Annotated in this window: 49 protein-coding genes and 1 riboswitch (1 of these 50 running past the window's edge); of the genes, 11 read left to right on the forward strand and 38 right to left on the reverse strand. The window is 54.5% G+C overall.

Annotated elements, in window-relative coordinates:
* Positions 1-791: the 5' portion of an ATP-binding cassette domain-containing protein gene (locus IAE55_RS21615; RefSeq protein WP_200633906.1), read on the reverse strand. The gene continues 1,456 nt to the left of window position 1, outside the view; only the first 791 of its 2,247 coding nucleotides appear in the window; it begins with the start codon at positions 789-791; the stop codon falls past the left edge of the window.
* A gap of 93 nt (positions 792-884) precedes the next feature.
* On the opposite strand from IAE55_RS21615, the gene IAE55_RS21620 reads away from it, so the two are divergent.
* Positions 885-1,901 (forward strand): helix-turn-helix transcriptional regulator, encoded by a 1,017-nt coding sequence (locus IAE55_RS21620; RefSeq protein WP_200633863.1) that lies wholly within the window; start codon positions 885-887, stop codon positions 1,899-1,901.
* 117 nt (positions 1,902-2,018) lie between these two features.
* On the opposite strand, the gene IAE55_RS21625 is transcribed toward IAE55_RS21620, so the two are convergent.
* The 5 genes from IAE55_RS21625 to IAE55_RS21640 all read right to left on the reverse strand — a co-directional run bounded on the left by IAE55_RS21625 (position 2,019) and on the right by IAE55_RS21640 (position 6,557).
* A complete protein-coding gene (locus IAE55_RS21625) occupies positions 2,019-2,468 on the reverse strand; it encodes a VOC family protein (RefSeq protein WP_200633864.1) in 450 nt (149 codons plus the stop codon).
* Positions 2,469-2,488: 20 nt separating this feature from the next.
* Positions 2,489-2,623 (reverse strand): hypothetical protein, encoded by a 135-nt coding sequence (locus IAE55_RS34135; RefSeq protein ID WP_260866989.1) that lies wholly within the window; start codon positions 2,621-2,623, stop codon positions 2,489-2,491.
* Positions 2,624-2,777: 154 nt separating this feature from the next.
* Positions 2,778-4,316 carry a gluconokinase gene (gene gntK / locus IAE55_RS21630; RefSeq protein ID WP_105445012.1) on the reverse strand — a complete coding sequence of 513 codons (1,539 nt, stop codon included), beginning with the start codon at positions 4,314-4,316 and terminating at the stop codon, positions 2,778-2,780.
* Positions 4,317-4,351: 35 nt separating this feature from the next.
* The gene (locus IAE55_RS21635) at positions 4,352-5,713 is read right to left on the reverse strand and encodes a GntP family permease (protein WP_152398775.1); all 1,362 of its coding nucleotides are present in this window, start codon (positions 5,711-5,713) and stop codon (positions 4,352-4,354) included.
* 166 nt (positions 5,714-5,879) lie between these two features.
* The gene (locus IAE55_RS21640; RefSeq protein WP_076173742.1) at positions 5,880-6,557 is read right to left on the reverse strand and encodes a GntR family transcriptional regulator; all 678 of its coding nucleotides are present in this window, start codon (positions 6,555-6,557) and stop codon (positions 5,880-5,882) included.
* Positions 6,558-6,973: 416 nt separating this feature from the next.
* Between IAE55_RS21640 and IAE55_RS21645 the strand changes: the two genes are divergently transcribed.
* Positions 6,974-7,963: a hypothetical protein gene (locus tag IAE55_RS21645; RefSeq protein ID WP_145163418.1), complete on the forward strand. Its 990-nt coding sequence runs from the start codon at positions 6,974-6,976 to the stop codon at positions 7,961-7,963.
* A gap of 1 nt (position 7,964) precedes the next feature.
* Here IAE55_RS21645 and IAE55_RS21650 read toward each other — a convergent pair whose 3' ends face one another.
* The 10 genes from IAE55_RS21650 to IAE55_RS21695 all read right to left on the reverse strand — a co-directional run bounded on the left by IAE55_RS21650 (position 7,965) and on the right by IAE55_RS21695 (position 23,409).
* On the reverse strand, positions 7,965-8,765 hold the full coding sequence (locus IAE55_RS21650; protein ID WP_200633865.1) for an ABC transporter ATP-binding protein: 801 nt from the start codon (positions 8,763-8,765) through the stop codon (positions 7,965-7,967).
* Positions 8,752-9,762 (reverse strand): ABC transporter ATP-binding protein, encoded by a 1,011-nt coding sequence (locus tag IAE55_RS21655; protein ID WP_200633866.1) that lies wholly within the window; start codon positions 9,760-9,762, stop codon positions 8,752-8,754. Before IAE55_RS21655 ends, IAE55_RS21650 begins: the two co-directional genes overlap by 14 nt.
* Positions 9,763-9,766: 4 nt before the next feature.
* Positions 9,767-10,603, reverse strand: coding sequence for an ABC transporter permease (locus tag IAE55_RS21660; RefSeq protein ID WP_089548533.1), 837 nt, complete (start codon positions 10,601-10,603; stop codon positions 9,767-9,769).
* Position 10,604: 1 nt separating this feature from the next.
* Entirely contained in the window at positions 10,605-11,615 is a 1,011-nt protein-coding gene (locus IAE55_RS21665; RefSeq protein WP_076173597.1) for an ABC transporter permease, read from the reverse strand.
* 111 nt (positions 11,616-11,726) lie between these two features.
* Positions 11,727-13,592: an ABC transporter substrate-binding protein gene (locus IAE55_RS21670; RefSeq protein WP_200633867.1), complete on the reverse strand. Its 1,866-nt coding sequence runs from the start codon at positions 13,590-13,592 to the stop codon at positions 11,727-11,729.
* 447 nt (positions 13,593-14,039) lie between these two features.
* Positions 14,040-14,996 carry a DMT family transporter gene (locus tag IAE55_RS21675; protein WP_145163426.1) on the reverse strand — a complete coding sequence of 319 codons (957 nt, stop codon included), beginning with the start codon at positions 14,994-14,996 and terminating at the stop codon, positions 14,040-14,042.
* Between the two features lie 127 nt (positions 14,997-15,123).
* Positions 15,124-15,285: riboswitch (FMN riboswitch) on the reverse strand.
* A 227-nt stretch (positions 15,286-15,512) separates the two neighbouring features.
* A complete protein-coding gene (locus IAE55_RS21680; RefSeq protein ID WP_200633868.1) occupies positions 15,513-16,622 on the reverse strand; it encodes an S-layer homology domain-containing protein in 1,110 nt (369 codons plus the stop codon).
* Between the two features lie 215 nt (positions 16,623-16,837).
* Positions 16,838-20,485, reverse strand: a complete 3,648-nt coding sequence (locus IAE55_RS21685; RefSeq protein WP_200633869.1) for a DUF6359 domain-containing protein — start codon at positions 20,483-20,485, stop codon at positions 16,838-16,840.
* 274 nt (positions 20,486-20,759) lie between these two features.
* The gene (locus IAE55_RS21690) at positions 20,760-21,308 is read right to left on the reverse strand and encodes an AAA family ATPase (protein ID WP_200633870.1); all 549 of its coding nucleotides are present in this window, start codon (positions 21,306-21,308) and stop codon (positions 20,760-20,762) included.
* Positions 21,309-21,378: 70 nt separating this feature from the next.
* Positions 21,379-23,409 carry a bifunctional 2',3'-cyclic-nucleotide 2'-phosphodiesterase/3'-nucleotidase gene (locus IAE55_RS21695; protein ID WP_234489754.1) on the reverse strand — a complete coding sequence of 677 codons (2,031 nt, stop codon included), beginning with the start codon at positions 23,407-23,409 and terminating at the stop codon, positions 21,379-21,381.
* 307 nt (positions 23,410-23,716) lie between these two features.
* Between IAE55_RS21695 and IAE55_RS21700 the strand changes: the two genes are divergently transcribed.
* The 5 genes from IAE55_RS21700 (at position 23,717) to IAE55_RS21720 (ending at position 27,681) form a co-directional block, all read left to right on the forward strand.
* Positions 23,717-24,694 (forward strand): phosphate/phosphite/phosphonate ABC transporter substrate-binding protein, encoded by a 978-nt coding sequence (locus IAE55_RS21700; RefSeq protein WP_076173590.1) that lies wholly within the window; start codon positions 23,717-23,719, stop codon positions 24,692-24,694.
* 115 nt (positions 24,695-24,809) lie between these two features.
* Entirely contained in the window at positions 24,810-25,580 is a 771-nt protein-coding gene (gene phnC / locus IAE55_RS21705) for a phosphonate ABC transporter ATP-binding protein (RefSeq protein ID WP_200633871.1), read from the forward strand.
* Positions 25,581-25,627: 47 nt separating this feature from the next.
* Positions 25,628-26,392 (forward strand): phosphonate ABC transporter, permease protein PhnE, encoded by a 765-nt coding sequence (phnE, locus tag IAE55_RS21710; protein ID WP_234489755.1) that lies wholly within the window; start codon positions 25,628-25,630, stop codon positions 26,390-26,392.
* On the forward strand, positions 26,389-27,216 hold the full coding sequence (gene phnE, locus IAE55_RS21715; protein ID WP_116234022.1) for a phosphonate ABC transporter, permease protein PhnE: 828 nt from the start codon (positions 26,389-26,391) through the stop codon (positions 27,214-27,216). Before phnE (IAE55_RS21710) ends, phnE (IAE55_RS21715) begins: the two co-directional genes overlap by 4 nt.
* Before the next feature lie 195 nt (positions 27,217-27,411).
* Positions 27,412-27,681 (forward strand): hypothetical protein, encoded by a 270-nt coding sequence (locus IAE55_RS21720; protein ID WP_089548543.1) that lies wholly within the window; start codon positions 27,412-27,414, stop codon positions 27,679-27,681.
* Between the two features lie 143 nt (positions 27,682-27,824).
* Here IAE55_RS21720 and speD read toward each other — a convergent pair whose 3' ends face one another.
* The 5 genes from speD to IAE55_RS21745 form a co-directional block, all read right to left on the reverse strand.
* The gene (speD, locus tag IAE55_RS21725; RefSeq protein ID WP_105444997.1) at positions 27,825-28,631 is read right to left on the reverse strand and encodes an adenosylmethionine decarboxylase; all 807 of its coding nucleotides are present in this window, start codon (positions 28,629-28,631) and stop codon (positions 27,825-27,827) included.
* 173 nt (positions 28,632-28,804) lie between these two features.
* A complete protein-coding gene (locus tag IAE55_RS21730; RefSeq protein ID WP_105444996.1) occupies positions 28,805-29,572 on the reverse strand; it encodes an ABC transporter permease in 768 nt (255 codons plus the stop codon).
* Positions 29,573-30,334, reverse strand: a complete 762-nt coding sequence (locus IAE55_RS21735; protein ID WP_200633872.1) for an ABC transporter ATP-binding protein — start codon at positions 30,332-30,334, stop codon at positions 29,573-29,575.
* A 15-nt stretch (positions 30,335-30,349) separates the two neighbouring features.
* A complete protein-coding gene (locus IAE55_RS21740) occupies positions 30,350-31,213 on the reverse strand; it encodes a pentapeptide repeat-containing protein (RefSeq protein ID WP_200633873.1) in 864 nt (287 codons plus the stop codon).
* A gap of 14 nt (positions 31,214-31,227) precedes the next feature.
* Positions 31,228-31,557, reverse strand: coding sequence for a PadR family transcriptional regulator (locus tag IAE55_RS21745; protein WP_200633874.1), 330 nt, complete (start codon positions 31,555-31,557; stop codon positions 31,228-31,230).
* Between the two features lie 442 nt (positions 31,558-31,999).
* Here IAE55_RS21745 and IAE55_RS21750 point away from each other — a divergent pair, with 442 nt between their 5' ends.
* Complete coding sequence (locus IAE55_RS21750) at positions 32,000-33,733, forward strand: PQQ-dependent sugar dehydrogenase (RefSeq protein WP_200633875.1); 1,734 nt, start codon at positions 32,000-32,002, stop codon at positions 33,731-33,733.
* Between the two features lie 9 nt (positions 33,734-33,742).
* Here the strand turns inward: IAE55_RS21750 and IAE55_RS21755 are convergent, their stop codons facing one another.
* The 4 genes from IAE55_RS21755 to IAE55_RS21770 all read right to left on the reverse strand — a co-directional run bounded on the left by IAE55_RS21755 (position 33,743) and on the right by IAE55_RS21770 (position 38,968).
* Positions 33,743-34,135, reverse strand: a complete 393-nt coding sequence (locus IAE55_RS21755) for a YmaF family protein (RefSeq protein ID WP_200633876.1) — start codon at positions 34,133-34,135, stop codon at positions 33,743-33,745.
* A gap of 253 nt (positions 34,136-34,388) precedes the next feature.
* The gene (gene hflX / locus IAE55_RS21760) at positions 34,389-35,660 is read right to left on the reverse strand and encodes a GTPase HflX (RefSeq protein WP_200633877.1); all 1,272 of its coding nucleotides are present in this window, start codon (positions 35,658-35,660) and stop codon (positions 34,389-34,391) included.
* Between the two features lie 507 nt (positions 35,661-36,167).
* A complete protein-coding gene (locus tag IAE55_RS21765) occupies positions 36,168-37,766 on the reverse strand; it encodes a sensor domain-containing diguanylate cyclase (RefSeq protein ID WP_186382074.1) in 1,599 nt (532 codons plus the stop codon).
* Positions 37,767-38,176: 410 nt separating this feature from the next.
* Positions 38,177-38,968, reverse strand: coding sequence for a TatD family hydrolase (locus tag IAE55_RS21770; RefSeq protein WP_145163450.1), 792 nt, complete (start codon positions 38,966-38,968; stop codon positions 38,177-38,179).
* A 182-nt stretch (positions 38,969-39,150) separates the two neighbouring features.
* Here IAE55_RS21770 and IAE55_RS21775 point away from each other — a divergent pair, with 182 nt between their 5' ends.
* Both IAE55_RS21775 and IAE55_RS21780 read left to right on the forward strand, forming a co-directional pair.
* Entirely contained in the window at positions 39,151-39,834 is a 684-nt protein-coding gene (locus tag IAE55_RS21775; protein ID WP_145163452.1) for a DUF6273 domain-containing protein, read from the forward strand.
* 24 nt (positions 39,835-39,858) lie between these two features.
* A complete protein-coding gene (locus IAE55_RS21780) occupies positions 39,859-40,767 on the forward strand; it encodes an RCC1 domain-containing protein (RefSeq protein WP_145163454.1) in 909 nt (302 codons plus the stop codon).
* A 155-nt stretch (positions 40,768-40,922) separates the two neighbouring features.
* On the opposite strand, the gene IAE55_RS21785 is transcribed toward IAE55_RS21780, so the two are convergent.
* The 4 genes from IAE55_RS21785 to IAE55_RS21800 all read right to left on the reverse strand — a co-directional run bounded on the left by IAE55_RS21785 (position 40,923) and on the right by IAE55_RS21800 (position 46,045).
* Positions 40,923-41,093 (reverse strand): hypothetical protein, encoded by a 171-nt coding sequence (locus IAE55_RS21785; RefSeq protein ID WP_163881768.1) that lies wholly within the window; start codon positions 41,091-41,093, stop codon positions 40,923-40,925.
* Positions 41,090-42,106 carry a TIR domain-containing protein gene (locus tag IAE55_RS21790; protein WP_076173574.1) on the reverse strand — a complete coding sequence of 339 codons (1,017 nt, stop codon included), beginning with the start codon at positions 42,104-42,106 and terminating at the stop codon, positions 41,090-41,092. The genes IAE55_RS21785 and IAE55_RS21790 overlap by 4 nt, the downstream gene beginning before the upstream one ends.
* Before the next feature lie 300 nt (positions 42,107-42,406).
* Complete coding sequence (locus tag IAE55_RS21795; protein WP_200633878.1) at positions 42,407-45,268, reverse strand: family 78 glycoside hydrolase catalytic domain; 2,862 nt, start codon at positions 45,266-45,268, stop codon at positions 42,407-42,409.
* 183 nt (positions 45,269-45,451) lie between these two features.
* Entirely contained in the window at positions 45,452-46,045 is a 594-nt protein-coding gene (locus IAE55_RS21800) for a nitroreductase family protein (RefSeq protein WP_145163458.1), read from the reverse strand.
* A gap of 238 nt (positions 46,046-46,283) precedes the next feature.
* Between IAE55_RS21800 and IAE55_RS21805 the strand changes: the two genes are divergently transcribed.
* Positions 46,284-47,729, forward strand: coding sequence for an esterase-like activity of phytase family protein (locus IAE55_RS21805; protein ID WP_200633879.1), 1,446 nt, complete (start codon positions 46,284-46,286; stop codon positions 47,727-47,729).
* A 105-nt stretch (positions 47,730-47,834) separates the two neighbouring features.
* Here IAE55_RS21805 and IAE55_RS21810 read toward each other — a convergent pair whose 3' ends face one another.
* The 9 genes from IAE55_RS21810 to IAE55_RS21850 form a co-directional block, all read right to left on the reverse strand.
* Entirely contained in the window at positions 47,835-49,760 is a 1,926-nt protein-coding gene (locus IAE55_RS21810; RefSeq protein ID WP_200633880.1) for a PAS domain S-box protein, read from the reverse strand.
* Between the two features lie 370 nt (positions 49,761-50,130).
* Positions 50,131-51,363 (reverse strand): aminopeptidase, encoded by a 1,233-nt coding sequence (locus tag IAE55_RS21815; RefSeq protein ID WP_145163471.1) that lies wholly within the window; start codon positions 51,361-51,363, stop codon positions 50,131-50,133.
* A 74-nt stretch (positions 51,364-51,437) separates the two neighbouring features.
* On the reverse strand, positions 51,438-51,974 hold the full coding sequence (locus IAE55_RS21820) for a hypothetical protein (protein ID WP_234489756.1): 537 nt from the start codon (positions 51,972-51,974) through the stop codon (positions 51,438-51,440).
* Positions 51,968-52,954, reverse strand: a complete 987-nt coding sequence (locus IAE55_RS21825) for a Gfo/Idh/MocA family protein (protein ID WP_105444979.1) — start codon at positions 52,952-52,954, stop codon at positions 51,968-51,970. The genes IAE55_RS21820 and IAE55_RS21825 overlap by 7 nt, the downstream gene beginning before the upstream one ends.
* A 65-nt stretch (positions 52,955-53,019) precedes the next feature.
* A complete protein-coding gene (locus tag IAE55_RS21830; RefSeq protein WP_076173566.1) occupies positions 53,020-53,601 on the reverse strand; it encodes an SLOG family protein in 582 nt (193 codons plus the stop codon).
* 319 nt (positions 53,602-53,920) lie between these two features.
* Positions 53,921-54,553 carry an HlyD family secretion protein gene (locus IAE55_RS21835; protein WP_076173565.1) on the reverse strand — a complete coding sequence of 211 codons (633 nt, stop codon included), beginning with the start codon at positions 54,551-54,553 and terminating at the stop codon, positions 53,921-53,923.
* A 42-nt stretch (positions 54,554-54,595) separates the two neighbouring features.
* On the reverse strand, positions 54,596-56,233 hold the full coding sequence (locus tag IAE55_RS21840) for an MFS transporter (RefSeq protein WP_200633881.1): 1,638 nt from the start codon (positions 56,231-56,233) through the stop codon (positions 54,596-54,598).
* Positions 56,234-56,391: 158 nt separating this feature from the next.
* On the reverse strand, positions 56,392-56,820 hold the full coding sequence (locus IAE55_RS21845) for a MarR family winged helix-turn-helix transcriptional regulator (protein ID WP_234489757.1): 429 nt from the start codon (positions 56,818-56,820) through the stop codon (positions 56,392-56,394).
* A gap of 169 nt (positions 56,821-56,989) precedes the next feature.
* Positions 56,990-57,616 carry a TetR/AcrR family transcriptional regulator gene (locus tag IAE55_RS21850; RefSeq protein ID WP_200633882.1) on the reverse strand — a complete coding sequence of 209 codons (627 nt, stop codon included), beginning with the start codon at positions 57,614-57,616 and terminating at the stop codon, positions 56,990-56,992.
* Positions 57,617-57,671: the final 55 nt, after the last annotated feature.

Below are 57,671 nucleotides of genomic sequence, written 5' to 3' on the forward strand. Positions count from 1 at the left end.
CGGCATGAAGCGCACAGCTTCTCGCTCACGATGCGGTCGATCGCTTCCTGATATCTTTTAGCATCTCTCGACTCCTTATATAAATAAGTACGTTTAATGCGCGGAATGACCCCTTCATAGAGTGACGTCGGTGGCCACCCCTCCGTTGGATTAGGCGGCTTGAACCCGCTTTTATGGAGCAGCGTATCCATCTCCTCATCTGTATAATCCTTCAGCTTTTTGTCGTTATCGAACAGGCCGGTGCACACGTACCTTTTCCACCTGACGTCGCCGGGCATGAAGGTCGGGAACAGAATAGCCCCCTCGTTAAGCGATTTTTCCCTATCGATCAACCGGTCGACGTTGATGTCTTTCGCTTTCCCCAAGCCTTCGCATTCCGGGCACATGCCCTGAGGGTTGTTAAAGGAAAACACGTCGGAATATCCGACGAAAGGAGTGCCGATCCGGGAAAACAACAACCGCAGCAGCGCATAAATATCCGTGACCGTGCCGACGGTAGATCTCGCATTCCCGCCGATCCTTTTTTGATTCATGACGATCACCGCCGGTAAATGCTCAATGGCATCCACCTCCGGTTGACCATAATGAGGGAGCCGGTTGCGGATGAAGCTGGAGTACGATTCGTTGAATTGCCGCTGCGACTCCGCTGCGATCGTATCGAAAACAAGCGCCGATTTGCCGGAGCCGGATACGCCTACAAATACCGTAATCTGCTTTTTGGGGATCGTCACATGAACTCCCTTCAGATTTTTTTCTCTTCCGCCGACGACGCGAATGTCATCTTCTTTGATCATGTGGATTCCTCCTCTTGCGATTTGTATAAAATAGTATATGCTAAAACCATGCCAGAAACTGTCATGGTTAAGTCAAGAGGAGGAGCATTTGTGAGCAAAGCCAAATTACTGTTTGATTTAATCCTGTATGTCAATGCCAAACGAAGTTTTACCGCACAGGATGTCGCGAATGATTTTGGCATTTCTGTCCGAACGGCGCACCGCTATCTTACGGATATTGCCGATATGGGCGTCCCGCTTTATACGGAACCAGGAAGAAGCGGTGGTTACCGGGTACTCCCCAACCGGACACTGCCGCCGATCATGTTTAATGAGGAAGAAGCGTTTGCTATCTTTTTTGCTTTTCAGGCATTGAAGTACTATCAATCGCTTCCTTTTGATATTCATATCGATTCCGTCTCCCGCAAGCTGTACGCAAGCCTGCCTGACGATACGAAAAGAAAAATAGACGGCCTGGATTCGGTAATCACCTTCTGGAATCAAAAAAGGACCGTCCCGTCTCCATTTCTAAAGGAAATCATCGAGGCGGCCGCCGCGCACCGGCTGCTTAAAATCGAATATGTGTCGAAGCTGGAAAATACAGTGAGGGAAGTGGCTCCGATCGGTATTTACGCCAGCGAGGGCTTCTGGTACATGCCTGCGTTCGATCAGGCTCATGGCGAAATCCGGCTGTTTCGTACAGACCGGATCGTGTCCATGGAGCAAACGGAGCAAGCGTTTGAGCCACAGATGGAACTTCCGGACTGGCTCAACCGCAGCACGGCACTGACGCCGGAATCGCCCGTCCGTTTATATGTAGAGCTGACCCGTGAAGGCCTGAGACAGTGCCGCAGCCAGCCATGGCTGGAGCCTTATATCGTGGAGGTTAGCCCGGATGAAGGTTACATTGAAAGTGTCATCGATCAGCGCGAGCTGGAATTCGTGACCGGCTACTTTTTTCAACTGGGTACTGCCGTTAAAGTCATTGAGCCGCGCGAGCTTGTAGACGGGATTCGTGAGCAGGCGCGATGCATGAGGCGATTTCAATCGAATAGGGAGGAGGCTGCAGCTCCGTGTGTACGGACGCAGATTTCGCGCCGCAGAAAAGGCTTTGTCAAGGTAAGCTGATACGGACCGAACCAAAAAAACTCCCCATACGGAGAGTTTCTTAATAAAGCAGTGGTTTGTTCATTATAGCTGCTGCTAAACACCGCCCTGACAAATCCATTGACACCTGGCTAGCAGTTATTTATACATCTCCCGAATCCGCTTGGCCTGCTCCTCGGGGGTCAAATCTTCAGCATGGGTGGCAATCCACCAGATGTTTCCGAAGGGGTCCTTAACCCCGCCGTACCTCTCACCGGCATGCTTCATATCGGCCGGAACCATCACCGATACGGCTCCATTCCGAATGGCCCGCTCATAGACACTGTCACAGTCGGCAACATACACGTACAGCGAAGCTGGAAAAGCACCAAAATCTGCATTGGGCTCACCGGCCATAATAACGGAATCCCCGAGTGCAATCTCAGCATGCATCACAGATCCATCCGGTCTGTCGAGTTTATACTTTAGTTTTCCATTGAACACCGTTTCTATGAATTCAACCAAACGCTGCACCTGTTCCACCATTAAATAGGGATTTACTGTTTTCATTCCTTCGGGTTGATGATTCGTTGTATTCATCGACGCCATGAATGAAGCCCCCTCCTTAGTTATAAAGTCGCTGTTCCGAGCATATCCCGGTAATATAACTGCGATTGCTTCAGGTCCGAGACAAGCCTGACTTGAATCGTTTTCCCCAATAGCTTCTGCGGTTCTGTCTGCATACCCATCGTTTGTTGGTCCATGGTTACACATCCCCTTGTGATCATTGTAAGGGCAATATCTTAATGGAAAATACACCCACCCCTAGATTAGCGAATATACGTTCTGCTGTAAACTATATTTATTCAAAAAAAGCCTGCACAGCAGTTTCAAACGCTGTACAGGCATTCTTTTGGATTAGAACAGGCTGCGCTGAAAATCGGCGATCGCCTTATATTCCTCTTCCAGGTTGCGTGAAATTTTAATAAAGATCGGCAGCAGCTGATGGTAAATCTGTGCGTTCTCCTTCACCGGCGTATGCTGATGCGTTGATCCGACCATGCCGGAGACGACGCTCAGCGAATCCGCTTTGCCCATGGCATACAGGCCGAGCACGACGGCGCCCAGGCAGGAGCTTTCGAAGCTCTCCGGCACGACAACTTCCTGATCGAAGATGTCGGCCATCATTTGGCGCCACAGCGGGGAACGGGAAAATCCGCCGGTCGCGTGGATTTTGGCAGGACGCCCGATGCGTTCCTCCATCGCCAGCAGTACGGTATATAAGTTGAAAATGACGCCTTCAAGGACGGCGCGGATCATATGCTCCTTGCGGTGGTGCATCGTCAGGCCGAAGAACGATCCGCGGGCGTCGGGGTTCCAGAGCGGGGCGCGCTCCCCGGTCAAATATGGGTGGAACAACAGCCCGTCGGATCCCGGATTCACCTGTTCCGCAATCCGTGTCAGCAAATCGTACGAATCGATACCAAGACGCTTGGCAGTCTCGATCTCGGATGCGGCAAGCTCGTCGTGTACCCATTGGAACAGCATGCCGCCGTTGTTGACGGGACCGCCGATCACCCACAGCTTCTCCGTCAGGGCGTAGCAGAAAATGCGGCCCTTCGGATCCGTCGCCGGATGATCGACCACGGTGCGGATTGCTCCGCTGGTACCGATGGTGGCGGCAACGACACCAGGCTCGATCGCATTGACGCCCAGATTGGACAGCACGCCGTCGCTCGCGCCTACGATAAACGGCGTGGATGGATCGAGCCCCATCTCGGCGGCAAACGTCTTATCCAGCCCATCCATGCGGTAAGTAGTCGGAACAAGCTCGGACAGCTGGCTTGGCGTAATGCCGGCAACCTGCAGTGCCTCCTCGTCCCAATCCAGCTTGTTCAGGTTCATAAGGCCCGTGCAGGAGGCTATCGAATGGTCGACGACGTACCGGTTGAACAGCTTGGCGAATACGTACTCCTTGATCGAGATAAACTTGGACGTCTTTTCGAAAATGTCCGGATTGTCATGACGCAGCCACATCAATTTGGTCAGCGGGGACATCGGATGGATCGGCGTACCTGTGCGCAGATAAATTTCATGTCCGTTCATGTCGTTCTTCAATACTTCGGACCATTTCGCGCTGCGGTTATCCGCCCACGTAATGCAGTTCATCAGCGGCTTCCCGTCCTGGCCGACCGGAATGACGCTGTGCATGGCCGAGCTGAACGAGACGAACATCACCTGCTCCGGGCGGATTCCGCTTGTATCCATCACCTGCTTGACCGAATGGATCACGGCCGTAAATATCAGATCCGGATCCTGCTCGGCGATGGACGATGTCGGTGTCAGCAGCGGATAGCCTTCACTTCCCTTGGCCACAACCTTTCCGTTTTCTTCGAACAGAACGGCCTTGGTGCTCGTCGTTCCAATATCGATTCCGATCATCATATTACTGCTCATGTTTCAACCTTCTTTCTTCTTCACTAGGCATATCCTTATACTACCAGACTGAGCACCAGGATGATAATCAATGCAACGATCGACAACAGCGTTTCCATGACGGTCCAGGATTTCAGCGTCTGCGGGACGGACATGTTAAAGAATTCCTTGACCATCCAGAAGCCGGCATCGTTAACATGCGACAGGACGAGCGAGCCTGCTCCGGTCGCCAGCACGACGAGCTCGACATTGGCTGCCGGGTTCAAGGCAAGCACCGGTGCGACGATCCCCGCAGTCGTGGTCATGGCCACGGTGGCGGAACCGGTTGCAACACGGATGAGTGCGGCCACGAACCATGCAAACAAAATAATGTTGATGTGAGCCGAAGTTGCGATTTGGGCAATGGCGTCACCTACGCCGCTGTTAATGAGCACCTGCTTGAACGCCCCGCCGCCGCCGATGATCAGAATGATCGTGGCTGTCGGCGCCAGACATTCGCTCGTAAACTTGGATATTTGTTCTTTCGTAAATCCTCTGGCGAAGCCAAGGGAGAAGAAAGAAAACACGACCGAAATCAGAAGCGCAATAATTTCGTTACCGATAAATTCGCAGAACAGCGTAAAACCGCTCGAAGCATCCGGGTCAACGATCGAGGCGATCGAACCGATCAGCATCAGGATGACCGGCATCAGAATCGTCAGCAGCGTAATGCCGAAGCCCGGAAGCTTGCGCGTGCTGCTGCTGGAGAACTGCTCCGCCAGCTCAGCAGGCGGCTCGACCTGGATGCGTCTGCCGATCCATTTGCCAAAGAGCGGTCCGGCCACGATCGCTGTCGGAATGCCTACAATCAGGGAGTACAAAATCGTTTTCCCCAAATTCGCCTGATAGGCATCAATCGCGATCATCGGTGCCGGGTGCGGCGGCACAAGTCCGTGTACGGTGGACAGACCGGCCAGAATCGGAATACCGATTTGCAGCAGTGACATTTTGGTTTTACGGGCGACGGTAAAAATAATCGGGATCAGCAGAATGACGCCGACCTCAAAAAATACCGGGATCCCTACGATAAAGCCGACGATCATCATCGCCCAGTGAACGCGTTTCTCCCCGAACCGGTTCACGAGGGTTGTGGCGATCTGCTCGGCGCCGCCGGATTCGGCCATCATTTTGCCCAGCATCGTGCCGAGACCGATGACGATCGCAATCGTTCCGAGCGTGCCGCCAAGCCCCTTGGTCACGGAATCGATAATATCCATCGATTTCATGCCGGTCAGGAATCCGAGCAGCAGGGCGGACAACAGCAAGGTCACAAACGGATTCCACTTGAATTTGGCAATAAACACAATAAGAAATGCAATGGCGATCAGTGTCCACACAATGAGCGTCCAATTATGGCTCATACCGAATATACTGGACATGGGTTGTCCTCCTTTTGTTCGTACATGATGTTTTTCACATATGATACCCATTATTCCAAGCTTTGATTTTAAATACTTGCATACTTGTCGACAACATGAGGCGGAAGCTGCCCGCAAGCAGCCCCTTTTGGTTCATACAACAGAATGAATGGCCGGACGAAGCGCTTTAAAAATCCGTCAGGCTGCGGTGCAGCGTCTGGCGCGAATCGGCGAAATACTCCTGTACAAGCTTCTGGATTTCGTCCTCGTCGCCGGAGGCCAGACCGTCCATAATTTTTTGATGCTTGCCGATCACGGACCCGAGCTTCGCTTCCCCTTTGGAAAAAATCTCTTCCGTCGTAATCAGCATAACGGTCATCACGATCGGCCGGATGCTGTTCCATAAATGCAAAATGCGCTTATGGTCCGCTGCCGCAATAATCGCCTCGTGAAAGGACAAGTCCTGATACGAAAATTCGACGGCATCCTGATGCTTTACCGCAAGCTCCATCCGGTCAACGATCCGGCGCAGCGTAACCAGCAGCTGATCCCGGTCCATCTTGGCCAGCCGCTGCTGAACGAAGCTCTCGATCAGGAAGCGGACATCGTACAATTCAACAATATCGGTCAGGCTCAGTCCGACGACAACGGCACCCATCCGTTCGAGCCGGATCAGCCCTTCGCTCGAGAGCGATTTCAAGGCTTCTCTGACGGGGGAACGGCTTGTCCCGAAATCGGCGGCCACCCGGTTCTCTGAAATAATTTCACCCGGCTTGATCCGGCCGCTGATAATCTGCAGCCTCAGCTCGGATGCGATCGACTCTCCCAAGGAAACACCCTGCAGCCAGGATGAAGGATAACGCAGCATGAGACAACTCTCCTAAATCAATGTATGTACAATGACGTACGCTACCGATTCTATCATACAACCGACCGCCGCATCCATGGTGAGGGACCTGCTCTCCGGAAGCCTGCCACAGCCGAAGGCCTCAACGCTCAACCGTTTGACCGGCAGCCGTGTGCCGCAATCCGATTTTTTCCTTTTTTCAAAAGAACCATGCAACAACGAAGAACCGGAATGCGTCTTTTACCACGAAGACCTGTGGTTCTTCGAAAAAGAAACGCTTCCAGTTTGATTGTGCTTTGCTCTAACCTGCCTCTGCCTCCAAGTATACTTGTATACAACTTGTAATCGTCTTTATTTTAAAACAATCCGTGCGATCTGTAAACCGCGTGGATGAAACATCCAGCACACGAAGCTTTGTAAGGGAGTGATTGGATTTGAAAAAAATCGCCGGCATCCTGCTGCTGTCCATCTGTATCGCCACGGGCTGCGAAAGCCACAAGCCTTCGGCGGATAACACACCACCAGCTGACCGAATGCCTGCCGGAACGGTCAATTCCACGGACGGAATCAACGAAAAACCTCCCGCCACGGCAGCTGATCCCCCTGCTTCCACCCCTGATGCCGGGAGCCCGCAGCCTTCCAGCAGCCACGACGGCGAAGCCGAAACAGACACTCCAGGGCGGCTGCAGTCTTCCCAGCTGATGTTCGGCTATTTGGACGCCGCCGCCAGCCGGATTCTTGCAGTCGACCCGGAAGGCAAGCAGCAAACACCACGGGAGCAGTTTACACAAGCGGTCATCGCACCGGGCGAGCTGGCCGACATCCGCTTCACGAAGCATCAGGCCCGGTCGGATCAGGATAACGGAAGGCAGAGCCGGTACAATTTCGACCATGATGAAGGCGATTTGTTCCGCCTCTCTTCCCCGGTAACTCCAGCGGATCCGGACGCAGGCGTCGTTCTCGCACAAAAAAACGCTTTTGCCGGGCATGAATTTCTGCAGGTGGAGCATGTGGAGGGAAGCCTGCCCAAGGAGGCAATGGCCCGGATCAAGCAAGCCAAAGGCCGGAACATCCACAGCCAGGGGCTTATCGGACAAATCGCCCCTGACGTGCAGCTGGGTATCGTCCAGTACGACAAGGATGGCGGCAAGCCGCTGGCCAGCCTTGTAATGATCACCCCGGATACGCTGCTGTTTCGCGATTTTGAAGGAACGGATGACCCGAGCTCCACCTGGCGCGTCGACGACGGCGGGCAGATGGACCCGCAGCTGTTCCACGTTTTATTTGTCACCCGTTCCGGGCCTGGCTATACGCTTGGGTATGAATGGTGGGGCTCGGAAGGATCGAACCTGGCGGTGCTGCAGCAGGACGGCGGCGCATTTCGCGTCGTGCAGGAAGGCGGCCGCTACACGGCGCCGATGTAACCTAGCCCAAATCCCAGGCCGTATGGATTTTCGGCACGTCGCTGATGAGCTGCCTCGTATAGGCGTGCTGCGGGTTCAGGATAATGTCCTCGGCCGGTCCCCTCTCGACGATTTGGCCCTTCTCCATGATGTAGATCGTGTCGCTCACGTAATAGGCGAGCCCGACGTCGTGCGTGATGAAAATAATCGTCATCTCGTTCTCATCCCTCAGCTTCAGCAGCATGTCGAGAATGGTGGACCGGGAGCAGGCGTCGACCATTGAGGTGGGCTCATCCGCGATCAGTACCTTCGGGTGAAGCATAAAAATCCGGGCGATCATGAGCCGCTGCATCTGCCCGCCGGACAGCTCGAACGGATACTTGTTGTACAGCTCCTCGAACTTCAGGTTGACGAAAGAGCAGGCCTCTTTCATTTTATTGAACTGCTCATCCTTGGTAAGCTTCAGCCCCTGCAGCCGGATGCAGCTGAGCAGCAGCTTCTCTACCCGCTGGAACAGGTTAAAGGACGAGAAAGGGTCCTGAAAAATCGCCTGAATGTCTTTCCAGTACTTTTTCCGGTCAGCATGGCGGCGCAGCACTCTCGGTTGTCCTTTGTAATCGATGCTGCCCCCCGACTCCTTTAAGAGACCCATGATGATTTTGGCAAGGGTGGTTTTGCCGCTGCCGCTCTCGCCGACGATGGAAATGATTTCGCCTTTATGAAAATCGAAGTCCACATTATCGACCGCGGTCGTTTTAGCCGCCCCATACCCGAATACTTTCGTAATGCCTCTGCCGCGGATCAACAGGTCACGACTGCTCATTCGCATACCACTCCTTCAGCGTTCCTGTGTCAAAATGGCACCGGTACTGGCGGCCGTCCACTTCCTGAACCGCCACATTGCTTTGCCTGCAAATGTCCTGGGCGTAAGAGCACCGCTCGGCAAACCGGCAGCCGGCGGGCACATGCTTCAAATTCGGCGGCGTGCCCGGAATGGCAGCCAGCTTGTGCCCCTTCATCCCCTCCTCCGGAACGATGATGGAACCCATCAGCTTCTTCGTATACGGATGAAGCGGATCAAAGATCATCTGATCGGCCGTGCCGCGCTCCACGATTTCTCCCGCGTACATGACCATAATGTCGTCGGTGACGTGGTACAAGAGCGGCAGCTCATGCGTGATGAATACCAGCGAGCGGATGAACTGCTTGTCGAGCAGGTCCTTCATCAGCTTGATGACGGCCTTCTGCGACGTCACGTCCAGCGCGGATGTCGGTTCGTCGGCGATCAGCACCTTCGGATTCAGAATGGTGGAAATCGCAATGACCGTCCGCTGCTTCATTCCTCCGGAGAGCTCATTCGGATACGAGCGCAGCACCTTTGGCGACAGGTTCAGCGTTTCAAACCGCTCGACGGCCATGTCCCACACCTGCTTCTTGGTGAGCTCTGGCCGGTGCTCCTTCATGATATCCTCAATAAAGCGGATGATCCGCAGCGTCGGATTGAGGGCATTCATGGCCGCCTGGGGAATATACGCGATTTCCCGCCCGGAAATTTGCGTGCGCAGCTGCTCCTTGCTCAGCTTCATAATGTCGCGGCCGTGGATTTGGATCGAACCGCTGCCGTAATGGAGCGGCGGAAAATAAAATCCCATCAGGCTCAGCGCCAGCGTCGACTTGCCGCAGCCGGATTCGCCGGCGATGCCGAGCGTCTTCCCTTCTTCCAGCACGAAATCGACACCGTCGACGGCAAACACTTTTTCCTTAAGCCGGGTTTTATAATAGGTTTTCAGTCCGCTAACTTCCAAAATGTTTGTGGTCATCGGCCTAGCTCCTTATTTTCGGATTAAAAATTTCGTCCATGCCCGTGTTCATCATATACAGCGAGAACGTGATCAGCGCGATTGACAGTGCCGCGGGGATAAACGCCCACCATGCCCCCGCCACCGGCGCCTCGAAGACGAGCGCCCAGTTCATGATAATGCCGAGGGAGATCGTGTTGTACGGCCCGAGCCCCAGCATCGAAATGGAGGCCTCCGACAGAATGCCGGACGCGGTCTGAAGCACAAACGCCATGACGACGTAGGACGCGATGTAGGGCAAAATTTCAAAAACGATGATCCGGGGCGTGCTGTGTCCGGATATTTTGGCGATATGGACATGGTCCCGGTTGCGGAGCGAGCTGGTCTGCGCTCTGACGGCCCGGGCCGTCCACGGCCAGCTGGTGATGCCGATAATGATCGCCGTCACGAGTGAGCTGCGCGAGTTGATGCTGACCGAGATGAGGATCAGGATAATAAACGACGGAATGACGATAAAAATGTTCGTGATCGACGTCAGCAAGTTATCCACGATACCGCCGATGTAGCCGGAAGCAAGGCCGATAATGAGTCCGATGGCCGTGGCGAACACGCCTGCGATGAGACCGACCCGGATCGAGGTCTGGATGCCGTACATCAGCTCAAGGAACAGATCCCGCCCGAAATTGTCCGAACCGAGCCACAGCTGCGAACTCGGCGGCTGAAACGCCAGGGCGATCATCTCCAGCGGATCCTTTTTGTTGATCATCGGGAAGATGAGCACCAGCGCCAGCATAACGATGAATATTCCCGCCCCCAGCATAAATTTGGGGGATTTGATGAGAATGTTGAAGGAGTTTTTCATATTACTGGTCCTCCATTTGCGAGGCTTTGATCCGCGGATCGATAAAACCGTAAATGATATCAATCGTAAAGTTAGCCAGCAGAACAGAGAGTGCGATCAGCAGCGTACAGCCGGAAATGAGCGGATAATCGAGCTGGCGGATGGCCGTAAACAGCCAGGTGCCGATGCCCGGATAGCTGAACACGATTTCGCAGATGAGCGAACCGCCCACCATCGTGCCAATGGACAAGGCCAGTCCGGTAATTTGGGGAAGCATGGCGTTCCGGAACACGTATCTGGAAATGCGCGAATCGCGGATCCCGAGCAGCTTGCTGTACAGCACATAGTCGGCATTCAGCTCGTAAATGGACATCTCCCGCATCCCGATCGCCTGGCCGCCGATGGTGACAAGCACGATCGAGAGGAACGGCAGCGTATGGTGGCGGATGACCGAGCCGATAAATTCGAAGCTGAGCTGCGGAATCATTTGAAAATCATACCCTCCGGACAGCGGGAACCACCCCAGCGTCAGGGCGAATACGTACAGCATGATGATGGCCAGCGTAAAAAAGGGGATCGAGTTCACGAACAGGGCTACCGGAAAAATCACCTTGTCGAACACGCCTTTTTTATATGCAGCCACGGCTCCGAGCACGTTGCCCAGAATCCAGCCTACCAGAATCGCAGGCAGCTGCAGGCCGATCGTCCACGGCACCGCTGAAGCGAGGATGTCCGTCACCTTTTTCGGATACAGGCCGAACGAGGTGCCGAGATTGCCGGTAAACAGGTTTTGGACATAGATCAGAAACTGCTGCCAGAGCGGCTTGTCAACACCAAACTCCTGAATGAACGTCTCATAGACCCGTTTGATCGTATCGCTGTCCGTCATCCCTTTGGTCATCTGTGAGACGATCATGGCGACGGGGTTCCCCTCGATCATGCGCGGAAGGAAAAAATTCAGGGAAACGGCAATGACAAGCGTCACCAGGTACCAGAACAACTTTTTTACGAAATATTTGGCATAGGCATTCAAGAAGGTCCCTCCCTTGATCTTTGGATCGGCGGTGGATGCGTCTTGGAAAAGAGGGCCCGCATGGCGCTCCGGCAGTGCCGGGAGCCTCCCATGCAGGCCGCTTCCTTGGGCTTAGTTGTGGATCTGGTACAGCGCCCGGATGCCCGCCCCGTCCATGGCGATTTGCGGAGGAATGTTGCTTCCGTCTCCGTCGACGGGGAAGCCTTTCCATACCGATTCATTGACCGTATGGAACACCCACGGACGGTACATGAGCGGAATGGACGGAATGTCGGTCAGCCAGATTTTTGTCAAATCCGTGTACAAGGTTTTGAGTTCGGCCTGATCGGTGACGCTCGGAATTTTGTCGATAATTTGGTCGGCTTTATCGTTTTTATAACGGCCCCAGTTCCAGAACGCCATTTCGCCGAGCGGAGCCACTTCCTTGGAATACATGATGTCATGCGCTCTGCTCCACGGCTGGCTCGGATTGACGCCGCCCGCAGGCGTGTTCATGATGATGTCGAACTTACCGGTTTGCAGGTCGTTCGTCCATACCGGCGCTTCCGGGAACTTCGTACGGATTTCGATGCCGATCGCTTTGGCGCTCTGGGCCACGATCTCCAGCGCCGCATTCCAGTCGGACCAGCCGTACGGGCATTCCACTTCAAATGGCCCGAGGCGGGTGCCGTTCAGCACGCGGATGCCGTCCTTGCCTTTTTTGGCGCCGATGCTGTCGAGCAGCTCGTTGGCCGCCTTGACGTCGGTCGTCCACTGCAGCGATTTGATCGCTGCCTGATCGACGTATTTGGACTCTGCGTCCGTGTTCAACGTCAAGGACGGCTGCATCGCGGCCGAGTAGCCGCTCATCGCGAGGTCGGAAATTTTCTTGTAGTCGATGCTCATCGCGATCGCGCGGCGGACGTCCGGGTTATCCAGCCCTTTTTTCGAGAAATTAAAGAAGATCGACGGCATGGAGCCCGGTACATAATAAGGTGCGTCTTTCAGATAGGTCTTGATCGGAGCGCCGTTCTTCCACATGTTCCATACCTGCGGGATGAACTGCTGGGAGACGTCCACCTGTCCGCTCTTGAAGGCCAAATCGCCGGCGGCGTTATCCTTGTAGATGACGTGCGTAATATATTTCGGAGCAGGCAGCTTGCCGAAGAGCGACTTGCCCCAGTAATTGTCGTCGCGCACAATCGTGATTTTCTGGTCGTTGTAGAAGTAGATTTTGTAAGGGCCGGTGGCTACCGGATTGGCGTTGACTTCCTTGCGAATCGTCGCCAGATCGTTGTTCGACTTCTTCTCGATTTCTTCCCAGATATGCTTGGGCATCATCGGAATCAGCTCGATGCTGTCGAGCACCGTCAGACGGTTCGGATTGTCTTTGTTCAGCGTGATCTTGACCGCATTCGGACCGTCCGCTGCGACATCCGCGATGTACGCCCAATAGTTGCTCCAGTTGATGTCGTATTTTTTACCGAGCTGGTAGGTGTACACGACGTCATCGGACGTAAACGGCTGGCCGTCGCTCCATTTGGCGTCCTTATTCAGCTCGATATGCAATGTCATGTCGTCAGTCCACTCGTATTTGGTGCCGAGCAGCGGCTCCAGCTTGCCGTCCAGCTGATTGATCATAAACAGCGTCTCGTAGACCAGCTCCCTCGAGTTACCATAGTTGATCGGGAAGGCCGGATTGCCGCTCAGCAGGTTGAAGTTGGATGGCGGCCCCCATTGAATTCCGTTAATGTAGAGGGTTTCATTTCTCGGCGTTTCTTTGGCGTCTCCGCTCGTTGCCGGCTGGTTCGCCGCGGGCTCGGTCGTCGCGGGCTCCGTTGCTTTTTCTCCCTGATCGGCCGGCTTGTTTTCCCCTTGCGCCGGCGGCGTTGTCGTTCCCGTTGCGGAAGGCGGCTGCACGGTCTGGCAGCCCGCGATCATCACGGTCGCCGCCACGAAAAGGGCCATGAGCGGCTTGGAAGCTATTTTCAGCTTCATGTAAACTCCCCCATTTCCTCCAATTCACATCTACATAAATTGAACTAAAGACAGGGACAGCACTTCGCCTTTAGCTCATTTTATATACATGCAAGCGTGATGCAGATTTCACGTCTTCAGATCGAAAGGTTCGTGCCCCATAGATCCGAAGAAGCCAAACCTCTTCATTCCGAGGAAACCGCATACCCCTTCACGAAAAAGTACGGAGCGGGCTGACGGACTCATGCGGCTAAAACGCGTTCTGCAAGCGCTTTCCGTAAAATGTATGAGGGATCGCTTGGAAATGATGACTGATTTATTTTTTAAATGTGCTGAAAAAAAGTTACTGAAATCCTTCGCACGATTGCCCTTCCCTTCCAAACAAAAAACGGCCCCTGCCACCAGCAGGAACCGCTTTTCAAACCTATATAAAATTGCGTCTTCAAATCCTAAACTGACCTGTAAGCTTTAAGCCGCGCTCCTGCGGGAAATCGCGAACAGCGCCGCCCAGATCAGGATAAATCCGAATGCCTGCGTCAGCGTCACAGCCTGATGAAATACGATCCAGTTGATCAGCACGCTCACCATCGGGAAGCTCAGTTCCGCCAGCGTGGCGACCGATGCTTTCGTCGTCGTCAGCCCTTTATAGTACACCATCAAGCTGAACAGCCCCGGAAGAAGCGCCTGCCCCAGCATGTTGATCGACACCGCAGCCAGCGTTCCCCCATCGGTATGCACCTGCCAAGGATCTCCCTGATTGATGGTAATCCCGATCAGCAAAGGCAGCGCCAGGATGAAACGCAGCGAAGTCACCGTCTCATACTCCATTTTTCCGACCATCAGACGACCCATGACTGTGGAACCGCCCCACAGTGCCGCGGCACCCAGCGAGAACAAGCTGCCGACCTTGACGAAATCATTTACATGCCCAAACGGAAACGTGAAGCCGAAGGTCAGCAAATACGTTCCGGCCAGCGCCACGATGAACAGCCAGGTGAAATGCTTCGGAAGCTTCTCACGCAGCAGCAGTTTGGCCATAAGAATGGCGAAGATCGGCTGCAGCTTCTGCAGCAGAACGACCGCGTTCAAGTTCCCGGAAGACAGACCCTGCGTAAACAGTATGGTTGCAATCGCCGAGCCGCCCCACGACAGGAAGAGCAGCGCGCCGATATGGCGCAGTTTCAGGCCTTTCAACTCGCTCCGATGTTTCCACAGCATTGGTGCGACGAACAGCACCAGCAAAATATGCTCGATGAGCACGATCTGCGTTGCCGTCATATGTTCTTTGAGCAAAATGATTCGGAACAGCGGATCCGCTCCCCACAATGCTGCACCCAGCACGACCAGCCAAAAGCCGGATTTGCTGCGTTCGGCCTTCCCGCTTGCCGCGGGCCGGACCTTGATGTTGCTGCTTACATTTTCCATACTCCAGTTCCCCTATCCCTGAATACGGAGTCAACATTGGAAAACCCCCGAGATCGACATCAATCGACACATCGGGGGTTGATCAAATAAGCTTGCGGAAATGTCAAAATTTCGCACACGCCTATTCTTTGATCTTCTCCCATCCGGACTTTACCGTCGGCCCTGGATTTCCACCAGGTCAGTCGCCGCCTTACTGCTAAGGCTGCGAGTCGCGGGCTTGACGCCGTCTTCACCACAAGAAGAGACGCTCACCGCCGGTCAGGAATTTCACCTTACCCCGAAGATCCATATTCATTTATTTTTATTTTTTCATGCAACTTACATTGTTTTCATCATTATAGCATAAATGTATCCAAAAGTGTTTCAGTTTTTTAATAGCTTTTTATTTCCATGGATTAATAATTTGGATATGGGGCTGGAAAAGGACATTTTTCGGTATATCAGCAGCCATTTAAAATGACAGACATTTGGCATTGATGAGCCTGCAGCAAGCACTGAACGGACTTGCAGCAGCACTTATCGCTGCTCAAGCACCGACAGGATCACGGCCACCGCTTCAGCCCGCGTTGCGTGCGCGTTCGGGGCGAACAGGCTGCCTGCTCTTCCGTGCATGATTCCTTTCTCCACCGCTGATGCGATATACGGCTTGGCCCAGGCCGGAATTTGACTGCGGTCGGCAAAACTCAAACTTCCCGCACCTCCCGGTGTTCCGGTACCGAGCGCCCTGACGGTCATCGCCGCCATTTCGGCCCGGGTAATGAGCCGGCCTGGCCCAAACGTTCCGTCGGCATAACCGTTCATGATGCCGTGCGACACCGCATCCTGGACAGAAGACAGTGCCCAGGCCGGAATTTTCTTCGCATCGGAAAAAGCCAGCGCCTGCGAGCCGGCCGTCTGACCCATGGAGACCGCACGCATCATCATGCTGGCGAACTCCGCCCGGGTCACTTCCTTGCCCGGCTGAAACGTGGCGTCGGGATATCCGCTGACCCATCCCTGCTGGACCGCGTTCAGAATTGGCTGCTCCGCCCAATGGCCGCTGATATCCCGGAAAGTGCCCGGCGTTCCTTCCGCTTTGCCCGGCCGGACCGTGATTTCCGGCTTGACGGACATCTCGGATGAGCGGAGAGCGGAATCCACCAATTTGGCGCTCTCCACGACCACTCGGGACGTAGCCGCCTGCAGCGCCGTAAACTCAATGGCGGCGAGCTGGAGCTTGCCGCTGTCTCCGGCTGTTTTTCCTACTTTGGTGTGGGCCAGACGGATTTCGTTGTTTTTGACAATCGGTTCGACCGAAAAGCCGGATGTCCCCGAGGAAGCGGTGCGGAAAGCCAGCTTCGCCGGGTCAAAGCTGAGCGTCAGCTCATACGCATACAAGTCCTTTAGCTGCTCGCCGGTCACCGTGACCGTCACCTTGGAGCCATTGGTGGTTACCCCCAGTGACAAGGAAGGTGCTTCCGCCGCGGCGGTGTTTGCCGCAATAGTTGAGGAGGCCGCCGCAACCGGAGAGCTGCCAGCCGTTCGTACTTCTGAAACCGCAGCGTTTGCGGGGTTTCCTGATCCGATGAGTCCGACACAAATGGCTACGGCCCATGCGGCATAGCGGGTAGATTGTTTTCGTGGCATACGTCCAGCCCTCTTTCCATGAATTGAAAATCGCAGGAGCAGCCTGCACCGCTCCTGCGATTGTATCCTTTTCTAAGCAGTCGATTTCTAATGTTCCATACGACCATATCCATGGATGATATCCATCCCTAAACGGTCCCAATCCCCACATGAATCATGCGAGACATGGTACTGCGTATGAGCCGGGCTTGAGGACCATCCGGTTCTCTATCCCATTACTTCGCGTACCAGCTGCCAATGATCATCTGCGCTACCGCAGCCAGCGAACGGATCGAAATTTCGCCTTCGCTGAACAGGTCCGCCGAAGCAACGCGGCTCCAGTTCGGGTCCGTCGACTGAATGCCGTAGTACTTGGCGAGGATGGACAAATCCTGCACCGTAATCTGCACCGCACCAGGTACCAGCGTGATCAGCTTTTTCTGGAAGGTGGTTACGGCACCGCCGAGTGCAGCCGCAGCCGAATCCACCTGGTTTTGCGTCGCGGTAGAGCTGCCTTTGACCGCGTTCGCCGCCTGGATGGCCGACAGCAGCTCGGCCTTGGCCGCAGCCGGATATTGGCCGACTTTATCACCGGCGACCGCCCGGTCATAGACGCTCTGCGCGGAAGCAATCGCCGAAGAGAGGGCCGTCTTGTCCGCCGGAACCGAAGGAACCGGGATGACGGCGTTCTTGAACGTGCTGACCGCCGCTTTCAGAGCGGTCAGCGCATCGTCGATCGCCTTCTGCGTGGCGGCGGCATCGTCCGCCACGCGCTTGGCGTCGCTGATCGACGACAGCAGCGCGGTCTTCGCCGATGCCGGGTACTGCCCCGGCTCGGTTCCCGTAACGGCCTGATCCGCCAGCTTCTGCGCTTCGCCGATGGCGGCAAACAGCGCCGCCCGGTCAGCCGTGGCGATCTGGATCTGCAGCGCAGCGGAGTCCGTGTTCGCCGGGCTCGAATTGCCGTCCGCCGAAATGTTAAAGGCGGATACCGACACGGCTGCGCTTCCGGAGACGCCGGCTTTCAGCGTGCCGCGGAGCTTCAGCAGCTCCCCGTCTTCCGAGACGGCGTTCTCCTGGCCGGTGCTGGCCATAATGATGCGGATCTCGCCTGATTCCGGCTTCACCCCGGTCGCCAGCACGCCAAAGCCGGTACGCAAAGAGCTTACCGCGCCTTCGGCCAGGGCCAGCGTACCGTCCGTATTTGCCACGGTCGCAAATTCCTGCTTGGCCGGATCGTACTTGACGATCAGGTCTAGCGCCGTAAAGGCGAATAACGGCTTGGTCATGCCTACGCCCAAGTCAACCTGCGCTCCCGCAGAAGCCGCTGCCGGACCGGTCAGCACGGCGGAGTTTGGCCCCTGCGTCCCTGCCGCTTCAACCGTGATGCTGACCTGGAGCGTATCGCTGCCACCCTTTCCGTCCTGAACCTGGAAGGAAGCCGTGTAGCTGCCTTCCGCAGCCGGCGTCCACGTGAATTTTCCGGAAGCCGCATCAAAGGCCGCTCCCTCCGGCAGGGACACCGCCTCATAACTTAACACGTCTCCGTCCTCATCGTTGGCGTACACCGAGAACGTCACTTGCTGCCCGGATTTCACGGTCTGGGCAGGCACGTCGGCAAACGCCGGAGCGTGATTGTCTCCGGCAGCCCCAGCCGGACGGATGTCGCTTTCTTTCAGAAGCTTCAACTGGTAGGCGCCTTTAAAGATCGAAGAGATCCCGGTAATATCGACGGCCGTTCCTGCCGGATAGGCCTGCTTCAGCGCATCTGCACTGATGCCCGTCCGGCTGTCGACACGGACACGGTTCGTCGTGCCGCCGCTGCCGAGATCGAATTCCAGGGAGCCCGTAACGGTGGTGTAGTTTTGCACCGCCGCGTTTTTGATCGTGATCAGCTGCCCCTGATTGCTGTCATTGGCCGCGGCCGCAGCCTGCGGAACCGGAGCCGGAATATCGGCCTGGGCGTCCAGCTTGGCCACCTGGACCTCATTGGCCAGCTCGACCTCGGTGTTATAGGTCAGCTTTTGAGCGGTCAGCTTGACCTTATCCCCGACATGGTAGCCTGTCGCTTTGCTCGGGTACACATAGACACCGCCGGTGCCGTCCTGCATGTAAAATCCCGAGCCGCCGAAAATCCCGGGCTCCGACGTGACAACGCCCTGCACCGTAACGTAATCGTTGTCCGCCGCTTTACGCGCTTCCGCGATGGTCGTCAAATCGGGAATGGTAACGACCGGCGGCGTACCGCCGGCTCCATAGGAACCGGCTTTGTACGTCGTCGGATCATACCATTTGTACCCTGCGGCCGGTGTCGTCCACGGCTCGGTTCCTGGAATTTCGGCCGACGTGGCCGGTTCTTCCAGCTTGCCGAGCAGCGGCGTCGGCTCATCAAGCGTAATGCCCTGATTTTCAAATGTTGCGTAATCTTCATGAACCGCCAGCCATTTTACCGTCTGGACGAGGAAGACAGCATCCTGGGCTTCTCCCTTGAAGCCGTCATAAGTCGTTTTCTTGCCGCCGTTGTCCTCGCGGACGTATCCCGGCGTTGGGTCCTCTACCGGCGAAGAGTCGCCGATGAATGCAGCCTTTCCTTTTTCCAGCTTGGAAATGGCAGCGAACGGTCCTTCGGCGATGCCGCCATTTTTATAGACGCCACCGTTCGGGAAGTTCGCCTTGTCGCTGTTTTCTACGGCATTGCCCCAGCCCGGCACATTTTCCGGGAGGTAGACAACGCCCTTGACCCGGGTCGGATCCAGAATCGTCAGCGTGGAGCCGCTGTGCATCTCCACATCATTAACGCCTGCAGTAATACCGAAAGACTGATCATATTTCACCGCGTCGGTTTTGGTAACGTCGCCGACCGAATTGAAGCGGAAGCGCACACCGAAGTTCTGGCCGAGCCAGTCCGTGCTGGTCACGTCCTGCATCGCGCCCGATGCCGCTTCGGCGGTGGACATGCCCTTGGTCGGATTACCAAATGCTCCGCGCCGGTAGCCGTTCATCACTTCCGAGGAATCCCAGCGGTTCAGGTTTCGGTCGGAATTGTAGTGGTCGGAGATGAAAAATATACTGCCGCCTTCCTTGACATACGCCAGCATGGCGGCCTGCTCGGACGCCTTAAACGGAATGTTGGCTTCGCCGATAATGAAGACGTCGTATTGCTTCAGCTTGCTCAGCGTAATCGCCGGCGTGTCAAAAGCGTGCAAGTCCATCGGCAGCGTTCTTTGCAGCGCAGCCACTTGGAAGCCCGCATCCCTCAGCCCGTCGGCAAAGTCCGAAAATGCGCCGTCAATGACCCAGTCTGAAGCTCCGGCCGTCTGACCGTGCGTTTCGTCGAACAGCACCTTTTTCCCCGTGCCGTCCGGCAGCGTCGTCGGAACGCCGATATTTTCGCTGCCCGGATCCGCCGGGTTCGGCGTGCCTCCGCCGGGATTTTCTCCGGACTCCCCGTCCAGGGACATCGCTGTCGGGCTTTTGATTCCAGCCATGCCGCTGTACGCGGCCAATTGCCCGGTAACGGTCAGTTTTTTCCCTACGTTGGCGGGGTTCGTCTTCAGACCGTACTGGGAGCGGTAGGAAGCCGAGATCTGGACATCGATCATTTTGCTCTGTGTCTTCTCCCCGGCTGTATCGGCAATCAATACGTTAAAATCGTCCTGAAAGCCCGAATAAATCGGTTTGGAATTGTACATCTCACCGACGATGTAGCCTTCAACGGTCGCTGTTTCTCCGCTGTTGTTTTTGGCAAGAGCTTCGGCCACCGTGAGCGGAACCGCAGCCGCAGCCTGTGCGGGCATGTATCCCAAGGCGGCGGACAGCAGCAGCAGCCATGCCAGAAATAGACCTGTGAGCTTTTTCCTACGGACGAAATACGGGTTGTCCATCTTGCGAACTCCTCCTTTACATTCCGGCAATTATGATTGCGGCTTCCTCAGGTTAACATCCCTTTATTATGGCTTATTGCGGATTATGTAAAATATGGGACAGCGTGCAAATGCACCGTGGTTGTTAAGGAAACCCTTCCCTACCTTGGATTTTATATGAGGGAGCGGAAGGGCGGGCAGTGCCGCAGTCCTCATTTTGGCGCAAAAAAAGAGAGACCTTTAGGCTTATGCCTGGGACTCTCCCCTCAACAGCGATGTCATACCCTGCCGTTATTTAACGAATCTTGGCTTCTGCTATGCCGGACATGATCTTGTCCACCGTCTCCCCCGGCGACAAGCTGGAGGAATCCAGCCACAAACCGAGCCGGGGCGTTTCATCATGCAGCACGCGGTTTAAGGCGTCCACCGTCCAGGCCCCGTAACCCTTTTTGGACCGCTGCGCTTCCCTCTGCTCGACCGCCTCGGGAGTGGGACACAGCACCACCAAATATACCGGGCGGCTCTGCAGGAAGGACAAAAAATCTTCCAGCACCCGGCCGACGATAACGTCCTGCACCACGACCGTAAACCCTGACCCGGCGTACGTATCCGCCGCCTGCGCGGCAAGCCGGTAGCGAAGCAGCAGCTGGCCCAGCTCCTCTTCGGAAGCGTCCGGCTCGACCTCCTTCCGGTCGTTCACGATCATTCTCCGGAACAGGTCGCCGCGAAGATGCACGGACTTGTCCGTCCGCTCGGCGAGCAGCTGCGCTACCGTCGATTTGCCGCTTGCCATAATGCCGGTAATTACGATAACGGCAGGCTGCTGAATGGAATGAGCTGCCATGTACGATTCCCTCCTTGAATGCCGGTTATCCTATCATTATATATTTGGCATTTTCGGATCGTCAGGGGATTTATCCCTTTAAACCAATCTTTCCCAGATACCGGGCCTCCGTCTCCCGCTCCGGCGATTGCCGCCCCAGATCCAGGCTGAAAATGCCGAAGCCTTGATCGTTCTGCCGCCCGGTATATCGGATGTGCGGATAATCTCCGGCATATTTCACCGCGTCAGGCGATGTCGTAAATGTGACGTTCACAGGGCCTCCCACCGGCGTGATGCGCCAGTTCGGCTCCGCCTCAGCCGGAATTTCGCCGCATGCCGTAATGTAGTCAATCAGCACCTGCCGGCATTCATCCTCGGAATCGATGACCAGCTCCATCTCTCGGATCCCGGGGAAATTGCCGCCGCCAAAGACCCGGTAGTTGCTCGAAATCACGATAAACTCCTGATCCGGATCCAGGGGAGCCCCTTCGAAACACAGATGAACGATCCTGCTGGCATCCGGGTCGTTCAGGCTCCCATCCAGCTTATATTTGGCCGGCTGCGTTACGTCGACCTCGTACGTGATGCCGCTGATCACGTCGAAATTAAACACGGAAAACTGCGGGTTCAGCAGCGGCTGTTCCTCCGAGGACAGCGGATCGATGCGATTGTACGCTCCCGCGGTCATTTCCAGCCACTCCTTGACGGCCCGGCCGGAAATCCGCACCCCTTTAATCGTGTTGTCATACAAATACAGCTCCGTCGCGCTCTTGATCGCAATCGGCCCGGCCGGAATATCCGCATATTCCTTGGGACCGTTGCGCCCCGCTTTAAACGGCGAGCCCACGGACAATACCGGCAGCTGCTTCAGCTCCGGCATGGAAGCTGCAATCATCCGCCGGGCGTACCACGTCTGGGCATGGTTGACGAGCTGAACGGAGGCGTCATCCTGCACCAAGGAAAAATAGCTGTGCAGCGGGGCATGAATGGTACCGATCGGCTCATTGGCATAGGCAACGGTCGCCTCATGGTCCTGCCGGAGGAGCTCGGCGATTTCTGCGTCTCGAAGCGGCGTGTCGCGTGCCGCATCCTCCTCCTTTTCCAAACGGCGGACCGAGGACGTCCCCTGCACCACCTGCCATCTCCCCTGTCGAAATTGAAGCGACAGGTCGATCACGCCCAAATGCCCCGCGCCGAACCCGGCCTGTACGGCCGGAATGCCGTGAATCGTCCCCTTTTCCGGATTGATGTCCGGAAGGAGTTCACCGCTCTCATCCTTAAAGGAAGCATCCAGCAGATGCTTATCCGCAGGAAACACATGATGCGTATGGGAAAAGGCCAGCGCATCAATGCCAGGCACCAAACTGAGCGGATACACCGCGTTCTCGGCATTGCCGTCCGTCAGCGCCACCTTGCCGTCGAAGCCCGTATGAGCCAGCGCCACGACCAGATCCGCGCCTTCCTCCTTCATCTTTGGAACCCATTCCAGCGCCGACAGCAGGATGTCCTTCACCTTCACCCGACCTTCAAGGTTCGCCTGGTCCCAGTCCATGATTTGCGGCGGCACGAAGCCGATGAGCCCGATCCGGATATCATGGGCCTGCCCGGCATCGTCCAGGCATCTTTTATCCAAAATGACATACGGCTTATACCTGTTCCGGCCGCATTCCTCAGGCTCAAGGCCCAGGCCTTCATCGAAATATACGTTGGCGTTGACATACGGAAAATCCGCTCCGGCAATGACGTCGTCCAGCATGTCGAGTCCATAGTTGAATTCATGGTTGCCCAAAGTTGCTGCGTCATAACCTATCGCATTCATGACCCGGATTGCGGGGTGAACGTACGGCCCGTTCCCTTGCTTCATGGCGGCATATTTTTTAGCGGCATACGTTCCGAGCGGGGTCCCCTGGATCAGGTCTCCGTTATCCACGAGCAGCGTGTTCGGCACCTCATTCCTCGCGCTTGCAATCAAGGCGGCTGTCCGGACCAGACCGATGGAGGCGTCCGGTTGATCCCGGTAATAATCGTAATCCATCAGGCAGGCATGCACGTCCGTCGTCGACAGAATCCGCAGGTTGACCGTTTTATTGTTATCGGGAATCATCCCGTTCACTATTCTCATTGATGTCTCCTCTCCTCCCGACCGGCTTGAAACAAGCCGGCACTTCCTGTTTTCCAGTATAACGGAAAAACATTAATTCCACGTAAACGCCCTTTCGGACCTGTTTCTACTTATTGGAAGTAGACCTTTCGCCTTAGAAAAACGCCGGACCCTCCGTTCCGAAGTACTAAATTTTTACATTCGTTTACAAAAGACATCTTCTCCGTTAACCCTTGTCCCCCGGAACGTGTGATAAGCTCTTTCCTGTCAGACGGGGTTAAACCCGCTGCTGGCCAAATAGATGAATCAAGTGGAGAGGGGATCATCCATGTTTAAAAAAGTATTATCCATCAGCATGACCTTGGCCCTGGCTGCCGGTTTAGCGGCATGCGGGTCTAAAACCAGCGGCAGCGACTCGGGCAGCACGGCCGCCTCATCGGCCTCGGGTACGGCGGAAGCGGCTGCTACGGCTTATGTGCCCAAAGAACTGAACGTGCAGTTCGTTCCATCCCAAAACGCCGACACCCTGGAAGCCAAAACGAAGCCGCTGGAAAAGCTCCTCGGCGATCGTCTCGGCATTCCGGTTCATGTCACGGTTTCCCCAGACTATAACACGATCGTGGAAGCGATGGCTTCCAAGCAGGTGGACGTCGGCTTCCTGCCGCCGAACGCATACGTACTGGCCCACGACAAAAAGAAAGCCGCTGACCTGCTGCTTCAGGCGCAGCGCTACGGCATTAAAGACGATACCGGCGAAGACACCACCGAAAAGGTCGATTTCTACAAAGCGATGATCGTTGTGAAAAAGGATTCGCCGATCCAAAGCCTCCAGGACTTGAAGGGCAAAAAGATCGGATGGCAGGACGTCACTTCCTCCGCCGGCTATGTGTTTCCTGCGGCTGAGCTGAAGAAGGAAGGCATCGATCCGGACAAAGACGTTCAAGGCGTGACGATCAAAGGGCATGATGCCGCCATTATGGCGCTCCTGAACGGTCAGGTTGATGCCGTCGCCGTATTCCAGGATGCGCGCAACACGGTGAAAAAGGACGTTCCGGACGTCTTCGAAAAGACCCGCGTCCTTCACTATACGGCCAAAATCCCGAACGATACGGTCAGCGTGCGCAACGACATGGACCAAAGCTGGAGAGACAAAATCAGCCAGGCGTTCATCGACATTACAAACGATGCGGAAGGCGCACAAATCATCAAAGACATTTACACGCATGTCGGCTATGCCAAAGGCGATGACAAAAACTTCGATCCGGTTCGCGAATACGCCGAAGCCGTCGGGCAGGAAATCAAGTAAATTCAAGCATTTCATTTCAATGTAGATACAATGAACCGGGCAGCACCGTCCAATGGCTTCATGGCGGTGTTGTTTTCCCGTTTTATCTGAAAATACGACAGAAAGTTGGAATCTCATGATTGAATTCGATCACGTCTCCAAAGTGTACCCCAACGGAACAGTAGGGCTTCGCGACATCAATCTGACCATCAAGGAAGGAGAGCTTGTCGTCATCGTCGGCCTGTCCGGCGCCGGCAAGTCCACCTTTTTGCGCAGCATTAACCGGCTGAACGAAATTTCCTCCGGGGAAATCCGTGTCGGCGGACAGTCCGTCACCCGCGCTGCCGGCCGTCAGCTTCGGCTGATCCGCCGCGACATCGGCATGGTATTCCAGAACTTCAACCTGATCAAGCGCCAGAACGTGCTCAGCAACGTGTTGTCCGGTCGGGTCGGCTACCATTCGACGCTGCGGACGATGCTGGGCTGGTTTCCGAAGCCGGACGTCGCCATCGCGCTCGAGGCCCTGAACCGCGTCAACATCCGTGAAAAAGCCTACGTCCGCGCCGACCAGCTGTCCGGCGGCCAGCAGCAGCGCGTCTCGATCGCCCGCGCGCTTGCGCAGGAGGCCCGGGTCATTCTCGCGGACGAGCCCGTCGCCTCGCTGGACCCGCTCACCACCCGCCAAGTCATGGACGACCTGAAGCGGATCAATCGCGAGATGAACATTACGACCGTGATCAACCTTCATTTTATCGACCTGGCCCGGGAGTATGCGACTCGGATTATCGGGCTGCGCGCCGGCGAGGTCGTTTTTGACGGCACCCCCGAGGAGGCAACGGACGAGGCGTTGGCCGAAATTTATGGGCGGCCGGTCCTCAAGGACGAGCTGCTGGGAGGCGTGTCATGAAGGCGGCGCCTCAGGCGGAGCCGCTGCAGCCGGCCTCGCTGCCCGGGATGGCGCCGCCGCCGAAATACAAGCGGTACGCGGGGTGGATCGTCCTGCTCGCGATCCTCATCGCCTGCTCGATCCGCACCGAGGTCACCCCTTATCAGCTCATCACCGGCCTGCCGCAGATGGGCGGCCTCCTGGCGGAAATGTTTCCGCCGGATTGGAGCTATCTGCCCACCATATGGGCCCCGATGATGGAAACCGTGCAGATCGCCGTGCTCGGCACCTCCCTCGGCGGGCTGCTGGCGATTCCGGTGGCGCTGCTGTCCGCGTCCAACCTGCGCGTCAGCCGCTTCGTCTCGCTGCCGGTACGGATGGTGCTGAACCTCATCCGCACCATTCCGGACCTGCTGTTCGCGGCCATATTCGTCGCCGTGTTCGGCATCGGCCCGTTTGCAGGGATGCTGGCGCTCGTCTTTTTCTCCTTCGGCATCATCGCCAAGCTGACGTTCGAGGCCATCGAAGCGATCGACCCGGGGCCGCTGGAGGCAATGTCGGCCGTCGGCGGAAACCGGCTGCAGATCATCCGGTATGCCGTCATCCCGCAGGCACTGCCCTATTTTATGTCGTACCTGCTGTATACGTTTGAAGTGAACGTGCGCGCAGCCGCCGTGCTCGGACTTGTCGGTGCGGGCGGTATCGGCCTCCTGCTCGACCGCTCCCTCGGCTTGTTCCGGTACGACCGCGCCTGCATCATCATCCTGCTGACCCTCGTCATCGTTCTGATCATCGATTACGGCAGCGCGCTGATTCGGAGGAGATTATTATGAACCGTAACACATCTTTGCCGCCGTCCGGCACGCCGGTGTCAGCCGGCTCGGCACTTCGCTCACGCATCCGTTTCGGACTGGTCACGCTGGTGGTGATTGCCGTCTACTGGTGGTCCATACAGGGGATGCACTTTGAAGGGATTCAAGGGACGGCGGGCACTGTCTCCAAGTCCATCCTGACCGGCTTCCTGCATCCGGACTGGTCTTTTGTGTACATTCCGGACGGAGAGGATCTGCTGCGGGGTCTGCTCGATACACTCGTCATCTCCGTCCTCGGCACCGTCGTCGCTGCCGTCGTCTGCATTCCTTTCGCTTTCTGGGCTTCCAGCAATATGAGCCGCGGTCTCGCGCTGTCCGGCAGCGGCAAGCTGGTTCTGAGCGTCATCCGGGTGTTCCCGGAAATCATCGTGGCGATTCTGTTCATTAAAGCCGTCGGTCCCGGCTCCTTTGCCGGCGTTCTGGCCCTGGGCATCCATTCCGTGGGCATGCTGGGCAAGCTCTATTCGGAGACGATCGAGAGCATCGACCGCGGGCCGCAGGAAGCCCTGATCGCGTCCGGTGCAAACCGGCTGCAGGTGCTTCGGTATGCGGTGCTGCCGCAGGTCATCCCGCAGTTCCTTTCCTACTCGCTGTACCGGTTCGAGATCAACATCCGCTCCGCCACGACCCTCGGTCTGGTCGGTGCCGGAGGCATCGGCACCCCGCTGATTTTCGCGCTGCAGGTGCGCAACTGGAACCGGGTGGGCATCATTTTGCTGGGGATCATCGTCCTGGTCATCCTGACGGATCTCATTTCGGGATGGGTGCGGAGAAAAATCATCTAAACGGGGAGTAAATCCGGACCGTTCGGCCGCCATTTCTCGCAGTTATGTTCGAACTTATAAAAAGACTGGATCCACGTGGCTTCCCCACAGATCCAGTCTTTTTTTACGATCCGGCTGAAGATGCTTTTCCACCCCCCCGTATGTTACAATAATGGAAATTAAATGTAATTTTAAACAAAAAAGGAGCTGACCCCCATGGACCCCAACCGAACCCGTTCCGCCAGTCCGCAAGGAAAGCCCGCAGTTCACGAAACGCAGCCCGCGAGCGAAACCGCTGCGACCCTCGACCATGAAAGTTATGTTGATGAGCAGCTCAGAAACATACAAACCATCGAAGGCGGCGGCCCGCCCAAAAAGGTCAATATGGACCAGCTCCCCGCCCCGATCCGGTACTTCGGCTACTTTTTTATGTCCGGCATCGCCCTGTTTGCGGTGATCTCCATCTTGATCAGCATTTTCAAATAACTGCCGCCAGCAAAATAAAAGGCCGTACCCCTTTGTGTGAGCACAGCGCCTTATTGCCAGTGTAGTTAGGCTTTTATTCTCTTTCATGACTTCATCGCCTTATCGAATTTAACTTCATCACTTCCGCACCAGGTTCATCTGCCTCACACCAAGTTTTTGCCGTAATAAATCTCGTCCATTTCCAGTGTAATCCGCTCCGTGATTTCTTCCTGCTCGCTCTCGCTCAGCGTATCCTTCGTATAGCCGAACAAGTAATTGTCCAGGTCAAATTCCCGCAGCTTGCATTTCGTATGAAAGATATGCTCCTGATACACGTTCACGTCGATCATGTCGTACATATCCTTCACCTTATCCGGGATATAGTTCTGGATCGAATTGATATCGTGGTCGATGAACAGCTTATGGCCGCTAATATCGCGCGTAAATCCCCGAACCCGGTAGTCGATGGTCATAATATCCGTGTCAAAAGAATGAATGAGATAGTTCAGCGCCTTCAGCGGCGAAATCTCCCCGCAGGTCGATACGTCGATATCGGCCCGGAAGGTGCTGATGCCCTCGTCCGGATGGAACTCCGGATACGTATGAACCGTAATATGGCTTTTATCCAAGGCCATGACGACTGAGTCCGGCAGCGGTCCGGGCGATTCGGAATAGGATTCCTGCGGAACCTCCACCACTGGCCCTTCGGAGACGAGAATCGTCACGCTCGCCCCCTGCGGCACGTAATCCTGTTTGGCTATATTCAGCACGTGAGCCCCGATAATATCCGACACCGTCTTCAGAATCGTCGTCAGACGCTCCGCATTATACTGCTCATCGATGTATTCCAGGTAAGCCTCGCGCTCTTCTTTGGTCCGTGTAAAGCAGATATCGTACATATTAAAGCTGAGCGACTTCGTCAGGTTGTTAAACCCATGCAGCTTCACGTGCTGCTCCGGTATTTCCTTCATTGCACATTCACCCCGCTGTCTTCATGTCCACTGCCTAATATTCCCTGATCATGGTGCATTATCCGTCTAGAACGGCAGCTTTTGTTTATTTACACTTTTTACCCCAAATGGGGCAGGGACAAACAATGCAGGATGGTAGGCAGCAGCTTGAGATAAGCGGGGATTTACGGATATTACACCCGTTTCTTATACGCCCTCATCGCAAAAACATATGCCACGAGCATGATTCCGACGCACCATGCAAGAGCGATCCAGATATCATTGCCCACTGGTTGACCTGACAGCAGCGAACGGATCGCTTCCACGATCGAGGTCACCGGCTGGTTGTCGGCAAAGGCGCGAACGACCCGGGGCATCGAATCGGTCGGCACAAACGCGGAGCTGATGAACGGCAGGAAGATAATCGGATAGGAAAAGGCGCTTGCGCCATCCACGGATTTGGCGGACAACCCGGCAATCGCCGCGACCCACGTTAACGCCAGTGTAAACAGCATCAGTATGCCGGCTACGGCAAGCCATGGCAGCAGCCCTGCTGACGAACGAAAGCCCATTAAGAGCGCAACAAGTATGATAACGACCACCGATATGGCATTGGATACCAGCGAACTGATCACATGTCCCCACAGCATGGTGGAACGGGCAATCGGCATGGAGTGGAACCGTTCGAATATACCCCGCTGCACATCGATAAACAGGCGGTACGCCGTATAAGAAATTCCGCTTGCAATGGCAATCAGCAAAATGCCTGGCAGCAAATAATTTACATAGTTATCCGTGCCGGTTTGAATGGCGCCTCCGAATACATAAACGAACAGCAGCATAAATGCGATCGGCATGATCGTGACCGTGATAATGGTGTCCCAGCTGCGGAATATATGGCGCATGGAACGTCCGAGCATCACACCCATATCGCTAAAGTAATGCTTCTTTACCGCTTCCATTTACTTTTCCTCCTTTTTGCCAACGATGGCAAGAAATACTTCTTCCAATGAAGGCTGTTTTTCAACGTACTCTACCTTTGCAGGCGGGAACAGCTTTTTCAGCTCCGCGAGCGTGCCGCCCGCGATAATCTTGCCCTCATGCAGAATGGCGATTCGATCGGCAAGCTGTTCGGCTTCCTCCAGATACTGCGTGGTCAGGAATACGGTCGTGCCGCCGTCAGCAAGCTCCTTGACGATCTTCCACACCTCGATGCGCGCCTCGGGATCAAGCCCAGTCGTCGGCTCGTCAAGGAAAATGATCTGCGGTTTTCCGATCAGGCTCATAGCGAGGTCGAGCCTGCGGCGCATACCTCCCGAATAAGTAGATACTCTCCGGTTCGCGGCATCCGTTAAGCCGAAGCGCGTAAGCAGATCGCGTGCGATCACACGCGGAGCTGCCAGATGCCGCAGCTTGGCGATCATGATGAGATTTTCCTGCCCGGTCAAATTCTCGTCCACGGCGGCAAACTGACCGGTCAAACTGATCGACTGCCGTACATGGTCCGGCTTTGAGGTGACATCGAATCCGTTGACGGCAGCGGTTCCGCCGTCAGGCTTAAGCAGCGTGGTAAGGATTTTTACGGTTGTCGTCTTACCCGCCCCGTTGGAGCCGAGCAGGGCGAAAATGCTTCCCTGATCCACCTCAAAATCCACACCTTTTAGAACTTGCTGCTGCTTGTAGGATTTTTGCAGTCCTTTGACTTGAATCGACTTGTTTGTCATATCTTCTCCTCCTTTTCAGATCACTGTAACTTTTGACAATTCGGCATCCATGCCCTTGAGTGCGGCAAAGGTCAACTTATCCATCGTCGCCCCGTCAAAGCAGATCGTTTTAATGGCGCGGTAATATTTCTTGGACAACAACGACCCTTGAAAAGACACATTTTTGAGCGTAGCGCCCTTGAACGAAACTTCTTTCAACCCGGCTCTGTCGAACTTGACGCCAATGAAGATTTGACCGTCGAAACGCTGCCCTGTCAGATCGGAAGATATGAAGTCCACCCCGTCGAATACACAATTCTCAAAGACGGTTTTTGTGAGAGCGGTCATCGTCAGGTTGACGTCGGTCAGGTGAACGCCTGTGAATGTGGCTCCGGCCAGCCACGACTTGCTGAAGTTCGTTCGTACAAGAGTGGATTGGTTAAAGCTTGCATTGGCAAGGTCCAGAGTGGTCAGGTTGCAGTCGGTCAGGTTTGCGCCGTCGAAACGGGCATCCTTCACATCGCTGCTCTTAAATGAACTGCCGGTCAAGTCCGCATTCGTGAAGTCGGAGCCTCGGAGCGTGCTTGATGTGAATTTCCCCTTATGTGCGGTAACGCCCGCAAAGTCGCTTTCGGCCAAGTTGCTCGCGCTGAGGTTGGTTAGCACCTGCCGCTCCAGCGAACGGGACAGGTTTGCCACCTCCAACACCGTTTGCTCAATGTCGCCGATGCTGTCGATGGTCATCTCCAAAGCCGTTTCGTCGTCCTTGCCCTCGGCTTTCAGCTCACGGAACCGGTCCTGCAGATCGGAGTGCAGGTCGGCCTTTAATTCGCTGACGCTTCTCACCCCTTCGTATGCAGCAAAAACCTCGTTCAGATAGTTCGTCAATTTCTCGTTCATCCCATCATCTCTCCTTATAATAAGTTTTCAAGCACGCGCTTGGCGTACTTCCAGTTGCGTTTATTGCGTTCATAAGTTGCCTTGCCCTTCTCGGTCATCCGAAAATACTTGCGCCGTCCGCCCTGCGTTTCACCGCCCCAATACCACTCGATATTACCGTCACCTTCAAGCCGCCGTACGCTGGAGTACATCGTGGCTTCCTTTAATTCATACTCACCGCCCGAACGCTCGACAATCAGCTTGACAATTTCATAACCGTAGCGGTCGGCTTCGGATAAGAGTCGTAAAATCATCGTGTCGGTATGGCCTCGCAGCAGGTCGGATGTGATTTTGTTGTCTTTCATGTAATCACCTCCATATCTGCATGATACGATATACTACTGTGACTGTCAAGGTAATTTGTTAATAAAAATACTTTGCCGAAAATACAGGTACTTGAAGAATAAGAAACGGCGTACATTCAGCAAAAATCAAATATGGTCTAACGAGAATTTTTTTGCGGTTCAATGGTTCACCCCTGCTGAAAACAGAAAACAGCGGCAATCTAAGACTGCACTTCCAGTCCTAGTCCACCGCTGTTTTTTAGTATTTGCCCTTGACGAGAGCCTGCTGCAAAATAGGCTGCCGTCCGACAAATTATTTTCCGGGAAATGACCCGTTTTTTCATTCAGTCATGACCCTTCTATTGAAATCCGGGATGGAATATACATTACAAGCCTTAGTCTGGACATCTAGCGACATCCTGAACACCACTTTCCTTTTGGAGGATCGAGGAGGAGTGTATCAATGAACGAATATGTGCCGCAGGGAATGGTTCAAAAGCAGTATCACTGGGAATGGGTCAATTATTTTCTGTACCGGCATCTTCAAGAGAATAATCCATTTCCCAAACTGAAGGCACCGCTGAACGATTTGCTGAACAAGCAGGAACAGCAATTGGATGCATTGCGAAAGCTCGCTGCTTCACTAGGGATATCCAGCCCTTCTGCAACGGTGAATATAAGGTATAATCCGGTTCTGGACTGTATTAAAGAACTCCATCAGCGGGAGTATGAATTATTACAGGAGTACACCAGCTATCACGATTACTTTTTGCCGGTTTCTTCGTATCCATTGGGCATTGAGGACTTGATGAAGTCTCAGCTGGCGCAGGTCAATACGCTTACGGAATTAAAAGCGGCCTTTGGTCAGCTTTTCAAACCCCAACACGAAACGCAAAAGCCTGATTACATATTGGAAAAGGGGTACCGGTTAACGCGGATCGCCACAGGACTCACGTTCCCGACCGTTATGACATTTGACCCCCGAGGAGCGGTCTATGTTGCCGAAGCTGGGTTTGCTTACGGGACTGAACCCGGAATGGGCCGCGTGCTTCGCCTGGAATCGGATGGCTCCTTTACAGAAATCGCCTCAGGATTCGGAGGTCCTGTAACAGGCATTGCCTGGCATCGTGGGGATTTGTATGTGGCTGCAGGAAATTTAGGGGAAAAGCCGGCAGACGGATGCGGAGAAATTATTCGAGTATCGCCGGACGGTACTAGGCAAACGATTGTCAGCGGGCTGCGCACATGCGGGGACCATTTTACCGGAGACATTCTGTTCGGCCCTGACGGCAAACTGTATTTTTCCGTTGGTACCGCCACGAATTCGGCTGTTGTAGGGCTGGATAATATGCTGATCCTGAAGCATCACCCGCAATTTCACGATGTGCCGGCCAGAGACTTGGAATTGATCGGCACCAATTTTATTACCCGGGATCCGCTATCCGATCAACCAGGGGCAGCAGTAACGGGAGCGTACCATGCCTTTGGAGCTCCGAGCAAAGAGGGTGATATCGTACGAGGCCGATTGTTGGCTAACGGGATCATCTACCGCTGTAATCCTGACGGAAGCCACCTACAGATCGTCGCAGACGGCTTCCGGAATACGTTTGGTTTAAGATTTTCCCCAATGAACGGAAAACTGATCGTAACGGACCATGGCGCGGATCCGCGGGGGAGCCGGCAAATCAGGCTGGATTGGGATAAGATTTGGGAGGTCACTCCTGGAGGATGGTACGGATTTCCGGAGTTGTTTAGTGGTTTGCCCGTAACCCTCCCCCACTTTCATGCCGCGGAACAAGCGAAGCCTGCCTTTCTTATCCGCAACCATCCTCCGCTTGCCGCCCAACCGCTGGCCCGTCTGCAGCCGCATAGCGCTTCCATGAAATTTGATATTTGTGCAAACGCTGATTTCGGCAGTCCAGGGGAGCTGTATGTCGCCCAGTTTGGAGAATCCGGATTTGAAAAAACCGAGGAGCTTCCTGGATTCAAAGTGGTTACAGTCAACCTGGATACCGGGCAAATTTCCAACTTCCTGACCAATCCGCTTGGCGAATCCACGAAACAAGGGCCTATCCGGCCCATTGATGTCAAATTTAATGCCGAAGGAAATGAGCTGTACCTTGTCGATTTTGGCCTGATGGGTAAGCATAACCCGACTCCTGGAAGCGGGAGCCTGTGGAAGATCGTTAAAATATAGCGGATCGGCTTAATCCTCCTCCTCGTTCCCTGTTCTGCCTCCGTACCGGTGCGAGTGCGGGATTCTGCCGTTAACGGTGGTATAACCCGCAAAATCGTGATAATGCCCGCCTCCCGGCAAAGGAATGGCCGGTCCCGTCGTCCCTTGAATATAATGAACATGCTGATCATTAAAAGATGTTTCCACATGATAACGGTGGACATGGGGAACGCCGCTGGGGGCGGGTTCCGTTGTTCCGGCGTAGTGATGATAGTGTCCCACGTCAAACGAAGTATCACCTGAAATCGGATGAACATGGACCCGGACCGGCCTTCCATCCCACGAAGTAATAAGCAGGCTGTGATGATGCTCGGAACTGGAACCTTCAGTATGAAACAGCAAACCTGTGATTGGGATTTCCAATTGACGAACCTCCTATGATTCAAGTTATCGGTTTGATCAAGCAAAAAATATCGGCTTCATCATACGCAGAAATCATATGGCGTTAGCCTGTTCCATTATGCAGAAATATGGTTTACGGTTAAAAATCTTACAAACGGTTGAAACGTTCAGCCATGGCGGTCAACCATCCGATACTTAGGCAGCAAAAAAACCTGCCGGTCACGACACCAGATTGTCGTGAATCGGCAGGTTTTTCAAAATTAATCTATCAGCATTATTCTATAACGTATTCGCGATATTTCTCAAAGTCCTGAAGCCGGCATTCCAGCGAGAGCCGTGTACCTTCATTTTCATACTCGGTTGCGTGGATGCTGGCATGCTCGTTCAAATACGAAACCACCTGGCCCCGGTCATACGGGATCAGCATTTCGCAGGTGACGTAATCTTTGAACACGGAGCTGCGGATCAGATCCACCAGCTCGGTCATCCCGATTCTCGGCTTGGCTGCCAGATAGACGCTTTTCTCCTTGACCTCTGGAATGTCCACGCCCGCCAGATCGCATTTGTTATAAGCAAAGATGGTGGGAATGTCCGTAACGCCGATGTCCTTCAGCGTGTTCTCCGTAATTCGGATCAGCTGCTCATACTTCGGGTTCGAGTAATCCACGACATGGATGAGCAGGTCCGCCTCGGACACTTCCTCCAGCGTCGACCGGAACGCCTTGACGAGATGATGGGGCAGCTTGCTGACAAACCCGACCGTGTCGGTGAGCAGAAAGGATTTATGATCCTCCAGCTGTATGCTCCGCACGGACGTTTCCAGCGTGGCGAACAGCATATCCTTCTCGAATACCGCCTTCTCGCCGGTCGGTCCGGCCGCAGAATAGGCCTCCAGCATGGCATTCATGATTGTCGATTTGCCCGCATTGGTATAGCCGACCAGCGACACGACCGGAAGCTCGTTTTTCTTCCGCTGCTTCCGCTGCGTCTGCCGCTGAAACACCAACGATTCCAGCTCCTTATTCAAGGCGCTGATCTTCTCCTCGATCCGTCGGCGGTCCAGCTCCAGCCGGGTTTCGCCTGAGCCGCGGTTGTGCATGCCGACGCCGCCGCCCTGCCGTCCGAGGGACTCGCGCAGGCCCACGAGGCGCGGCAGCATATACTGCAGCTGAGCAACCTCCACTTGAAGCTGGGCTTCCCGCGTTTTGGCCCTTTTTTCGAAAATGTCCAAAATCAGAATCGTCCGGTCGATCACCTTGCATTCCAGATCCGCTTCCAGGTTGCGGAGCTGCGACGGCGAGAGCTCGTCGTTGAAAATAATCAGATTCGCCTCGAGTCCCCGGAATAAGCTGCCCAGTTCCTCGACTTTCCCGGTACCGATGTAATGGGATTTGTTGACGCGCTCCATATTTTGCGTCAGCTGCCCAACGACCTCCACCTCGCAGGCCTCAGCCAAATTGCCGAGCTCCTCCATGGAGTATTCGAAATCGGGCTGGTTGTTCAGGTTCACGCCGACCAGTATCGCTTTTTGTTGAATGGGTTCCATATATTTTACCTCCGAATTAGCTTGAATTGTTCGATGAAACGAAAAAACCGCAGGCTGTAACCCTGTGGTTTAAAGCGAACGGATATATCAGCACTGGAAAAGAAGAACCCCCTTGCTCGATGACAGCTGCCCGTCAAGCTTAAGGTGTCCTAAGCATTCTCCAATCAGGCTGGTTTTATGTTATTGCATGAGGAACGCCCTACGGCTGCCTGAAGACAGCAAAAAGAGGGCGGATCGCCCTCCCTCGCATACACCCGGCATAACTCAAATAATGAGCACACTCGGCACGTATATTTCGGGTTCCAAAAGATATGCAGACCAATCCCGTTCGCTCCGCACAGGGGCAGAGCCTTTGAGCACTATTCAGTTAGCGGCACAAAGTGAAAAAACGGAATTTGATGTAGTACATATCTTATTCGAACCCTCCGATCATTATTGGTATCCCCATGTTAACACAACAGCGCAGCGGATACAATTCCCAATTGCCAAAAAGATGGAACTTTTTCGTTACCTCCCCGTCTGTGCACGCCTAACCTCTGCTTCCCCCGACAGCGTGACGCGGTTGCGCCCGCCCGTCTTGGAGCGGTACAGCGCCTCGTCCGCTTTCAGGATCAAATCGCGCGGTGAGCGTCCATGCTCGGGATATGCCGCTACGCCAGCCGAGATCGTCACCGGCACTCCGATCGGGTTCGCGGTTCTTTCCATCTCTTTTCTTAAGCGTTCGGCCACCACGCCGGCTTCCCTCGGCCCGCTGCGCTGCACCAAAATCCCGAATTCCTCGCCCCCATAGCGGAAGCACAAATCCCCTTCCAAGGACACGTTTCGCATCAGCTGGGCCAAGTGCTTCAGCACCTGATCGCCGAGCACATGCCCATAGGTATCGTTGACTCCCTTGAAATGGTCAATGTCTATTAAAATGACCGCAAAGGGCACATGGTACTCGGTCCACTGCTGCAGCACCGTATCCAGCGTCCTCCGGTTGGCCAGCCCGGTCAGCTCGTCGACACCCGCCTCGTTCCGAAGCTGGGTCAAATCCTGATTCAAGTGCTGGAACGCGATTTTGACGCTTTGCGACAGCAGCCTGACCTCATAATAAGCCGATTTAATGTCGGGAACGTTCTGCGGCCGTGCCGAGCCAAGTGTGGCCTGGTCGGAAAATTGAGCCAGCGTATTGAGCGGTTTGGCAATGCGGCTGGCCACCCACCATCCCAAAATGAGGATCAGCAGCAGGAACGGAAGGGAGGCGAGAAGCACCCTTTTGATCAAGTCATGAAGCGGCTTCTCAATGACCGACGTCGGCGTCTGGGAAATAATCCCCCACGAGCTGCTCGGTTCATAAGCGTAACCTGCAAAGAATTGGCCCCCCTCGGAGTTCGTCACCCGCTGCGACCCGCTTTTTTTCATCAGGACGTTCTTCACGACCGGATTGCTGATGACCGATTTGCCGATTCGCTGCTTGTCCGGATGAAAAATGATGGCCCCGTTCTTTTCCACTACGTAAACGTAAGACCCGTTGCCGAAAAAGTGCTCCTTCAGCATCGTGCTGAGCACGTTTTTATCTTCGAGATAAATGGTTCCGCCGACAAACCCTTGATAAGCGCCGGATGCATCGACGATTGGTGCCGAAATGAGGATAATGTACCTCCCTGTCGTCGCCCGGTAGGGGTTTGAAATAAAAGGCGCTTTCAAGGAGACCGCCATTTTGCTCTGGGCCGAGGTCAGCTGATCCCCGACTTCAATTCCGATCGTATGCGGACTGAGCGCCCTGACGATGCGGTTGGTGTCCGCAACGACTATAGAGTTGAAATACTGCGTATTCTCCTGAAACAGATCGTCAAAGAGCTGGGCGTCCATCTCTTGGCTCCGCCCGGATATTTTGGCAATCGCATTGATATTTTGCTGCATCGTAACGAGAAGCTCGTTCGTATTGGAAGCCAGCTTTTTGGCATACTGCTCGTTATTCTGAAGATAATTGCCAATTAAGGAGGCGCGGTTGACTTGAACGGCTGAAGTGATGCTGGTCAGCATCGTAAGCAGGATCGCAATAATGACAAGCAGGCTGATCGTAAACCGGAGCGTAAAACCTTTTTGGATCAAATATTTCAACGTTATATCCACCTTGAGTCTAATAATAGAGAAAGATGTCGCATCGTGACGCTTTACATTATACATGAACGCCGGAAGTGCATCTATAGCGTGTGTGCCATCTGCCGTAATAAGAAAAACGTCTATCGACGTACTTTCAAAGAAGACAGACCGCGTCTAGAGGAAGTTTTTCTTGCGAGATCAGGAAGCAGAAGCTCTGAAACTTATACTTTCTGATCTCTTAAGAAAAACGTCTATCGACGTACTTTCAAAGAAGACAGACCGCGTCTAGAGGAAGTTTTTCTTGCGAGATCAGGAAGCAGAAGCTCTGAAACTTATACTTTCTGATCTCTTAAAAAAGGGCAGCCTGACCGGCTGCCCGCGGCGGCTGTCATGGGATGTCCAGAGTTAGAGCGGCGTTATGCCGCGTCTTAAATTCCGAAAAAGCGCCTGGTCGTCCTTACCGTGGCCGCGGCCAACGCCTCAGGCTCTTCCCCTCTGCAGTCGGCGATGACCCCGAGAATGTGCGCCAGGAAAGCGGGCTCGTTCCGTCCGCCCTTCGGCTTCGGCCGCAGATCACGCGGTGTCAGATAAGGCGCATCGGTCTCGATCATCAGGCGGTCCAGCGGAATGTCCCGGACGAGCTCACGCAAATGCCCACCCCGCCGCTCGTCGCAAATCCAGCCGGTGATGCCGATGTGCAGCCCCATCTCAAGGTAGGTGTACAGCTCTTCTGCGCTGCCCGTAAAACAATGCACGACCGCGCGCCGAATCAATGCCGGGTGGTCTTTCAGCATCGCGGCAAAATCGGCATTCGCGTCCCGTTCATGCAGAAACAGCGGCATGTCCAGCTCTTCCGCCAGACGCAGCTGCTCCTCAAACCAGCGGCGCTGCACGTCGCGCGGCGAAAAATCCCGGTTGTAGTCCAGCCCGCATTCGCCGATCGCCACCACCTCAGGCAGCCCGGCCAGCCGCCGCAGCCGCTCCGCCGTATCCGGTCCGCAGTCCTTGGCGTCATGCGGATGAACGCCTGCCGTCGAGAACAGCCTGCCGGGATACGACTTTGCGTAGTGCGCCGCCTCCTCGCTGCTCTCCACGGACGTTCCGGTTATGATCAGCTGCTCTACGCCCGCCTCAGCGGCCCGGGTCAACACCTCCTCCCGGTCCCGGTCGAACGATGAATTCATCAGGTTAACGCCGATATCAATGATCGGTAAAGTCATGGCTGCCAAGTCCTTTCGTTATCTATCTTAAGGCATCTACCTTAAAGTCAAACCATAAAGTACGGCACCAATATTATAGTGGACAACGATCCTCCGCACAAGGATTCCTGGTCTTTCAAATGAAATCTTGCATGAATGTTATATGATCGAAGTTGAAATGAAAAGAGAGGGAGGAAACCTTCATGGAAAAGGATCATTCAGCTGTGACGTACCGGAACGTAAAGCCCGGCGAATTCATTATGTTCGGCACGTATCCGCAGTCTGCAGACGTTCAAGCACTGGCGATACAATGGCGTGTTCTTCATCATTCAGGAAACGAGCTGTTTGTTTTGAGTGAGTATATTTTGGACTGCAAGAGGTATCATGGCAAGAGCGCGGAGATAGGGTGGCGTGAATCTACGGAAAAGACTTGGCGTGACTGCGATTTGCGCGAGTGGCTGAACGATGAATTCTATAACACCGCATTTAGCGGCGCCGAAAAGCAATTCATCAAGACGGCTCATTGTACGGACAACGGAGAAGGCTGCCCGGATACGGAGGACAAGGTTTTTCTGCTTAGCGCTGCCGAGCTAGAGAACTTATCCGGGATTCACGGCAAGGATGTGAGGCGTGCGGTTGGAACCGATTTTGCCAAGACGAACAAGCCCGATGGATGCAGCTTATATGTATATGACAAATCGAACAAAGACAACTATATCCTCAAGGACGGCGAAGAAGCCGGCTGCTCCTGGTGGTGGCTGCGAACCCAAGGTAACAAGCCTTCACGCGCGTATTTTGTAGGGACAGGCTGCAGTATTCGCAGCTATGGGAATAACAGCATAGGCGGTTATGGCGTGCGTCCTGCTATAAAAATAAATCTTTCCTAAGTCTTGTTTTCAAGGAGGTAAAACATGGATTGCGTTACATCAAAAGCTGCGGCGTTAAAGGTAAAACGATGGCCCAGGAATCCCATATCGGCGGGCCCTCGTCATACCGTTGGTCTGAAATCTGACGGCACGGTGGTGGCTGCAGGCGATAATAAATACGGCCAATGTGCTGTAAGCGGCTGGCGTGATCTGGTGGCGGTGGCGGCCGGTAATGTTCATATGGCGGCGAACACAGGCAATGCCCATACCGTCGGTCTGAAGTCGGACGGTACGGTGGTCGCGGCGGGTTGGAATAAGCATGGCCAATGCAGCGTAGACGGTTGGCGCGATATCGCAGCGGTCGCGGCAGGCTGGCGCCGTACCGTCGGTCTGCGATCGGATGGCACGGTGGTAGCCGTGGGTCGAGATCATGAAGGCCAATGCGATGTTAACGGCTGGCGTGATATAGCTGCGGTCGCGGCGGGTGACTGGCATACTGTGGGTCTTAAATTGGACGGCACAGTGACAGCCGTGGGTAACAATCGGTATGCCCAATGCAACGTTAGCAGCTGGCGCGGCATCGTCGCGGCAGCTGCGGGTTACCTTCATACCGTCGGGCTTCAATCGGACGGTACGGTGGCGGCTGTGGGTCTGAACAAACATGGCCAATGCGATGTTAGCGGCTGGAGCGGAATGGTGGCGATTGCGGCGGGCAGTTATCATACCGTCGGCCTGAAATCGGACGGCACGGTAACAGCTGCGGGCCATAATGAATATGGCCAGTGCGATGTTAGCGGCTGGCGCGATATGGTGGCCGTCGCGGCGGGTTGTACGCATACTGTTGGCCTGAAATCGGATGGCACGGTGATGGCTGTGGGTCACAACGAATATGGCCAGTGCGATGTCAGCGGCTGGCGCGGCATCCAAGTGCCCGGCACTTCGTTATCAATATGAATAACTCGACATTCCACGCGAAAAAATGAGCCGGACTTCAAATTAGGCAAGGGGTACGCGACATTGGATCAGGTGGTTGACATCGCCCGGAGTATCCCGATCCCGCCCGATCATATAAAAAAGACCGCATCCTGACGGAGTGCGGTCTAGCGTCATTATTTGTATACGGGTTTGCCGTATTCCGCCTTCTTCTCGAACAGAACGGTATACGTTTCGTCTGGGCCGTCAACGGACGGGGCTACCACTTTCTTCAGCCCGCTCAGAGGCAGGATCGCCGTACTCCTAAGACCATATTTGCGAAAAGTGGGTCTGTGTCGTTGACTCATGACGATTCCCCTCCTAATAAATCATGAATTGAATCCAGTAACGCTTTATTGAGATAACATATCTCCTCAAAAATCTGCTCCGTGACCTGGACGGAACCCCTCAGGTGGACCGTGAACACGTATCTTCTCGCTAAAGGATAACACAAGATATATTCCTTCACAACCGATTTGCGATTTCGTTGACTAAATGTCACATTTCCGCTGGCGTGAACGTCCACCACATGGATCGGTTCTTCTCCCGGTCTCAGGTTGACATTGGCATCCAAGGAATATTCATAGCCGATTTCGCCAACCCCGTCGCTGCCGACCTGCTTTATTGTACGGTCCCCGGCTTTGAAAAGTGCTGTGCCGCTGACCGTATACGGCGTGGAAATAAACGACAGCCGCAGCGCCCGGCAGATCCGGTTGTAAATATCCGTATCGAGTGCAGGCTTATGATTCAATTCCTCAAAAAAGCCGATAATCTTCAGCAGCCTGTCCCTCTCCTCTTCGGATTCACGGAGCAGATCGTAAGGATCGCTCTGTTTGCTGCCCCAATGCTCGATCATGCTGCCGATTTTACTGCACGAGACGCCCACGGCCGCATTCCAGTTGCGCGGGTTCATCTGATAGGTGAGCGTGGTCATGCCGAACAGATCCGAAGGCGTCTTAAAGCCTTCAATCCGTTCCTCCTCCTCATCCTCCTGCTCAGGAATATGCGACGGAACGAGAAAAAATACCCGTTCTCTCCCCAGTTTGCTCCAAAACAAGCCCATCTCAAACACCGTATTATCTCTGGCTGTATAATATAACTTACCCCGCACGAGCGTCACGTCATCAGGGTGGAACACAAAAACCGCAAAATCGCTACCCTGGATCTGGGCTTCCAAGTCCTCCATCGTATAACGGTTGGCGTGAAACACTCCTCTATGCCAAGGAGTCACGACCGCGTAGTGCTCCAGTTCCTCCTGCACCGCATTCACGATCGGAATGGCTTCCCTGGATGAGCCGATGAAAACGAAAGGTTTGTCCATAACTCCCTCCAGAACATCCATAATCTACCTATTATCAGTATATCATAGCATGGTAGATTCAATGACTGTTACTTTTCGCGCTTACGAAAGTCCGCCCATGATTTCAAAGTTTGCTATGTATGCCTGACAGAACTTGTCTATATAAAAAGGTTACAAAAAGTAAAGGACTGCGGACAGCCCTGCTGAACCGCAGCCTTCGTGTACAAGCCAAGTACCGGGAAGGGACGAGCTGCCTCACCGACAGCATTTGCCGTATAAGGTACGTCTCCACCATAAACGCTTGAATGATATCCTTTTGCGCTATACGAGCTCAACCTCACCCTGCATTCCTTCCGGAAAAAGCACCTCGATCTCCACATCAGCCGGTGACTCTACGCGCAGCGTCATCCGGTTGTCCGAAACGTTCCAGCGGACGCGGATTTCGCCGCCGGCCGGCAGCGGAACGATGCCGCTGGCCCAGCCTAGTCCGCACGGCTGGGGAGCGACCGCCACCTTGCTCCATCCGTCCTCCAGCCGTTTTACGCCGAGAATGCATTCGCCCAGAAAATATCCCGGGGCCGCGGACCAGGCATGGCAATGGCTCCGGGTGAGCTGGTTCGGATTGGCCCGGTTTTCACTGAAGTTAGGGTACATCTCCCAGCAGGTGGTGGCGTCGTTATCGATCATCTGCCCGTAATGGGCCCGAATGTCGGCAAGCAGCAGCTCGAACTGGCCGGCCTCCTCCAGCGCCTCGTAATAGAAGAAGGACATGAACGGGCTGCCAATCTGCACGAAATCCGCGGGAGGAAACTTCAAATAGGCTTCCATCAGCGCTTTTCTGCCGCCGGTAGCGGCCCCGCACAGGTAGGCGACCACCTGGGTCTGCATGCTGAAGGTATCGGAACGGCGGCCGTCCGCATGGATGCAGTCCAGATAGGCGTGGCGCTCATCGGACCACAAATGCTGGTTAATGGCTTCCGTCAGCCGCCTGGATGCTTCCTCATATGCGGCGGCGGTCCCTTCCTGCCCGGCCGCTGCCGCAATGGCTGCCGCATCGCGCAGCGCCTTGGCCAAGAACAGGTTCTGATGGGTCACGATGCCTTCACGCGGCTGATCGATCGGGGCCCAATCCAGGAAGTTCCAGCCCTTCATCTCCAGCAGTCCGTCCCCATTCAGATGTTCCAGGTAGGCCTCCATAGTCAGCTGAATCGCCGGCCAGATTTCCGCCGCAAACGCCGTGTCGTTCGTATGGGAAATAAATTCGCGGCAGGCGATGGCCCAGAAGAAGGTCCAGTTCGGGATCACGCTGTTCCAGGCGCTCGGCACCTGGTTCACATACAGCGGCGTCATGTCCGCCGATCCCGGAACCAGCCGCAGGCAGCGTTTGACGATGTCGGTCACGCCGAACACATAATAATTGACGAGCGCCTCATTGCGGCTGTCCCCGACCCAGAACACCTGCTCATAGGAAGGGCAGTCGATGAATGTGTCTTCCATGCACAGCCGGGTCGTGTGGCGGCTGATGTCCCAAATATCGTTCAGCCTGGCGTCCGAGCAGCGGAACGCGCCGATCTCGGCGGCGGGATACGTGCTCTGCCGGATGTATACTTCGTGAAGCTTCACCGGACCACGCTGTTCGCGGATGGTCAGAATCAAGTACCGGAAGCCGCGGCGGACGGGCGACAGGTAAGACTGGCGGCCGGACCGGCATATATAACGGAACGTATTTTCGAGGCCGTACGTATGCTGCCGGTAATCGTCCTTGATGTATTCGACCCCGTACGCATCAATGACCGTGCCTTCCGGCGCGTCCAGTTCGAGGCCGATAAAACCGGAACGCTCCTTGCCCAGATCAATCACGATCTCACAGTCACCATCGGGGAACGGCTCGAGCTGTGCGAAGTTCTGCGTCGGCAGCACCGCAAACTGCAGTTCCTGCGGCACCCGGTGTTTTTCGCTCAGCGTCCGCCACACGCTGGCCCCGAATACGTCCACGGCCGAATACAGCTGTCTCGACACGGGCTGCATCCAGCGTTCATAGCCCTGAAGCTCCTGCTCGGTCCGGATCGTCTTCAGCCTTAAATAGTCCGGATCGTCCCTGCGGAGCTCCCGGCCGTCCTTGTAATCGATATACTCAACCGCATCGAAAGGGCCGACGGCCGTAAACGGATTGCCCTCCTCATTTAGTGCCGCGTGAAGTGGAGCCCGCAGCGTAAACGCCGCCTCGCTGTCCACTCCGATGTGGAACACCGAACCATGGTCGCCCGACGTAATGTCCATCAGAAGCAGATGACTCCCGCTGCCCAAGGTCAGCGTGTAGTATGTTTCCGGCTGCTCCACATGCGCCGGGGTGCAGCGGATGCCGTCTACATACAGATCGTCGGCCCGCGTTCCGGTCGGAAAGCCGATGGCTACTTCGCCGTCCTCTTCCATGACCAGTACCGCAGCCAATAGGCCGGTAAAGCCTACCGGGTTGGCGTGCGTGATGCTGTCCTTCACCATCTGGTTCCGCAGGTCGATGGCGGCCGTGAACCTTGGTGCCTTGACGCGGGCCAAAGACATCACCTTGGACGGGTACTTCTTCTCCTCCGTCAGGAACGGGATGTCCCTTGGAATGAGCCGCGTCCATGGCTGCGTGCCTGCCGGGCCAATTTCCAACGCGGCACTCCAGGAGGCGTCATCGTATCCCGGCCGGTTCCATGCCTCATCCCACAGCCTGGCGTCGTACACTTCGGCAAATCCCTGCTGACAAGACATCCTCGGGGAAGTGCTGTCCTGGGCCGCCAGCTTGGACGTTCTCCAGGTCCGGTCCGTGGCGGCGATCACCTTGTCCCCGTACTCCACCTGGGCGATCAGTCCCCCGCGCCCGGCGAGATAATAAAAATTGGCCAGTCCAAAATGAAGGACAAGCACCGCAATCGTATTGTCAGCCCCCGGACGCAGCAGATGCCCGATGCTGTATGTATCATACATCTGCTCCTTCGGCCAGGAGCGCGTCGTTCCCCTGCCGGCCAGGTAACCGTTTACAAAAAGAACGTAGCGCGAGTCTGCGGTGATGCTGAGCGATACGGGCCGTCCCGGGTCCCCCTCATAGGCAAAGGTCTTGCGGAAGCATCTCCATTCATTCCGGGGGCTCGGCTCTCCCTCTCCCCAAATCCACAGTGCCTTCCAATGCTTATCCATCATAAGCCTCCTCTCTGCCCTAAGCTTTGTACAATCACCGCCCTGTTGTCAAGTAAAGCGGTGAAATTCAATTCAAGGAACATCATTTGACAGCTCTCCCTTCCCGTTTCACGAAAAAAAAGCCCGCGCTTGCCGCGCAGGCTCTTCTTCCGCATAAGAGCAGCCGCGTTATTCAGCCACCCTCTATTTCTTTAATGCATCCGCCCGGTCCACCCAGACGGTCAAATCCTGGTAAGGCGTGCGTTTGCCTTGAGGCGCCTGTCCTTCAGCCGGAACGCCCAGATAAATAAAGCCGAGTACCTTGTCGTTCGGGCCAAGACCGAAGTGCTCGTTCATCTTGGCGTGGTATGTCGGCTCGCCGGTTCTCCAGATCGCTCCGAGACCCAGGGCATGCGCTTCCAGCAGCATATTCTGGATCGCCGCGAACACCGCTCCGTACTCCTCCAGTTCAATCACCTTGGGGTGATCCTTCGGCGTGACCGCCACAGCGATGACAACCGGGGCGCGCATCGGCTTCTGCCGAGCCGATTCCACCGCTGCTTCGGCTTCCGGGGATCCCGGTCCGCCCGCCTGCTCCACAGCGACTTCCGCCAATGCGTTGCCGAGCAGATCCCGTCCTTCCCCGCGAAGGACGAAGAAGCGCCATGGCTCGGTCATCCGGTGGTTCGGCGCCCAGGTGCCCGCCTCCAGAATTTGTTCAATGGAAGCGGCAGGCACTTCCTCCTGCGTCACTTTCCCGATGCTCCGTCTGGAGCGGATCGCTTCCGATACGTTCATATCTCATTCCCCACTCTCTTTAAGAATGCTTATTCAAGTCCTGTGTACTATTGTAGCAAAAAACGGACCGCGATTTCTAACCCGGCGATTCCATCGGGCTTCTCCAAGCTACGTGAAGACGGAGGTTTACCCCCTTTTACCCTGCGGTGACGTTCCGATAATGATGCGTTAACACTGCAAGCGTACACTGAAGCAGACAAGTTGTTTATACATATCCTTCGGGAAGGGGTTCATCACTATGACAAAAAAATGGTTCGTTTCCGCCCTCGCGGCCTTGTCCGTGGGGGGCACAGCCCTGCTTCAGAGCGCATCGGCAGCACCGGCCGATGTGAAGTATTCCGTTAATGGACAGTCGTTTACACCGTCCGTCCCTGCCGTTGAGCAGCAGGATCACCTGTATTTTCCGATCCGCGACCTCGGCAACCTGCTCGGCAAGTATGTCGACTGGGACGAAGTTCGCCAAACGGCTTCTTTTACGGACAAGCCCAAGCTGACCGGTAAATACACGTTGGATCATGCGGATCTGGCGGAGGGCATCAAATTTGGCATCGGCTCCTCGCTGACGCATATCCCGGGCGACCCGGATAACGTCTTCTATACGACGGCTGACCGCGGCCCGAACGGGGAAATCGACGTAAACGGCGAGACCCGCCGGACGTTCCCGCTGCCGAACTATACGCCGTCCATCTATAAAATCCAGCTGGATCAAGGGAAAATCACCGTCCTGGAGACCATTCCGCTCAAAATCAACGGCACAGATCCCGTGACGGGCAGCAGCAAGATTACAGGACTGCCGAACCTGAAATCCCGGGACGAGGTCCCTTATGAGACGACCGCCCAGAAAGTCATCTCTTACGATCCTTATGGACTTGATATCGAAGGGCTTGCCTACAATCCACAAGACGATACATTCTGGATCTCCGACGAGTACGGCCCGTACCTCGTACAGGTAAAACGCGACGGTACGCTGGTGCAGCGCCTTGCTCCCCAAGGGATCAGCTCCGAGCTGAACACGGCAGCGCTGCCGCTGAAGAATACGCTGCCTGCCGTTTATTTGGACCGCCGCCAGAACCGCGGTGCAGAAGCGGTCGGAATTACGCCGGACGGGAAGTGGATGTTCATGGCTATGCAGAGCCCGCTGCGGAATCCCGACAAGAGCGTCGATAATTCCTGGGCGCTCCGCATTTTGAAGATCGATCTGGCCACTCTCAAGCCGGTAGCCGAATACGCCTATCTTACTGAAGACGCCGGCCAGTTTAAGGACCTGAAGCAATCCGATATCGTTATTTCTGATCTTAACGTCATCGATGAGAACACCCTGCTGATCGACGAACGCGACAAAAATGCCGGCGATGCCGCCCAGCTCAAACGGATTTATGCCATCAACCTGACCGATGCAACCAACATTCTCGGCAAGTATGACGAGGCGGGACCTAGCGGCAAAACGCTGGAGCAGATGAGCCCGGCCGAGCTTCGCCAAGCCGGCATTATGACGCCGCTCAAGCGGACCGTTCTCGATGCGGTGGAATTCAACTATCCGAACGAGAAAATTGAAGGCATCTCGCTGGTGAACGGACATACGCTGGTCATTGTGAACGACAATGACTTTGGCGTCACCAATCCGGATGCCAAGGAAAACGGCACGGACCTGTGGACCTTCGAGCTTCCCTACGATTTAAAATAAGGCGCAAATCTATAAAAGACCGGCCACGGAGACTTCCTCCGTGGCCGGTCTTTTTGGGTTCCGCGAAAAGCCGTTTAGGATTGGCGGTCAATCTTCGCCCTGCCGTTACCGCCGGCTGCCAACCTTTCGCTTGACCTGCTCCAATACAGCAAGAACAGGCTGGCTTTTGACAGGCTTGCTGATGTATTCGTCCATCCCTGCCCCGAGGCAGATATCCCGGTCCTCCTTCAGCGCGTTGGCCGTGACCGCCACGATCATCGGACAGCTATCCTTCGGCAGGGTCGCCCGAAGCTTGCGGGTCGTCTCCAGACCGTTCATACCAGGCATCTGGACGTCCATGAAGATGATGTCATACTTCGTATTCTCGGCTTCCCGCAGCACATCGTGGCCGTTGGTGACGACGGTCACCGCATGGCCCTGCTTCTCCAGCATTTTGCGGAGCACGATCTGGTTGATCTCATTGTCCTCCGCAATCAGGATGTTGAGCGGATCGGTATCGGATGTTTCCTTTTGTTCGCAGTGCTTGGCATGCTCAGGCTCCTGCCGGTTCTTGAGAAGGACTGTAAACACAAAGGTCGTTCCAGGACCTTCCTTTTTCTCTACCCATATATTGCCGCCCATGACGTTCACGAGCTTCTTGCTGATGGCCAGCCCCAGCCCGGTTCCTTCATAATTGCGGGTCATGAAATTATCCACCTGGGAGAACGGTTCGAAGATCGCTTCCAGCTTGTTATCCGGAATGCCGATGCCTGTATCCGATACCTTGAATTCCAGATCGATCAGCTCGTCCTCCTCGAACACCTTCCGAACGCTGACCGTAATCCCTCCATGAAGCGTAAACTTCACCGCGTTGCCCACGAGGTTCATGAGAACCTGCTTGATCCGCTTGGGATCCCCGAAGAGCATCTCCGGAATGTCGTCCTCAACGGTAAAGGACATCTCCAGCTGTTTGGCGCTCGCCTTGGCGGACACCATATCGAACGTTTCCTGGATGCACTGTTTCAGATCGAACAGATCCTCCTGCAGTTCCGTCATACCGGCTTCCACCTTGGAAAAATCCAGAATATCGTTGATGATGGCCAGCAGCGTTTCACCGCTCTTGCGGATAATTTCGATATATTCCTTCTGCTCATCGTCGAGGTCCGTCGTCGTCTCCAGCAAATCCGTCATTCCGATGACACCATTCATCGGCGTCCGGATCTCATGGCTCATCATCGCCAGAAACTCGCTTTTCGCTTTATTCGTACTTTCCGCCAGCTCCTTGGCCATAATGAGCTGCCGCTGCTCGGTGAAATCCTTGGCAATGATATAGAAGCCCACATTTTTGTTGTTGATGATGATGGGTGCCAGCGTCGTGATGACCTCCACCATGTGGCCGTCCTTATGCCGCAGCGTCTTGATATCCTGTTCTACGGTCGGGTTGTTCAGCGCTTCCTTCAACACCCGCTGCAGGTTCCGCTCCCCGATAAAGCGCGCAATGCTCCTGCCCGCCATCTCGCTGACTTTGCAGCCGGTCATCTGCTCGGCACGGGTATTGGCATTCAAAATATTTCCATTTAAATCGAGTGAAATGATCGCGTCGTGGTTATATCTTTTTAGGGAGGTATACCGCTCGACGGTTTCCTGCAGCTTCTGCTCGGCAGCCTTGGTATGGGAAATATCGTTCAAAACGACGATGTAATGTTCGGGATTTCCCTCCGCGTCCGGCATAATGGAAATATGCACGGCCGCCCACACGATTCTCTCATCTTTCCGGATGTATCGGCCCTCAATTTCGATGGAAGTCTGCTCGGGATAGTTTTGAATAAGCGTTCTCACCTGGTTCAAATTGGTATCCAGATCCTCGCGGTAAATCAACCTCTCAAAACGCTGTTTCTGAAGTTCCTCCCAGGAATATCCCAGAATGCGGGTGAGCGCCGGGTTTGCTTGAACCCATTCTCCCCGGACGGTAATCACGGCAACACCAAAAGGAGCATTTTGGTACACATGCTGTAAATAAGAATACTCCTCATCATTCTGTACTCTGTTCATTTTGCGCCTCCTGCCATGGTAGTGCAGCCTGGTTTTTGTATTTTTCTCTCCATCATGTTTATATCTTAAAGGAACTGCTGTCCGACCCCTGACATACCAAAATAAGCATAAGCATGCTTATAAAAAGATATAAACAAAATTGACGATTTTGAAACCTTTTTAACGACAATTATGACAAAATGATGGCGAAATTTATAGACCAACTTTTTTCCTTTTCCAGGTTTTCTTCGTGAAATAAACGACCGAATGGACGATGACCCCAAGATTAGGGTCACCTTAAGATTGTACCAATCAGAACGCAAAGAAACCGCTCTTTCTCAAAAAGGCGGTTTCCTTGTTCGCCTAAAGGCGTAAGAAGCAAGCGGAATGGTCAGAATGCCCAGTTTCCGTTACGGAAGATTGCTTCTTTGCGTCCATCCCGCGTTATTCCGTCAATGGATAGATCGGCTGCGCCAATCATGAAGTCCTCGTGAACCAGGCTCTGATTTGCGCCTTTGTTCAGCAGTTCCTCCGCATCCATTTCTTTGCCGTTCTGAAGATTGACCGGGTAGGCTTGACCAAGCGCCAGATGGCAGGAGGCATTTTCATCGAACAATGTATTATAAAAGATCACATTCGAATTCGAAATCGGAGAGTCGTGAGGAACGAGTGCAACCTCGCCTAACCTCCGCGCTCCTTCATCCGTATCCAAAAGCTTCTGCAGCGCCTCGGCTCCTTCCTCGGCAGCAAACTCGATAACTTCGCCGTCCTTAAAGGTCAACGAGAAATTATTGATGACCACGCCGTTATAATTTAGCGGCTTCGTGCTTTTCACGGTTCCGTTGACGCCGTCCCTGCTTGGAAGCGTGTAAACTTCCTCTGTCGGGATATTCGGATTAAACAAAACCCCGTTTTCGTTATACTTAGCGCCTCCAAGCCAAATGTGGCCTTCGGGTAAATCAATCGTCAGCGAAGTGCCTGTCGCTTCGAATTGAAGCTGCCTGTAGCTTTTGTCATTCAAAATTTGAACCATTTTGCCGAGTCTTGCGTTATGTACTCCCCATGCGGATACCGGGTCTTCATGATCGATCCGGGTCGCTTCAATAATATGCTTCCACAGTTTTTGCACCGCGGAATTTTCTTCTTCACCAGGGAACACCTTATTTGCCCATTCCGGCGTAGCGTACGACAATAACGTCCAGGCATTTTTGTGGGCCATCAGGTAGCTGCGGTATTTATTCAACGCGGCAGCGGCCGTTTTGGACGCTATTGCAACGCGGTCAGGTTCCACGTCGTTCAGCAACTCTGGATCAGGAGAGTAGATTTGAATGAATGCCGCTCCGCTTTCCGCATACTGCACCATGGAGTCTGCCCGCCACTGCGGATATTCCGACAATGCTTTTTCCGGAGCATGCTGGTACTTTATCCTCGACAGCTGCTCATCGTTATACTCCACATAGACATTGTGAGCACCGGCTTCGTATGCTTTCAGCGAAATCAGCCGGACAAGGTTTGCGGCCATAATCGGCGCCATTACGACGACGGTCTGCCCAGGTTGGACGTTCACCCCTACCTTAACGGCTAGCTCCGCGTAATTTTCTAGTTGCCGCTTTGTTGGATACATCAAATTTCCTCCATTTGCACGAAGTGCTTCTCTGTTATGCTGCGATGAGGGGAGCCCCCCCCTTGATGACCACTTTATCTTCCTTTTGGGTCCAGCAGCGCGGTCAGTTCGTCAAGGGTCCGGACGACATGCTCCAGCAGCCCTGGCAGATCCTCCATCTGTTCCTCGTCGATTTTCCGGTCAAACCGGACTTCCGCCGTATTCGACAAGTGTTTCGTCTCATCGCCATAGCGCCAGCTGAGCGTCTGGGACACCGACTGGTCCGGCCACCGCTGTTCCAGCAGGCTCTGGATGACAGCACATTCTTCGCCCTGCGGACCGACTTCCATATAAAAGCGGATTCGGATAGTGCACCCTGGCTGTGCCTCCTTCTGCTCCAGCAGCTCCGCGGCCAAATCGGCCAGCGAGGCGGCAAGACCGATCTCCGCGGTCACCGCTTCGTTCCCGCTGCGCACGAACCGAATGGCAAATTCCCTCGACATGACCGACATTTCCATTCGGTCGTCGCGGCCGGTGACTCGAACCGCACCGTCCAGGTTGTCCAGGTCGTAGACCAGGTTCTCCACCGCCACCTTCAGGTTGTCGAAAATGCTCGGATCGAACATCACCATACGTCTGCCGCATATTTGAGACCGATCTGGCGTCTCGCATCCTCCATAATTTCCGCCACGATGAGGGAGCTCTCCAAAGAATTGATCTTGCTGTCGCGTTTGCCGCGTTCGATCAACCGGATAAACTCGTCCAGCTCGTAGTACATCGATTCATGGGTCTGCAGCTGCGTGAGGTCCTCGACCGTGCCGTCCCTGTACTGGATTTTCACTTCGTAAGGCTGGTTGATCCGGTCGATGACCATCGTTCCGTTCTCACCCTGAATCTCAGCGGGCAGGAAGGAGTCGGATATTTTCGAATACATGATGACCGCGTCCATCTCCGGATAGCGCAGCACCATACTGCCTTCCCCATCCACGCCTGATGACAACATGATACCTGTCGCCTTCACGTATTCAGGCCGGCCAAAGAGCGAAACCATCGGATAGATGCAGTAAATGCCCAAATCCATGAGTGAACCGTTGGAAAACTCGGGTTTGAAGGCGTTGAGCACCGTCCCCTCCTTAAAGGCGTCATAGCGCGAGGAATATTGACAGTAGCTGGCAAAATACCGCCGGATCTGGCCGATTTTATACAGGTTGTCCTTCATGATTCTGAAATTCGGCATCAGCGTGGACTTCATCGCTTCCATGAGCAGCACGTCATTGCTGCGGGCCGCCTCGATCATCCGCTTCAGTTCCAAGCTGTTTGAAGCCATCGGCTTCTCGCAAAGCACATGCTTGCCGTGGTTCATGCACCGGATCGCCTGGTCCGCGTGAAAAGAGTTCGGGCTGGCGATGTAGACCGCGTCTACAACCCCGTCCGACAACATTGCCTCGAGATCCGTGAACACCCGCGGAGATCCGTGCTCCGCGGCAAAAGCCTCTCCCTTTTCCAGGGTCCGGGAATATACTGCGGCAAGCTGAAACTGGTCATTCTCCGCGGCAGCCTGCAGAAACCGCTCCGTAATCCAGTTGGTTCCGATTACCCCGAATCGTATCATCTTCTCGCTTCCTCTCCTAACTTGTCAGTTCTGTCTTTGTGAATACTCACGATGACTATATTGTCTCATTCCCCAAAGAAGCTGTCCACTTCGGAATCCATGTCATGAGCGGCCTCGCCCACCATGGACTGGATATCTTCAGAGCTGATGTTAATATACTCATAGCCCTCTTCCTGCTGCTTCTTCAAGGCTCTCTCCTTATAAAACTTGCCGGTGCCCTCGCCCGCATCCTCGTCATATACGAGCACGATGCCGTCCGTCTTCCGGAACAGCAGATCATCCCTGGCCGCAAACTGCCACGGGCCGCTATAGGGCTGATTGCTGACGACACCGTAATAGTCGATCTCTCTGAGGATTTGCCGGTAATACTCCTGCTTATCTTCCTTCCACTTCTCTTCCGGGCTGGCAAAGGCCGAAATGATCGAGCATTTGAGCTCTGGATACTGCTCTTTCAGCGCAATAGCCGCCTCGATGCCCCACAGGTCCACGCCGTACTGCCCCGGGGTGATGACCCACTCCAGTCCCTCTTCAAGGAGCGGAATCAGCTTGGCCGTGATCGCCTGCTTAATATACGGAATGCCCGGATGCTTCTGGCCGAAGATGTTCAGCTCATGCGCCCGGTATCCGGTGACCAGACAATTTTTCATACCATCAACACCTTAACTTAGTTGGAATGCCTCTTCCTCAACAGATGATCCGCGAGTAATTCATTCCTTCTATCATACCTTGTTTTGCCTTGCGGCTTCCACCGCAAATTCAGATTGTGCTCGGTGCCGCTCTTTCCAGCATGGAGATGATAACCGCGAAATCAAGGCAGGGAGTGGTCCAGAACGCCGGAAGACAGCCAAAAGGGCACCCAACGCCAATTCCTCAATGGCGGGCAGGTACCCCTTCACAGAAGTATATATAAGTTGAACCAAGAAATACGATGCAAGCAAGGAAGTAAAATGATTCCCCTTATACAGATTATAAAGAAATTTTCACTTCGGCGTTCATGCCGGGAAGCACTTTATCCGAAGGCTGGTTGATCGAAATTTTGACAGGCACCTTCTGGGTGACCTTGGTGTAGCTGCCGGTTGAGCTTTGCTGCGGAAGCACCGAGAACACCGAGGTCGTTGCATAGCCGATTTCGTCGACCGTTCCGCTGAACGTTTTGCCCGAATCTCCGTCCACGTTAATATCGACGCTTTGGCCGACCTTCAGGTCCTTCAGGTCCTTCTCCTTAATATTGGCGATGATGTACATATGATCCAAGTCAGCTTCCTGGGCGAGCACCTGTCCCGCCTGGACCAGCTCGTTCTTCCGCGCATCGCTCTTGATGATTTTACCGTTCATCCGGGTGCTGACCGGTACGGCCTTCGTTCCGTCGGATACGGTGCCGACGACGTCCTTGTCAGTCACGTTCGATCCGGTCTTGACATGCCAGTCGGTCAGCACGCCGCTGTAAGTGGATACGACGGGCATCATGTCCGCGGACACGACCGCGTCGCTTGTTTTGATGTAGTTTTCATTTTGGTAATAAACATAGGCGCCGGCTGCGATCAGTATAAACACGACCAGCACGCCCACAACATTTCCGATGATTAAACGAATGTTCATCTTGCCTGTTCTCCTCCATATCGTTCTTTTTCTGAATGTATCTTAAGAATGGGATTCCGCTGTTACTCTTTCCTTGGGACCCGGCAGGGCAAGCGGCTTTTTCGGCTTTTGCACAAGCGAAAAGCCTTTGCCTGTCACGATTTTTCCAATAGAAGCCAGCAGTATAATGACTGCAAGAACCAGCATTATCGTAAACAAGTGATGGTACGCTCCTAGGATGGCCGCCCGCTTCGTATTAGCAATCAGCTCATAGGAAGCCGTGCTCTGCGCCTGGGCTGCCGTCATTCCCGATCCCATCAGCTTCCGGGTCATCTGTGCCAGCTCCAGCTTCGTTTCGGCATCAAACTCGCCCAGATGGGAACGGATCTGCTCGTAATTCATGGTGTTCTGCCGGCTCAAATACCAGCCCAGCAGCGGAGACAGCACCGCGCCGACGATATTCCGCATCGTATGCAGCGTCGTGGAGCGCATGGAGGCTTTGTGAATATCCCCCGCGAGGGCCGTGCCGAGCGCTCCGCTGACCAGAGCCATACTGACGCCGCCGCCAAGGCAGGCAGCCTGGAAGTATAGCTTAGGCAGCGTTACGGTTGGCACCAGGTTTCGCCAGCTGAGGCAGACATAAATAATGGCCAGCGATCCGATAAAACAAAGGACGCCAGCGCCGAGCCGGTCGTACAGCAGGGTTTTTAAAATAGCCGTGATCAGAATGCCGACGAAGAACCACAGGAAAAAATGGGACAAATAACTTGGCGACAAGCTGACGTTATTTTTCAAAAAGCCGGTGATTCCCGCAATCGCAAAGATGAGCACCGCATGGGACGCGATCGCCATGATCGTGCCCGAAATCGGCTTGGGCGCCTTCAGCGTACGGAAAGGAACGAGCGGCGTCTTGGCCCTGAGGTCGACGATGACGAACAGAACCGCCAATATGACGGCGACGGCCAAAAACGGCCACACCTCATACGAAGTAAACCCCTTTTGCATCAAATTGCACAGTGGAATCACCAGCGAAATCATGGTCAATACATACAAAAACACTCCCGTTTTATCCAATGGCTCGTGCTCGCCGTGATGCTCCTCCGATCTCGGCAGGCCGTAATAGCCGACGGCCAGACATAGGATGGCGGAGGCGACGTTCAGCACATACAGCCAGCGCCAGGCATCAAGGCTGAGGGAGACGGCTCCGAAATAGGCTCCGACGGCACTTGCCCCAAACAGGCCCGTGATGACCATAAACAGAAATGTATTGCGGATCTTGTTCGGAAATGAACGGAGGCTCACCGGCAAAATCGCCAGAAACAGCGTACCGGCGCTGAGGCCCTGAATCACCTTCCCGATCGTCAAGGCGGCCACATCGGTGGACACGGCGTTGATCAACGAGCCGCACAAAAAAATAAACACCATCGTCAGATAGTGCGCCTTGAGGCCGAATCTGCGGGCCAGCACTGGTCCAAATGGTACTCCGAGCGCGAAAGCCAGGTTCGACAGCGTGGACGGCAGCTGCAGATCATTCGAGCTCATATCCAGTCCGTTCTGAATGATCACCTGGTTGATGGTATAAGCCAGATTGCTGAAGTATTGGGGCCCGATCGCAAAAATCGTCAGCAGCGATATGATCAAATACTGCGGAACGGCCACCCTTTCTTTCTCCGACATCGGAGTGCTAATGAGTTGACTCATCCGGATTCCTCCTTTCGTCTTGTATATGATTACGTCCGTATGCAGAACAACTTGTAAATAGCAAGTTGTATTATACAACATATGCGGATCAGCTGGCAACGGCATTTTCGCAGGCAGTGAGAAAAAGCTATTGGATAAATCCACAGCTTTTTCCTGATCTACTTATGCCGTTGTTTCAAATCCCGGTTAAGCCGGGTCAGGCTGTCCTCCAAGTGCTGCATCCCCTCACCGTTCCAATCCTTGAGGATGTCTGCGTACGCATCATGTCTGGCTTTCTGGACTTTGTGGAGAATATCCAGCCCGCCGGGCGTAATCTCAATGAGGCTGATTCGGCCATTGTTCGTGTCCGGATACCGCTTGACGTAATCTTTGGATTCCAGCACCGCGATTTGCCTGCTGGCCGTGGACAGGTTCAGCAGCAGATGCTCTGCCAGCACATTGATCGCCAGCGGGCCCGCGTGCTCCAGCTCGCTGAGCAGAAGATACTCCGACCGGTCCAGGTTCCCGAATCTGGGGCTGAGCGCCGTCGTCAGCCGGACCAGCAGGGCGATCTGGTACTCGATCATATCCAGTCGATCTTTGTTCAACTTCCTCCCCCTCTTCTCTCGCTAAACCGCTCTCATAAATATATCATACCACTGCGCGAAGGGACTTTGCATCCGGGGGGCCGGGTAAACAGAAAGAACGTCAATCGACGTACATTTATGGAAGGCAGATCGAGTTTAGGAGAAGTTTCTCTTGCGTTTATAGAGTGGTTCAGCAACGGCCACGTAACCCGTCACATACAACCGACAGGATGCGCTCCGACAATCCGGAATCATCATTGTGTTCAAGAGTACGCAAAACGCTGAATAGAATAGCTGTTAGATCGGTCACTTGAATGTCACTACGAACCGAACCCGCTTGCTGAGCCCGATTCAGTAGTTCTCCCAGTACATTTTGAAAATTCAGCGAGATGCCAGAGAGCGGACGCTGGATGTCGGCACCAGAACGGGACAGGGCAGCGATAAGCGCTTTATTTCCCGTGCCCTCTCTCACAATTAGCGACAGAAAGTTAAAAAAAGCCTGTCCTGGATCGTTTTGCTCAAGCATCTCACTTGCTTTCTCAATAAGACGTTGCTTAAAACTGAAAACTACAGCTTCAATCAATTCTTCTTTCGTCGGAAAGTGACGATATACCGTTCCAATCCCGATCCCAGCACGATTGGCAATTTCATCTATTGGAACATCCAATCCCTCAGTGGCGAAAACTTTCGTTGCAACGTCGAGTATAAGCTCTCTGTTTCGTCTGGCGTCTGCCCGTAATGGTTTTCCCGTTGTAACTGCGCCGACTGAAATTGAATCCTTAACTTCTAGAGCTTGCGATGGCACTTTTTTCGGCATATGAATAACCCCCTTACACAATATCATTATACACTAAATTGACAAACGGAGTTTA

This window comes from Paenibacillus sp. S28, assembly GCF_016624415.1.
In the GTDB taxonomy this organism is placed as follows: domain Bacteria; phylum Bacillota; class Bacilli; order Paenibacillales; family Paenibacillaceae; genus Paenibacillus_AQ; species Paenibacillus_AQ favisporus.

Excerpts from the sequence above, each read along its gene's own strand:
- IAE55_RS21625 (WP_200633864.1), bottom strand. The coding sequence starts at position 2,468 with ATGGCGTCGATGAATACAACGAATCATCAACCCGAAGGAATGAAAACA.
- IAE55_RS34135 (WP_260866989.1), bottom strand. The coding sequence starts at position 2,623 with ATGGACCAACAAACGATGGGTATGCAGACAGAACCGCAGAAGCTATTG.
- gntK (WP_105445012.1), bottom strand. The coding sequence starts at position 4,316 with ATGAGCAGTAATATGATGATCGGAATCGATATTGGAACGACGAGCACC.
- IAE55_RS21635 (WP_152398775.1), bottom strand. The coding sequence starts at position 5,713 with ATGTCCAGTATATTCGGTATGAGCCATAATTGGACGCTCATTGTGTGG.
- IAE55_RS21650 (WP_200633865.1), bottom strand. The coding sequence starts at position 8,765 with ATGAGCAGTCGTGACCTGTTGATCCGCGGCAGAGGCATTACGAAAGTA.
- IAE55_RS21655 (WP_200633866.1), bottom strand. The coding sequence starts at position 9,762 with ATGACCACAAACATTTTGGAAGTTAGCGGACTGAAAACCTATTATAAA.
- IAE55_RS21660 (WP_089548533.1), bottom strand. The coding sequence starts at position 10,603 with ATGAAAAACTCCTTCAACATTCTCATCAAATCCCCCAAATTTATGCTG.
- IAE55_RS21670 (WP_200633867.1), bottom strand. The coding sequence starts at position 13,592 with ATGAAGCTGAAAATAGCTTCCAAGCCGCTCATGGCCCTTTTCGTGGCG.
- IAE55_RS21675 (WP_145163426.1), bottom strand. The coding sequence starts at position 14,996 with ATGGAAAATGTAAGCAGCAACATCAAGGTCCGGCCCGCGGCAAGCGGG.
- IAE55_RS21680 (WP_200633868.1), bottom strand. The coding sequence starts at position 16,622 with ATGCCACGAAAACAATCTACCCGCTATGCCGCATGGGCCGTAGCCATT.
- IAE55_RS21685 (WP_200633869.1), bottom strand. The coding sequence starts at position 20,485 with ATGGACAACCCGTATTTCGTCCGTAGGAAAAAGCTCACAGGTCTATTT.
- IAE55_RS21690 (WP_200633870.1), bottom strand. The coding sequence starts at position 21,308 with ATGGCAGCTCATTCCATTCAGCAGCCTGCCGTTATCGTAATTACCGGC.
- IAE55_RS21695 (WP_234489754.1), bottom strand. The coding sequence starts at position 23,409 with ATGAGAATAGTGAACGGGATGATTCCCGATAACAATAAAACGGTCAAC.
- IAE55_RS21700 (WP_076173590.1), top strand. The coding sequence starts at position 23,717 with ATGTTTAAAAAAGTATTATCCATCAGCATGACCTTGGCCCTGGCTGCC.
- phnC (WP_200633871.1), top strand. The coding sequence starts at position 24,810 with ATGATTGAATTCGATCACGTCTCCAAAGTGTACCCCAACGGAACAGTA.
- phnE (WP_234489755.1), top strand. The coding sequence starts at position 25,628 with ATGGCGCCGCCGCCGAAATACAAGCGGTACGCGGGGTGGATCGTCCTG.
- phnE (WP_116234022.1), top strand. The coding sequence starts at position 26,389 with ATGAACCGTAACACATCTTTGCCGCCGTCCGGCACGCCGGTGTCAGCC.
- IAE55_RS21720 (WP_089548543.1), top strand. The coding sequence starts at position 27,412 with ATGGACCCCAACCGAACCCGTTCCGCCAGTCCGCAAGGAAAGCCCGCA.
- speD (WP_105444997.1), bottom strand. The coding sequence starts at position 28,631 with ATGAAGGAAATACCGGAGCAGCACGTGAAGCTGCATGGGTTTAACAAC.
- IAE55_RS21730 (WP_105444996.1), bottom strand. The coding sequence starts at position 29,572 with ATGGAAGCGGTAAAGAAGCATTACTTTAGCGATATGGGTGTGATGCTC.
- IAE55_RS21735 (WP_200633872.1), bottom strand. The coding sequence starts at position 30,334 with ATGACAAACAAGTCGATTCAAGTCAAAGGACTGCAAAAATCCTACAAG.
- IAE55_RS21740 (WP_200633873.1), bottom strand. The coding sequence starts at position 31,213 with ATGAACGAGAAATTGACGAACTATCTGAACGAGGTTTTTGCTGCATAC.
- IAE55_RS21745 (WP_200633874.1), bottom strand. The coding sequence starts at position 31,557 with ATGAAAGACAACAAAATCACATCCGACCTGCTGCGAGGCCATACCGAC.
- IAE55_RS21750 (WP_200633875.1), top strand. The coding sequence starts at position 32,000 with ATGAACGAATATGTGCCGCAGGGAATGGTTCAAAAGCAGTATCACTGG.
- hflX (WP_200633877.1), bottom strand. The coding sequence starts at position 35,660 with ATGGAACCCATTCAACAAAAAGCGATACTGGTCGGCGTGAACCTGAAC.
- IAE55_RS21770 (WP_145163450.1), bottom strand. The coding sequence starts at position 38,968 with ATGACTTTACCGATCATTGATATCGGCGTTAACCTGATGAATTCATCG.
- IAE55_RS21775 (WP_145163452.1), top strand. The coding sequence starts at position 39,151 with ATGGAAAAGGATCATTCAGCTGTGACGTACCGGAACGTAAAGCCCGGC.
- IAE55_RS21780 (WP_145163454.1), top strand. The coding sequence starts at position 39,859 with ATGGATTGCGTTACATCAAAAGCTGCGGCGTTAAAGGTAAAACGATGG.
- IAE55_RS21785 (WP_163881768.1), bottom strand. The coding sequence starts at position 41,093 with ATGAGTCAACGACACAGACCCACTTTTCGCAAATATGGTCTTAGGAGT.
- IAE55_RS21790 (WP_076173574.1), bottom strand. The coding sequence starts at position 42,106 with ATGGACAAACCTTTCGTTTTCATCGGCTCATCCAGGGAAGCCATTCCG.
- IAE55_RS21795 (WP_200633878.1), bottom strand. The coding sequence starts at position 45,268 with ATGGATAAGCATTGGAAGGCACTGTGGATTTGGGGAGAGGGAGAGCCG.
- IAE55_RS21800 (WP_145163458.1), bottom strand. The coding sequence starts at position 46,045 with ATGAACGTATCGGAAGCGATCCGCTCCAGACGGAGCATCGGGAAAGTG.
- IAE55_RS21805 (WP_200633879.1), top strand. The coding sequence starts at position 46,284 with ATGACAAAAAAATGGTTCGTTTCCGCCCTCGCGGCCTTGTCCGTGGGG.
- IAE55_RS21810 (WP_200633880.1), bottom strand. The coding sequence starts at position 49,760 with ATGAACAGAGTACAGAATGATGAGGAGTATTCTTATTTACAGCATGTG.
- IAE55_RS21815 (WP_145163471.1), bottom strand. The coding sequence starts at position 51,363 with ATGTATCCAACAAAGCGGCAACTAGAAAATTACGCGGAGCTAGCCGTT.
- IAE55_RS21820 (WP_234489756.1), bottom strand. The coding sequence starts at position 51,974 with ATGGTGATGTTCGATCCGAGCATTTTCGACAACCTGAAGGTGGCGGTG.
- IAE55_RS21825 (WP_105444979.1), bottom strand. The coding sequence starts at position 52,954 with ATGATACGATTCGGGGTAATCGGAACCAACTGGATTACGGAGCGGTTT.
- IAE55_RS21830 (WP_076173566.1), bottom strand. The coding sequence starts at position 53,601 with ATGAAAAATTGTCTGGTCACCGGATACCGGGCGCATGAGCTGAACATC.
- IAE55_RS21835 (WP_076173565.1), bottom strand. The coding sequence starts at position 54,553 with ATGAACATTCGTTTAATCATCGGAAATGTTGTGGGCGTGCTGGTCGTG.
- IAE55_RS21840 (WP_200633881.1), bottom strand. The coding sequence starts at position 56,233 with ATGAGTCAACTCATTAGCACTCCGATGTCGGAGAAAGAAAGGGTGGCC.
- IAE55_RS21850 (WP_200633882.1), bottom strand. The coding sequence starts at position 57,616 with ATGCCGAAAAAAGTGCCATCGCAAGCTCTAGAAGTTAAGGATTCAATT.